The following is a 53733-nucleotide window of genomic DNA, read 5'->3' as shown; positions in this document are numbered from 1 at the left end:
CCGGCACCGAGCAACAGGAAACCGACCGCGTGCCGGACGATGAAGTCGGACACGCGGGAGAAAGGACGAGTGACGATGTCAGCCTCCGTTGAGCTTGCGGCGGGGGAGATACTTCCTCGGCACGCCGTCGACGTACCGGTCAGGCCAAAGGGTCTCCGGCTTCACGTCGAGGGCGTCGGCGATGAGGCGTTCCATCTCCGGCCACGCGACACGAAGGGCACGGGCGGCCGAATTCGGGTGATAGCCGTGCCGACGCGACACTTCGGCCAGCGACAGCCCTCGCCTCTGCAACTCGCCCTTGATGCGGATGGCGTCCCAAGCGGGATCATTTGGTTCTTGATCAAGAACGGACATTCGTGCATGATCCCCTCAGTGACGAACATCCGTACTTATACACGATAAAGTGTATTTTGTCCAGTCTGTTGGGCTGGGCGGAGTGTGTCCGCATGCAGGGCCTGGCTGAGCGGTTGCGGGAAGCGAGACACAGACTGGGTCTTACCCAGGCCGATCTCGCTGAACGTCTCGGAATCAAGTACCGCACGCTTCAGGACGGCGAGCGTGGGTTGTCACTGCCAGGAGCCAGAATCCTGGAGGCCTATGCACGGGAGAATGTGGACATCAATTGGCTGCTGACCGGCATTGCGGTTCGCACCGACGACGGTCGACAGGTGCGGGCGGAAGCTCCGACGCTGTTCGACAAACCAGCGATCCCGATCAAGGGTCGTCGATTCCGCATCCGCAGCCGGAGGCTGGTGAAAATCCCTCATATCGACCCGTTCAACCCGGACAATTACGACCCGAAGAACGCCGACAGCGTCCTCACCGTCGATCCGTCACGGCTTGTCGCCTACAACGTCGACTATGCCATTTTGGGTCGGGAAGACGCCGAACTTGCCACCACGACGGTGATCGACGAACGCATGAGCAACGGGCTCAAGAAGGGAACCCTGGTGCTGTTCGACACGTCGATGCGAGGAGAGCTTCCTGCCGGGAGGCTCGTCGTGCGGGAACGGGGGTCACTGGCCGTGTCCGCGAAGGTCTTTGGGCGACAAACCGAGGCCGTCATCGGCCGGGTAGTCTTCGCCTTAGAAAGCCCGTGAACGGTTGAAATCGATCCCAACGGCGGCCACGAAAGTTCACTGCTGAGGTTCGAATGGCAAATGCCAGAACCGGATTGAATCCATCTGGTGTGCCAAGTGAGGAATGCTGAAACCGTTACCGTACGTCCGATTGCTACCGCCGCCGGAATGCCCGGTGAGTGCATTTTGAACCTGAATAGGAATGCCGCTGTCTCGCATGAAATCGACGAAAAGATGCCGAAAGCTGTGAAATACCTTCCGGGAATCGACAATGCCGCGATCACGGAGGGACCGATGAAATCGCTTCTGAAACTGGTCCGAAAGCCGACCCTTCTTGTTCAAGACCAACCGGTCAAACAGTAACCGATCCGGTTGTCCCCTCGATTGAACATGATCGAGAAATCCAAGATCAACCAATCTCGAATGCACGGGGACCGGCCTGACCGACGAAACATTCTTAACGTTGCCTTCAATATCAAGATATGCGACGCCCTCGTGCTTCTTCACGGCTCCAACTGTGAGCTGAGCAAGCTCCTCCTGTCGGCACCCAGTGAAGTACGCCAAGATTGGAAGCCAGTAGTCCGCGTTGGCTGATCGTGCTGGATAGCCTGAACCGAAGATCATGCGGACGTCGTCGGCATCGAACGGCAACCGGCTCCGGTTGAGGTTTTTTTTGCCTTCAGCCTTCACACCCTCGGCCGGGTTATGCGTCATATAACGGTTCCTCTTCAGCCATTCGAACATCGCCGAAATACCAGCGAGGTTCTTGTTCACCGTTTGAGGCCGAAGGGTCTCGATGGTCGGCTGGTGCACACTCAGCTCGCACAACTCGCCAAACGACAGGTCCCGATGCTCTTTTCGTGGACGCGACGGGTAGGTCAGCAACCGGTCCCGGAAATCAAACATATGATCGGGCGTCACGTGACGGACGTCGCAGTCCTCCTCCATGAAAGCAATCAGCCGACCAATAGCAGTGTCCCAGTCCAGTCCAGTGCTGCGACGCACGCCCACCGCTTCTTTGTAGAGAGTCATCCCCTTGGAAAGGGGCACCGGGTCCGACCGCCCTTTCGGACGAGTCGACCCAGTCGCAATCTGAGGTCGCCGGTCGCTTCGCCGCACCGGTTCGGAATGGTCGTCCAGGACGTGGAGACACGCTGCTTTGAATCGCTTCATTGCCGAAGCGTCGCGTTCCAAGGGACCGCTCAACCCTGTCGTCTCGATATACTCCTCGAATAGCACCTCAGCACGACGGTCGGTCAGTGGCCCGAAGAGAATTCCAGGCTCAGTTTCGACGCACTCGACATCGACTCGACCGGACTCGATAAGCCAGTCAAACCATTTTCTGACATATCGGTTGATCTCATAGTCGTCGAACCCGTCACGCCCAATTGCCCGACCGAGCCACCTGTCGAAAGTCTCGGCATCCCAGTCATCGAACGGTGTACGAGCGAATCTGTCGAGAAGGCTTTTGAGGTGCTCGTTGTTGGGATGCTCGCTCGCAGCGAGAAGCATTTCCGCGACGAAGGCACCAACCTGATGGCTTCGGAGCTTTGCAAGGTTCCGATCTTTGGTATCGAGCGATTTGATGATCTCACGACGACCGAGCATCAGGCGAAGGTCGCCTGGAACCGCTCTGCGGTAGCGATAAACGCCTGTCTTGGGATGCTTGGATAGGCCGCTCATATCTAAGCGGTTTGTATCACCTGCTTGTATCACCCGGCAATCCCATATCCCCTTGAGCAGCAGGGGTTTATGAGTTTCAACGGGCTAGTAAAGCAGTGGCGGAGAGGGTGGGATTCGAACCCACGGTACGCTCACGCGCACAACGGTTTTCGAGACCGTCCCAATCGACCACTCTGGCACCTCTCCACAAGCTCCCGGTCGAGGGAGCCGGGAACCTAGTCAAAGCCGGATCGCGATGCAAGCGCCGATGCGGGCGGCTCCGCGGTTTCCGCCCGGCCGGGCGGCGAAGGACGATCCGCCGCAGCCTTGCCGGCGCCCCCTCGATTGACCCGACCGGGCGGCTGCGCCATGTAGCGCCGTGATGACGACACCCTCCCGCACGCTCGACCCGCTGGTCGGCAAGGCACTGCGCGCCCGGCCGTGGGTCGCCGCCTGGCTGCTGGCGACCGCCGCCATGGTGGCGGCCATGATCGTGATCGGCGGCATCACCCGACTGACCGAGAGCGGCCTGTCGATGGTCGAGTGGCAGCCGATGATGGGCTGGATCCCGCCGCTGTCGGAGACCGAGTGGCAGCGGGTGTTCGGCCTGTACAAGCTGACGCCGGAGTACCGGCTGCACAATTCGTGGATGGGCCTCGCCGACTTCAAGACCATCTTCTTCTGGGAATACCTGCACCGGGTGTGGGGCCGGCTGATCGGCGTGGTGTTCGCGCTGCCGTTCCTGGCGTTCCTGGCGACCGGCCGGATCGAGCGGTCGATGGCGCCGCGGCTGGCCACGCTGTTCGTGCTCGGGGCGATCCAGGGCGGCATCGGGTGGTGGATGGTGACCTCCGGCCTGGCCGACGAGCCGCGGGTCAGCCCGTACCGGCTGGCGGTGCACCTGTCGATGGCGTTCCTGATCCTCGGCCTGCTGGTCTGGGCCGCACTGGAACTGCTGGAGCGCGGCGCCGCCGAGCCGGTTCCCGAGGCGGCGCGGCGCGGCGCGACCCTGGTGCTGGGGCTGATCGCGCTGACCGTGGTCGCCGGCGCGTTCGTGGCCGGAACCGACGCCGGCTACGCCTACAACACCTTCCCGCTGATGGACGGCCGCCTGGTGCCGGACGGCTACTGGTCCGACGAGCTGGGCATCGCCAGCCTGTTCGAGTGGGTGCCGGCGGTGCAGTTCAACCACCGCTGGCTGGCGGTGGCAACGGCGGTCGTCACGCTCGCCTTCACCCACTGGGCGATGCGCCGCGCGCCGCAGGCCGCCCGCCCGCCGCTGCGCCTGGTGACCGTGGCGATCGTGGTGCAGGTCGCCCTCGGCATCGCCACCCTGCTGCTGGTGGTGCCGGTCTGGCTGGGCGCGCTGCACCAGGCGGGGGCGGTGGTCCTGTTCACCGGCGCGGTGTGGACGCGGTTCAGCCTGCGCCGAGGCTGAACGCCATGCGCGGCAGGACGCGGCCGGGGATCTCGGCAACCGGATGGTCGCCGATCCGGACCGCCCCGAGCCTCAGATAGAACGCCTCGGCATAGGGATCGGAGTTGAGCACGATGCGGGCCGCCCCGGCCCGACGCGCCCGCTCCGCCACCGCCAGGAACAGCCGCTTTCCCACCCCGCGGCCGATGGCCGGCGGATCGACCCACAGGTGGTCGAGTTCCGCGTCCCCGCCACGGGCGATCAGCACCGCAACCCCGTCCGCCACTCCGCCGGTCTCGTGCACCAGCACGCAGTGCGCGGCGATGTCCCCGGCGGTGATGACGATGGTGCGGCGGAACACCGCCATCAGGGCCTCGTCGTACGGCCAGTGGCCCTTGGCACGCACCGCCAGGGCGGTCAGGGCGGCGGCCTCCTCGGGCCGGGCCGGGCGGATGCGGGTCTCAGCCATCGCCCGATGTCCTCAGGAAGGCCCGGGTTTCGTCCACCGCCTCGGCCAGGCCGCAGCGCTTGACGACGACGCCCTCGGGGAACGCGCCGAGCAGGCGGCTCGGCATCATCGGGTCCAGCAGCACGAACACCCCCTGGTCGTCGGCCCGGCGCACCAGCCGGCCGAACGCCTGCTTGAGCCGCAGGCGGGTCAGCATGTCGGTGTAGACGTTGCCGCCGAACGCCGCGCGCCGGGCGCGGTACAGGATGTCCGGGCGCGGCCACGGCACCCGGTCGAACACGATCAGCCGCAGCGACCGGCCGGGAACGTCGACGCCGTCGCGCACCGCGTCGGTGCCCAGCAGGCAGGCCTCCTCCTCGGCCCGGAAGATGTCGACCAGGGTGGTGAGGTTCATGCCGTCGACGTGCTGGGCGTACAGCGGCAGGCCGGCGGCATCCAGGGCACCGGCGATGCGCTGGTGCACCGCGCGCAGCCGGGTGATCGCGGTGAACAGGCCGAGCGCCCCGCCGCCGGATGCCAGGAACAGCGAGCGGTAGGCCGCCGCCACCTGGTCCAGGTCGTCCTTGCGCACGTCCCCCACGATGAACACGCGGGTGTGCGCCGGGTAATCGAACGGCGAGGCCACCGCGGAGCGGATCGCCGGCAGCGGCAGGTGCGCCGCGCCGGTCCGGTTCTCGGCCGCCGCCCAGTCCGCGACCTCGTCGCCGGAGCCGTCGCGCAAGGTGGCCGAGGTGACCACCAGGCCGTGGGCGGCCTTGCCGACGGTGGCGGCGAACGGCACCGTCGGGTCGATCCAGTGGCGGTGCAGGCCGACGTCCAGGTCGCGCCCCTCGACCCGGTCGATCGCCATCCAGTCGACGTATTCCACGGGCGTCGCGTCGCTCAGGCTGCGCAGCATGGCGCGCCAGCCCTCGACCATCGCCTCGCCGCGCCGGGTCAGCGACCGCGCCACCGCCTCGATCCGCAGCCGGGTCCCGGTATCGAGGTCCTCGGCCTCGGCGTCGAGCTTGGCCAGCAACTCCCCGCGCAGGGCCAGCATCGGCCCGACCAGCCGCTTCAGGGCCCGGTCGAGCGCGTCGGCCACCTCGATCAGCCCGTCGACCGGCGGCTTGGCCTCGCATTCCAGGCCATACGGGCTCTTCGGGTCGCTGACGCGGGCGTAGATCTGCCGGCGCACCACCATCAGGAACGCTTCGGCCGCACCCTTCGGCTGCTCGTCGGCCAGCCGGTTGACCCAGCCGTCGCCCGGCAGGGCGCGGGCCGCCTCCTCGATGGCATCGACCATTTCCAGCGCCGCCGGGCGGTCGAACACCAGCTCCTCGACCCGCCGCCGCAGACCGCGGGTGCGGCCGGCCCGCCGCCCCTCGCCGCCGAGCAGCCAGCGCCGCAACTCGACCGTCTCCAGCGCCGACAGGTTGGCCGAGAACGCCCCGTCGGCGGCGTCGAAGACGTGATGGCCCTCGTCGAACACGTAGCGCGCCGGCACGTTGCCGTCGTCGACCCCGCCCATCGCCGCCTGGATCATCACCAGCGCGTGGTTCGCCACCACGACTCGCGCCCGCCGGGCGCGGCGCACCGACCGCTCGATGAAGCACTTGTGGTAGTGCGGGCAGGCTGCGTAGACGCACTCGCCGCGGCGGTCGGCCAGGCCCAGGGTCCGGCCGCGCCCCAGCAGGTCGCTCAGCCACGCCGGGAAGTCGCCGCCCTGCAGGTCGCCATCGCGGGTCGCCCGTGCCCAGCGTGCCATCAGGCCGAGCGCGGTGGCGTGCTGCGGCTGCATCGGCAGGGTACGGCTCGCCTCCTCCAGGTTCAGCAGGCACAGGTAGTTCTCGCGCCCCTTGCGGACCACGACCTTGAGGGCCTTCGCCACCGGGTCCGGGTACAGCCGGTCGAGCTCGCCATCGATCTGGTGCTGCAGGTTGCGGGTGTAGGTGGAGATCCACACCGCTCCCTCGTTCTTCTCGGCCCACACCGAGGCGGGCGCCAGGTAGCCGATGGTCTTGCCGACACCGGTGCCGGCCTCCGCGAGCACCACCGTCGGCTCGTCCTCGCGCTCACGCGGCCGGAACGCGGCGGCGACGGCGGCGGCGTAGTCGGCCTGGGACGGCCGTGCCTCGGAGCCGGTTCCCAGGATCTCCGACAGGCGGCGGCGTGCCTCGTCCTCGCTCACCGGCTCGTGCCCGGCCGGCGGCGGCGGCGCGTGCTCCGACCATTCCGCCAGGTCGCGCCAGACCTCCAGTCCGGACGGCCGGATCGGCGCCGGCGGACCGGGATCGGGCTCCCCCAGCACGCTCAGCACCAGCCGGCCCCAGGGCCAGCCGCCGTCGTGCATGGCCCGGGCAATCGGCCGGGCCCAGCGGTCGCGCTGTCCCAATGCCTCGCGCTCCGGCAGTTCCGCCAGCAGCGCGTCGGCCACCTGGAGAAGCGTGTCCGGGGCCGCCTCCAGGCAGCCCGGCGGGGGCAGACCGACCGCCTCGGCCAGACCGCGCGGCGTCGGCAGGCAGAACGTCGCCGGCCGCACGAAGGCGAACAGCTCCAGGACATCCATTGCCTCGATCGAATCGACACCCAGCCGACGGGCGACCGAGCGCGCGTGACAGACCACCGGCGGCGCGTCGTGCGCCCACACCGCCGCCCGGCCGGAAGCCACCCGTTCGACCTTTCCGTCGCCGTGCCGCCACGCCGCCCCGACCGGGGTGGCGTGCAAGGCCGGCAGCCCGGCGAGGACAGAGGCGATTGAGGAGCGCATGTTTGCGGTGTAGCAGTGGAGTCCGGGCTTTGAAAGCCGGCCCCGCACCCCCAGATTGGGTCGACCCCGCCGACCCGGAGCGCGACACCCGATGCCCGATGCCGTCCACGCCGCCGAGACGATTCGCGCCCTGGAATCCGATCTGATCGAGCTGGCGCTGCGCCGTGCCCCGGTCGACGCGATCGTCGAGCGGGTGGCCGGCGCGCTGTGCGAGGCCGGCGTGCAGGTCAACCAGATCCGACTGGCGGCCCGTACCCTGCACCCGGCGATCGACGCCATCGCGGTGTCGTGGTCGTCCAAGACCGGCATCGACATCGGGGTGTTCCGCCACGCCGAGGCCGGGGGCGATGACTGGCTGCGCAGCCCGCTGCGCTACATGATCGATACCAGGACCCTGCGGATGCGCCGCCGCCTTTCCGATCCTGCGCAGCGCGCAGACTATCCGGTGTTTGAAAACATGGCGGCGGCCGGCATCACCGACTATCTCGCCCATCTCTTCATCTTCGGCGATCCAGATGCCACCCGCCGGGACGGCCTGATCGTAAGGTGGATGACCCACCACGCCGACGGGTTCCGCGACTCCGACCTGGCGATCCTCGACCGGATCGGAGCACGCGTGGCCGCCGCGATCCTGCCCGGCCTGGAGCACTCGATCGCAGGCAATCTGCTGGAGGCCTATGTCGGCGCGCGCTCGGGCGCGCAGGTGCTGGAAGGCACCATCCAGACCGGCGAAACCCAGGCGATGGACGCGGTGATCGTGGTGGTCGACCTCGCCGGATTCACCGCCGCCAGCGACGCGGTACCCGGCGACCGCCTGGTAGACCTGCTCGACCGGCACCTGGAAGCCATGGTGCCGCCGATGACCGCGCATGGCGGGGAGATCCTGGCGTTTCTCGGCGACGGCTTCCTGGCAGCCTTCGAGCTGGGAGCCGACGCCCGGCGCGCCTGCGTGTCGGCGCTGGACGCCGCGACCGAGGCCATCGACGGAGTCACTGCATTGGCCTCGACCCTGTCGGCCGAGGGGCTGCCGGCGCTGCCCCTGGAGGCGGCCCTGCACGTCGGAACCGTGCGCTACGGCAACGTCGGCGCCGGCGGGCGGCAGGCGTTCACGGTGATCGGACCGGCGGTCAACGCGGCGTCGCGGATCGAGGCGCTGTGCCGGCCGCTCGGCCACCGTCTGCTGACCTCCCAGGCGTTCGCCGAGACCAGCGGCGACCCGCGCCTGCGCCCGGTCGGCGACCATCCGATCCGCGGTATTGCCGAGCCGATGACGCTGTACGCCCTGAAGTGAGCCGGCACCGCATTTCCCGATTGCGGCTTGTCGCGAACAGAGCAACGATCGTACGGAGCAAGGGCCCACGGAGGCGGCTATGGCCAGGACGTTGGCGGTCGAGGACGGCACGGTGGTGTTCCGGCGTTCCGACGGCACGGTGCTGCCGCTGCATCCGCTCTGGCTGCGCGAACGCAGCCGCGAGTCGGACGAGTTCGATTCAGGGTGCCGACAGCGACTGTACGATCCCTGGCGGATAGAGACGGCGATCCGCATCGATGGGGTCGACACCCTCGACGACACCGTGGCCGAAGTGCGGTTCAGCGACGGGCGGGCGGTGCGCTTCCTGCTCGACTGGCTCGACGGCGAACTGGACCCCGCCGATGCCTTGCCGGCGAAAACGCCCTGGACCGCCGCCACCCATGCGCCAAACGTTGCCGTACTCCAGGCCCTGGACACCCCGGCCGGCATGACGATGTTCCTGGACGGCTTTCTTCGCACCGGGCTTGGTCTGATCCGAGAATGCGGCACCGAATCCGGATCGGTGCTGCGGGTGGCGGAGCGGTTCGGGCCGGTCCGGGTGACGAACTTCGGCGCGCTGTTCGAGGTCCGGACGACCGAAGCTCCCACCGACCTCGCCTACACCTCGCTGGCGCTGTACGCCCACACCGACAACCCATACCGCCGCCCCATCCCCGGCATCCAGTTCCTGAGCTGCCTGATCAATGATGCCGAGGGCGGGGAGTCGACCCTGGTTGATGGCCTCGCGGTCGCCCAGTCGCTCCGATCCGACGACCCCGACGCCTTCGCGGCGCTGACAACCACCGGCATCCGCTATCGCTACGACGGCGACGGCTCGGTGCTGGAAGACATCGGCCGCATGATCGAGGTCGACGAGGCCGGTGAGATCCAGCGCATCCGCTTCAACCCGCGGGTCGAGTATGTGCTGCCGGCACCGCCATCGGCACTGGCCGCGTTCTATCGGGCACGCGCCCTCTTCGGCGCCCGGCTGGGCGATCCGTCGTTCGAGATACGCCTGAAGCTCGAACCCGGCGATACGATCATGTTCGACAACCACCGCCTGGCGCACGGCCGCACCAGCTTCTCCGCTACCGGTCGTCGGCACCTGCAGGGCTGCTACATCGAGCACGACGGCCCGCAGAGCCTGTACCGCGCAGGGCGTTCAGCGGTGCGGTAGCACCGGTCAATCGCCGGCAATCAGGTCCGCGAACTCCGTCAGCGACCGGCGGATGCGCTTCTTGTTCCCGACGGTCGGCCGCGCCGCCAGCAGGGCGTTGAGGATCGCCTCCTCGGTCGCCTCGATGACCGCCCGGAACAGCCCGTCCAACGCATCCTCATGCAGCGACCGGCGCGAGCGCTCCGGATCGTCGGACATGACGTGCGGCAACGGTTCGGCGGTCGAGAACGCCAGCATGATGTCGCCGCTGCCGGAGCCGAAGTGGGTCCCGGTGCGCGCCAGCCCGGCCCCCGCCCGCACCGCCAGCCGCCGCAGCTGGCGGGCGTCGAGCGGCGCGTCCGTTGCAATGATCATGATGATCGAGCCGTGCTCGCGCCCGTCCCGCTGGTTTGACGCCTTCTCCGCCGCCAGCCTGTCGACCAGCCGCTGTCCGACCGGACGGCCGTCGACCCTCAGGTCCTCCATCCGGCCCATGTTGCAGAGGGTCAGCACGCCGGCCGTGTACTGGCGCGGCCCGCGCGTGACGACCCGGGACGCGGTGCCGATGCCGCCGGCGAGGCCATAGCAGCTCATCCCCGTCCCGGCCCCGACATTGCCCTCCACGACCGTGGGTGCGACCGACTGCAGCGCCCGCAGGACGTCGTCCTCGGAGACATGCAGGCCGCGGATGTCGTTCAGCCAGGCGCCGTCGTTGCACTCCATGACCACTGGGTTGACGGTTCCGGTGCTGGCACCGATCTCCGGGGTCTCGGCCAGCATGTGCCGGACCAGCGCGGTCGCCGCCGTCCCGACCGACAGGGTATTGGTCAGCACGATCGGGGTCTCCAGGGTGCCGAGCTCGGCCACCTGCATCAGCCCGATGCTCTTGCCGAAGCCGTTCAGCACGTGCGCGGCAGCCGGCAGCTTGTCGCGGAACGGATGGCCCGCATGGGTACGGATCGCCGTCACACCGGTTTGCACCGGCCCGTCGGACAACGTGGCGTGGCCGACGGCAACGCCGGCAACGTCGGTGATGGCGTTGGCCGGTCCGGTCGGCAGGGTGCCGATGGCGATGCCGAGGTCGCGCAGGCGGGGTTGGGCGCTCATCCATCGATCTCCATTGGTCATATGACTTCTGTCTAGCAGGCGATGGCCCGCGCTTCCACGACCCGCTAAGGTCCGTCGCGACGACCGAACGGGAGAACCGAGCATGACCGACCGCTACGCCGCCGATGCCCTGATCGCCTACACCGAAGCGCTGTTCGCGGCGGCCGGGCTCGACGCCGACAAGGCCGCCGTTGTGGCGCCGGTCATGGTCGAAGCCGACCTGATGGGCCACACCACCCACGGCCTGCAGCTGGCGCCACCCTATCTCGCGGCACTGGCCGACGGCAGCATGAAGGGCACCGGCCAGCCGGCGATCCTGACCGACCGCGGCCCGGTGGTGAGCTGGGACGGACGGCGCCTGTCCGGCGTGTGGCTGACCGCGACCGCCGTAGATCTCGCCGTCGAACGCGCCCGGCTGTACGGCACCGGCACAGTCTCGATCCGACGTTCGCACCACATCGCCTGCCTGGCCGCGTTCCTGCAGCGCGCGACCCGCCACGGCATGATGGTCACGCTGACCTGCTCCGACCCGTCAACCGCCAGCGTCGCGCCGTTCGGCGGGACCCGCGCGGTCTACACACCCGACCCGATCGCGGTCGGCATCCCGACCGGCGGCGACCCGATCCTGGTCGATATCTCCGCCTCGATCACCACCAACGGCCTGACGGGGCGGCTGCACAAGGAGGGTCGAAAGCTCGACCACCAGTGGGTGATCGACGCCGAGGGCAACCCCTCGACCGATCCGGCCGTGCTGTTCACCGACCCGCCGGGCACCATCCTGCCGGTCGGCGGGGTCGATCACGGTCACAAGGGCTACGGCTTGGCGTTGATCGTCGAAGCGCTGACCCAGGGCCTTGCCGGTCACGGCCGGGCCGACCCGGCGGAGGGCTGGGGCGCCGGCGTGCTGGTGCAGGTCTATGACCCGACTGCCTTCGCCGGAGTCGATGCGTTCACCCGGCAGACCGACTGGCTGGCCGACGCCTGCCGCACCAACCCGCCGGCCCCCGGAGTCGAGACGGTGCGCCTGCCGGGCGACGGCGCCCTGGCCCGCAAGCGGGCGGCGCTGAAGGACGGGGTGGCGCTGTATCCCGGCATCGTCGACGGGCTGAAGGCCTGGGCCGACAAGCTCGGCGTGACGCCGCCGTCGGCGCTGTAGCCGCTTCGAAACGATCGCAACGCCCGGGCAGAAACCATGACCCCCAGAATCGTGTTCGTCACCGACTTCCCCGATGCGGCCGATGCGGCGCGTGCGATGGCGCCGTCCGGATTCGAGCTGACCGTCGTGCCGGCCCGCAGCGCCGAGTACCGCGAGGCCATGGCGGGTGCGGAGTATCTGGTCGGCTTCGTCGACAGCCTGATCGACCGGGAACTCTTTCTAACCGGCCCGAAACTGCGGCTGGTGCAGTTGCTGAGCGCCGGATACGACCGGGCGGATCTGGATGCCGCCCGCGCCGCCGGGGTACCGGTCTGCAACAACGGCGGCGCCAATTCGGTCGCGGTGTCCGAGCACGCCGTGCTGCTGATGCTGGCGGTTTCGCGCCAGTTGGTGCGGCAGCATTTGAGCGTCGCGTCCGGCAACTGGCGCGGCAACCAGACACCGCGTGTGCATGAGCTGCGCGGCAAGACGCTCGGCATTGTGGGCCTCGGCACCATCGGCAAGAAGACCGCCCGACTGGCCCAGGCGTTCGGCATGAACGTGACCTACTACGACGTAGCCCGGCTGCCGGAGGATCAGGAAGACCTCCTGAATGTCCGGTTCCGCCTGCTGCGCGAGCTGCTGGGCGAAGCGGACGTGGTCTCGCTGCACACACCGCTGAACGATGCCACCCGCCACCTGATCGGCGCCACCGAGCTGGGCGCGATGAAGCCGTCCGCCATCCTGGTGAACACCGCCCGCGGCCCGGTGGTCGACGAGGCGGCGCTGCACACTGCACTAGCCGACGGCACCATCGCCGCCGCCGGCCTCGACGTGTTCGACCAGGAGCCGCCGCGCCCCGACAACCCGTTGTTCAGCCTCGACAACGTGATCCTGACCGCGCACTTGGCCGGGCCGACCTTCGAGAGCAACACCGCACGGGTGCGCAACGCCTTCGACAACGTCCAGAGGGTCGCCCGTGGCGAAACTCCGCTGTGGATCGTGCCGGAACTGGAAGACTGACCAGGCGCGGACCGCGGCGCCATCGACGGAGCCGGTCGCGATCTCGGGGGTTGTCGGGTGACACCCCACCTGCGGACCGACGCCCGATGCCATTCGATCCCATGACCCTGATTGCCCCGCTGCCCGGCGAAACCCTGGCGTCGGTGGCCGGCAAGTTGAGCCTGGCCGCGATCCTCGGCGCGATCATCGGCGCCGAGCGTGAGTACCGGCGGCAATCCGCGGGACTTCGGACCCACATGCTGATGTCGCTCGCCTCGGCGGCGTTCACGATGATCGCCTGGGGCATCTACACCGACATCCAGGGCCGGGACGGCTCGCCCAACGTCGACCCGATCCGCGCGGTCGAGGCGGTGACCGCCGGAATCGCCTTCCTCGGAGCGGGCGCGATCATCCAGAACCGGGAAGGCGTCCGCGGCCTCACCACCGGGGCCGGCATGTGGACGGCCGGTGCGATCGGCGTGGCGGTCGGCTGCGGCTACTACTCGATGGCGGTGACCCTGGTGGCGATCGCGATCGTCGTCCTCGCCGTGCTGAAATGGATGACCGACCGCGTCACCCGGGACGACGGCGCCTGATCCGGGTGGCGCCGGTTTCGCGCCGCACGTAACCCTTCTACTCGCGACGGACCCGGACTAGGCTTTGCCCGCGAACAGGAGGGCTGGATGCGGGTAATGGTCCTGGGCGGTGGCGTGGTCGGCGTCACCACGGCGTATCAACTGCTGAAGGACGGCCACGAGGTCGTGCTGGTCGAGCGGCGTTCCGGCGTGGCGGAGGAGACCAGTTGGGGCAACGCCGGGATGATCGCGCCCGGCCATTCCTTCGTATGGTCGTCGCCGCGCGCGCCGATGATCCTGCTGAAGTCCCTGGTTCTGAAAGACCAGGCACTGCGCTTCCGCCCGTCCGCCGATCCCCGGCTGTGGAGCTGGTCGCTGAAGTTCCTCGCCCAATGCACCCACGAGAAGGCGCGCACCAATACCCTGCGCAAGCATCAGCTCTGCCTGTATTCGCAGCGCCTGCTGCACGAGACCCTGGCCGACGCCGAGATCGACTACGACCGCAACACCCGCGGCATCCTGTACTTCTACCGCTCCGAGGAGCGGCTGGCCGCCGGGGTCGAGCACATGAGGATCCTGTCCGACGACGGCCAGGAAACCGAGGTGCTGGACCGTGACGCCGTCATTCGTGTGGAGCCCTCGCTGGCCGCCGCCCGCGACAAGGTGGCAGGCGGCATCTACTGCCCGACGGATGAAACCGGCGACTGCAACAAGTTCACCCGCGCCCTGGCGGACGAATGCATCAAGCGCGGGGCGGAGTTCCACCTGGGCATGGAGATCCTGCGGATCGACGCCGATGGCGACGCCATCCTGGGCGTGGAGACCTCCAAGGGCCGGCTGACCGCCGACGCCTACGTGCTGGCGCTCGGCAACCACGCGCCGGTGTTCGCACGTCAGCTTGGAGTGTCGCTGCCGGTCTACCCGATCAAGGGCTATTCGCTGACCATTCCGGTCGGCAACCACGCCGCATCTCCGACCGTCGCCTCGGTCGACGAGGACAACCTGGTCGCGATCTCCAGCTTCGGCGACCGGGTCCGGGTCACCGCGACGGCGGAGTTCGCCGGATACGACACCAGCCACAAGCCGCAGGACTTCGACTTCATGCTGGGCGTTGTGCGCGACCTCTACCCCGACGGCGCCGATTTCGGGCGCGCCGAGGGCTGGGCCGGTCTGCGCCCGATGACGCCGGAGGGCACGCCGCGCTTCGGGCGCAGGAAACATCGCAATCTGTGGTTCAACAGCGGGCACGGCCACATGGGCTGGACCATGTCCCACGCCGCCGCCCGCATCACCGCCGACCTGATCGCCGGCAAGCCGACCGAGATCCCGCTCGACGGCATGATGATGTAATGCACTACGAGCCGGAAACCGCCGGAGGAATGTGATGAACAGCACCCTCGTTGCCGCCAAGCCCGACTGCATCGACCTCGGCGTCCTGCCGTCGACCCTGGATCCAGGCATCTACAGCCGGGCCGCCATCGGACTGGTGGTGCTGGCGACCGACCAGACCGTCGAGCATGAGTTCCGGCAGATCTTCCGTCACGAGGGCGTCGCCCTGTACGAAAGCCGGATCCAGAACGACAACGACATCACCCCTCAGACCCTGCGCGCCATGCAGGCCCGGCTGGCCCCGGCCGCCGACCTTATTCTCCCGGGGGTGCCGCTCGACGTGGTGGCGTTCGGTTGCACCTCGGCGTCGATGGAGATCGGCGAGGACGGGGTGTTCGACGAACTGCGCAAGGTCCGCCCGGAAGCCAGTTTCACCAACCCGGTGACCGCCGCCTTCGCCGCCTTCAAGTCCCTCGGAATGAAGCGGATTGCCCTGCTGACCCCCTACAGCGAGGCGATCAACGCCAACCTGCGGGTCTACTTCGAAGGTCGCGGCGTGGCGGTCACGGCCATGGGCACCTTCCTGCGCACTGACGACCGGGAGGCGGCGCGGATCTCCACCGACTCGATCCGCGACGCCGCCATTGCCGCCGCAGCACACCCCGACGTCGACGGGGTGTTCATTTCCTGTACCAGCCTGCAGGTCGCCCCGATCGCCCGGGCTGCCGAAGCAGTGTCCGGTAAGCCGCTCCTGTCCAGCAACCTGGTGATGGCCTGGCACTGCCTGCGCCTCGCCGGGGTCGACGACCCGCAACCCGAGTTCGGCATGCTGTTTGAACGGGGGCTGGCCGGATAGAAGTCGCGCCTGCGCTCGTCTCTGTCAGCCTCCGGCCGCCGCCCGCAGCTTGGACAGCCCCGCCTCGAAGGCACGGCCGACCAGCTTGTCCATGTCCATGAACACGTGGAAAACCTTGCTGAAGAAGGGTGTCGGCCCGTGCATGATCTTGAACACGGGTTCCCTCCCATCAGGTTGGTCGCAGGACCTGCGGTCTTGCGACGAAATGCTGTTGCGGCGGGAGCCTAGGAATCGACACCCGACCTGCTGTTCATAGCCAGACGGTCAATGTGCAAGCGGATGTGCGCCGCCTCGGCCGGTGTGTTGGCCAGTGCGATGGCCCGGTTGAACGCCCCGCGAGCTTCGTCTGTCCGGCCAAGTTGCTGGAGCAGGGCGCCACGAACCCCAAAGAACAGGAAGTAGCCGGCAAGCGGATCGGCCAGCGGCTCGATCAGGGCAAGCGCCGCCTCGGGTCCCTGCACCTTGGCAATAGCAACCGCCCGATTCAGCGTGACCACCGGCGACGGCTGCATCCGCTCGAGCGTGGCGTACAGCCGCTCGATCTGCCGCCAGTCGGTGTCTTCGGGCCGGGCGGCACGGGCGTGCAGCGCCGCGATTGCCGCCTGCACCTGATAGGGTCCCGGCTTGCGGTGGCGCATCGCCTTGTCGATCAGACCCAGTCCCTCGGTGATCATCTCGCCGTTCCACAGGTGCCGATCCTGATCCTCCAGCAGCACAATGCAACCGTCGGGATCGACCCGCGCGCCGGTGCGCGCGTGCTGCAGCAGCAGGAGCGCCGCCAGCCCCATGATCTCAGGCTCCGACGGAAACAGCCGCAGCAGAAGCCGCACCAGCCGGATGGCCTCATCGCACAGCGCGGAGCGCACATGCGCCTCGCCGCCGCTGGCGGAATAGCCCTCGTTGAACAGCAGGTAGAGCATGGCGGCCACCACACCGAGCCGCTCGGCACGCTCGACGGCACCCGGCGTCTCGAACGGGACGCCGGCGCCGGCAACGCGGGCCTTGGCCCGGGTGATCCGCTGCTCCATGGCGCTCTCGCCGACCAGGAAGGCGCGCGCGATCTCCTTCACCGACAGCCCCGATACGATGCGCAGGGCCAGCGCGATCTGCTGGGTCGCCGGCAGATCCGGGTGGCAGCACACGAACAGCAGCCGCAGGATATCGTCGCGGTAGTTGGCGCCGTCCAGGCGTTCGGCCAGGCCGGCCTCGGCGTCGTCCAGGTCGGAGATGACGTCATCCGGCGGCAGCGCCTGGGTCCGGCCCCGGCGCCGAACGTCGTCGATCCCGGCGTTGCGCCCCACCATGATTAGCCAGGCCGCCGCGTCGCGCGGCGGACCGTTGCGCGGCCACGTCCGAAGCGCCCGCAGACAAGCTTCCTGGAACGCCTCCTCGGCGGTGTCCAGGTTCCTGAAATAGCGCAGCAGCGCGCCGATCGCCTGGGGGCGGGCCGCGGCCAACGCCGTATCGATCCAGGCGATCTCGTTCACGTCAGAGCCCGCCGGATTGGAGCACGGAAACCGGGCGCAGTTCGTAGGATCCGCCCGCACCGTTGGCTCGCGCCAGTTCCTGGGCGGTCTCGATCGCCTCGTCGAGCGACGCGCATTCGACGATGAAGAACCCCAGCAACTGCTCCTTGGTCTCGGCGAATGGGCCATCGAGGACCAGGGCTTCCTGGCTCTTGCGAATGGTCACCGCCGCCGTCGTCGGCACCAGCCGCGCCACCGGGCCGAGCCGGCCCTGCGCGCTCAGCTTTTCCTGTACGGCACCGAGCCGGGTCATCACCCCGGCGTGCTGGTCCTTGGACCAGGAAGCGACCGCCTCCTCGGAGTCATAGCAGAGAATGGCGTACAGCATGATCATCGCTCCTCGTTTGGCCTGAGGACGAACGAGTACCGCCGGATCCGACATCGCGTCGAAAAGAAATTCTGCGCACCGCCGGGGTTCGCCAAACCACGTCGAGAACGGTACCGTCGCATACCTAATCCGGAGTCTGGCCGATGATCCGCGTCCACCACCTGAACAACTCGCGCTCGCAACGCATCCTCTGGCTGCTGGAGGAGCTCGGGCTAAACTACGAGATCGTTCCCTACGCCCGCGATCCGAAGACGATGCTGGCGCCGGACGCGCTGAAGCGGGTGCATCCGCTGGGCAAGTCGCCGCTGATCGAGGACGACGGCCGGGTGCTGGCCGAGACCGGGTTGATCGCCGACTATCTGGTCAGCCGCTACGGCCCGCATCTGGCGCCGGATTCCGGCTCCGACCTGCACTGGCGCTACCGGTACTGGCTACACTACGCGGAAGGCTCTGCCATGCCTCCGCTGCTGATGAAGCTGATTCTGAACCGGCTTGGCTGGCTGGGCCGGCCGGCGCGCCCGTTCGTCGAGCGGCAGTTGACCACCCACCTTGACTATCAGGAAGCGGAGCTGAGCGCCGACCCGTGGTTCGCGGGTCCCGAGTTCACCGCCGCCGACGTGATGATGAGCTTTCCGCTGGAGGTCGCGGTCTCACGCGCCGGCCTCGACGCGTCGCGGCCGAACCTCTGGGCCTTCCTGGAGCGGATCCACGCCCGCCCGGCGTACCGGCGGGCGCTGGATAGGGGCGGTGCCTACGCATTCGCCCGCTAGGCTGCGCCGTCAAGTACGCTTACCGCGGGCCCGGTGTTGAGAACGTCCTTCAGCGCCCGCCGCAATGCCTTACGCTCCTCGAATTCCGCCGTGACGTCGCGCACGATGGCGGCGATACCCTCCAGGCCGCCTTGGTCGTCCGGCAGCGGCAGGATCGAGAACTGGATCGAGATCGGCCGGCCGTCCTTGCGGACTGCCGGAACCGCCAGCAACTCACCGGCGCCGTACTTCGTGACTCCGGTCCGCATCGTCGTGTCGTAGCCGGCCTGGTGCCGGGCTTGAAGCCGCCGCGGGATGATGATGTCGAGCGGCTGGCCCATGGCCTCGGCGACGGTAAACCCGAAGATCCGTTCCGCTCCGCCATTCCAGTACCGGATGACGCCCTTGGCGTCGGAGACGATGAGACCGTCGGGCAGGTCGCAGACCAGCGCACGGCCGAGATCATCGGGATTCATTGCCCGCAGCCCCGCCGGATCGCTTGTCCGGACCCGGTTACGATGACATCCATCGGAATGTCATAGGGCTGCGGGTAGATCGTTGCGATCGCAGCCGACGGATGGCCGACTCCGATCGCCAGTGGCCGCGGCGACAGCGCCGCCAGAGTCCGGTCGAAAAAGCCGCCGCCATAGCCGAGCCGATAGCAGTCATTGTCGAAGCCGACCAGCGGGGCGATGACGACATCGGGCGTGACCGACGGCCCGTCGGCCGGGATCGGAATGTTCCAGACACCCCGGCCCATTTGGCAACCGGGCGTCCATTCACGGAAGGTCAGGGGATGGGCCTTGCGCTCGACCACCGGCAGCGCGATCCGCATCCCGCGTTCGATCTCCGTGCGCATCCAGCCGCGCAGATCGAGTTCCCCACGGAAAGGCCAGTACAGGCTGATCATCGTGCCGCGGTCGGTTCCGACCAGTCGGCTGAGTTCGGCCGCCACCGCTTCGGCGACCCGGCTCCGGTCGTCCGCGGAAACCGCAAGGCGGGCCGCGACCAGCCGTTCACGCTCGGCCTTGCGCCAGCGCGCCACCGTTACCGCGGCGTCGCGATCGACTGCAGTATAGCCGTTCTCGGTCAGCTCCAGTTCGTGCGCAAAGCAGGGCGGCGAGGCAGGGCAGTTCCGGTCGGTTTCCTGGTCCAATCACTTTCCTCCCTGGATGCCCGTCACACGCTAAAGGCCGGCGCCCAGAGCGTCGCCTTCGGCGTTCAGTTCCAGAAGCTGGGCGCTCGACTGAAACGCCGCGGCGATGACCTCGGCCTCGCCCGCCTCGACCGCCATGTGGACGGTGATGGCGATCAGCGCCCACATCAGGCAACGATCGCCGGTGCGCTGGCTCAACGCCTGGATGGTCGGGCGCAGGACGCCGACGCATTCGGTCACCCGCCGCATCCGCGGATCTTCCATCCCATATGGGGTCCCGAGCCAGAAATTGTGGCGCATCACTTCCAGGGGCGGCACGTCGGCACGCATGGCAACCTCCCGATCCTGTGGCCGTCCGACCCCGAGCGATGCGGTCTGATAGCCTGCCAAGGAAGTATGGGGAGACTCCGTTGAACTGAAAAACGAATATAATTGGCTATTAATATCGTATTTTCCGATATTAAATCGAAACACGATGGACACCGAGCTTGCCCGCACCTTCCTGGCCGTGATCGGCACCGGCAGCTTCGTGGCGGCAGCCGAGCGCATCCACGTGACCCAGTCGACGGTCAGCGCCCGCATCCGCGCCCTCGAAGACCAACTCGGCACCGCGCTTTTCATCCGCAACAAGGCCGGTGCCGCGCTCACCGATGCCGGCCGGCGGTTCCAGAAGCACGCCGCCCTGCTGGTACGCACCGTCGAGCAGGCCCGCCATGAAGTCGGTGTTCCGAGGGGGTTCCGCGCCAGCGCGGTGGTCGGCGCCCGGATCGGCCTGTGGGACGGGTTCCTGCTCGACTGGCTCGGGACGCTGCGCCGGGACTCGCCCGACATCTCGATCCGCGCGGAGGTCGGGTTCGAGCCGGACCTGATGCAGGGGTTGATCGACGGGCGGATTGACATCGCTGTGATGTACGCGCCACAGCGCCGCCCCAACCTTGAGCTGACGGCGCTGATGGACGAACGCCTGGTGCTGGTGGCCTCGCCCGGGTCCGAGCCGCTGGGCGGGGACTACGTTTATGTCGACTGGGGGCCGGAGTTCTATGCCCAGCACAGCGCGCGCTACCCTGACTTCGCGGGGCCGCCGCTGGCGGTCAACGTCGGCTGGCTCGGCCTGCGCTACCTGCTGGAGCAGGGTGGCTCGGGCTACTTTCCATGGCGCATGGTCCAGCCGCTGATCGAACGCGGTGCCCTGCGCCGGGTGCCCGACGCGTCGGAATTCGTCCTGCCCGCTTGGCTGGTCTGCCCGGTCGAACGCGACCACGGGATCATCGACCCGATGCTGGCGGCCCTGACGGAGTTGGCACAGAGGGTCAGAGACGATGCCTAGCCCGACTTCGCCCAGAACGGCAGAAGGGGCGGTTGCCCGCCCCTTCGCCGATGCGTCGCGGACAGTCCCCGACGGCTACTTCAGGGCCTTTTCGGTGATGGCGCTGGTCCAGGCACCCGACGGCGTCTTGGTGATCACCGGGTCGGAGCCGCCCTTCATCAGGGTCGCCACGGTCCGCTCGTAGTCGGCCTTGTCCAGCGCACCGTTCGAGCCGGCGGTCAGCTTGGCGATCTCGCCCATCATCCGCTTCTGGTGCTTCTCGGTCTGGGCACCGCTGGCGTCATTCTCGAGCACGATCATGGCCGCCGCGTCGGAGTTGGCTTCCGCCCACTTCCAGCCCTTCATCGAGGCGCGCACGAACCGCACCATCTTGTCGGCGAACGCCGCGTCCTTCAGCTTGTCCTCGAGCACGTAGATGCCGTCCTCAAGCGTGGCGACACCCTGGTCCTGGTACTTGAACACCACCAGGTCGGATTCCGGGATGCCGGCATCGATGACCTGCCAATACTCGTTGTAGGTCATGGTCGAGATGCAGTCCGCCTGCTTCTGCAGCAGCGGGTCGACGTTGAAGCCCTGCTTCAGGACGGTGACACCCTTGGCGCTGCCGTCGGTCGGGATGCCAAGCTGGCTCATCCACGACAGGAACGGGTACTCGTTGCCGAAGAACCAAACGCCGAGCGTCTTGCCCGGGAAGTCCTTGGGCGACTTGATGCCGGTCTCCTTGCGGCAGGTCAGCATCATGCCCGAGCTCTTGAACGGCTGGGCGATGTTCACCATCGGCACACCCTTCTCGCGGGTGGCGAGCGCCGACGGCATCCAGTCCAGCACCACATCGGCGCCGCCACCGGCCAGCACCTGTGCCGGAGCGATGTCCGGGCCGCCCGGCTTGATCTCGACCTCAAGCCCTTCCTCTTTGTAGAACCCCTTGTCCTTGGCCACGTAGTAGCCGGCGAACTGGGCCTGGGTGACCCATTTCAGCTGCAGCGTGACCTTGTCGGCTGCCTGGGCGTGGCCGGCCATCAGCACGACCGCACCCGTCAGCAGTGACGTCAGAAGCCTCTTCATACCCTGTCCTCCTTGTTATTGGTCGTCGACCCTCTAGCCACGGCGGACCGAGGGATGCCAGAACGTGGTCGCCCGTTCGACCAGGGTGACCACGCCGTAGAACGTCGAGCCGGCGACCGCGGCGACCGCGATCTCGGCCCATACCATGTCGATGTTCATCCGCCCGACCTCGGTCGAAATCCGGAAGCCCATACCGACGGTCGGTGTGCCGAAGAACTCCGCCCCGATGGCGCCGATCAGCGCCAGGGTGGAATTGATCTTCAGCGCGTTGAAGATGAACGGCGCTGCCGCCGGCAGCCGCAGCTTGAACAGGGTCTGCCAGTACCCGGCGGCGTAGGTGCGCATCAGATCGCGTTCCATCGACCCGCTGGCTGCCAGCCCGGCGACCGTGTTCACCAGCATCGGGAAGAACGTCATCACCACCACGACCGCCGCCTTCGACGGCCAGTCGAAGCCGAACCACATCACCAGGATCGGAGCGATGCCGATGATCGGCAGGGCGGACACGAAGTTGCCGAGCGGCAGCAGGCCGCGTTGCAGGAACGGGCTGCGGTCGATCGCGATGGCGCACAGGAAGGCCGAACCGCAACCGAGCGCGTAGCCGACAAGCACCGCCTTCAGGAAGGTCTGCTGGAAGTCCGCCCACAGCACCGCACCGGATGTCAGCAGCCGCACCCCGATCGCCGACGGAGGCGGCAGCAGCACCGACGGAATGCCGGCGCCGCGCACCACCGCTTCCCACACCACCAGGATCCAGATGCCGAAGTAGACCGGAACCAGAAGCCGCACGAACCCGTTCTGCCGGACGGTCGGACCGAGCTCGAGCAGCCGTTCGACGAACAGCCAGCCCGATGCCCACGCCGCCAGCAACAGCGCCCAGTAGCCGACGCCGGCCCGCTCGATCTCCGGCAATGCAGCCAGCAGGGTCACCGCGCCCAGCACCGAGATCAGGCCGTCGATCCAATAGGGCACCGCGACCCGGAACCGGGCCAGCGATGCGACGCCGCACACCGCGAACAACGCCACCGCCGGAACATCCAGGATCGACTCGCCGGCGCTCGACGCGGGAAGCGCCAGTCCGGCAAGGCAGCCGACGCCGAGCAGCACGGCGAGCACGCTCTGGATCCGGGTCACTGGGCCATCCCCATGCGCCTGAGCACGAGGCGGTTGGCGATTCCGACCAGGATCACCAGGACGGCGGCCAGCGCCGCCGCCGCGAACAGCGCCGACCAGATCTGGATGGTCTGCCCGTAGTAGGAGCCTGCCAGCAGGCGGGCGCCGAGCCCGGCGACGGCGCCGGTCGGCAGCTCGCCGACGATCGCACCCACAAGGCTGATCGCCACCGCCACCTTCATCGAGGTGAACAGGTAGGGCACCGAACTCGGCCAGCGCAGCTTCCAGAAAGTCTGCCAGGCGCTGGCGTTGTAGGTGTGCATCAGGTCGAGCAGTTGGGTCTCGGGACTGCGCAGACCCGTGACCATGCCGACCACCACCGGAAAGAAGCTGAGATAGGCCGAGATCAACGCCTTCGGCAGCAATCCCGATAACCCCACCGCGTTCAGAACCACGATGATCATCGGCGCGATCGCCAGGATCGGGATGGTCTGGCTGGCCACCACCCACGGCATGAGCGATCGGTCGACCGCCCGGTTGTGGATGATGAACACCGCCAGCGTCACGCCGAGGCCCGTGCCGATGGCAAAGCCCAGCAGGGTTGCCGAAAGCGTGATCCAGCCGTGATAGAACAGACTGCGCTTGGAGGTGATCGGCTTGTCGACCGTGGTGTTCCAGATTTCGATGAACACCTGATGGGCGGCCGGCAGCACCGGCCGGTCCTGGTTCAGCGTATCGGAGACCAGATCGGACACCGTCCAGTCGGACTTGGCCTTGGCGTACAGGTCAAGCTGCCAGGCCGCGTTCAGGTAGATCGCAAAGCCGTACCAAAGGACCACGAGCGCCGCGAGGACGGTCAGGACCGGAACGGTCCGCCCTTCCCGGAGGCGGGTGATCAGATTCGATCCTAGCGCCACGTCCCGGCGCCTCGATCGTCAGACGGCGGGCGCGCCGCGCCCACGAAACTGTCCGGCATTGCAGAACCCCCGGTTCGTCAGGGCGAGCATACCGAGAGCCCGAGGGACCGGGAAGCCACGAATGTTGACCCGACGGTCAGAAATCGGACTAGGGTAGTGCAGCGCACTACGGCGGATCGCCACAGCAAATTTCTATTTACCGCCCAGCCTGTGCATAGTTGTATTTTCAGCAAAGCGTCACAAGCGATCCGTATCTGTGACGGTCAGGTTTGCTCATAAAACGTGTGTGGCAGTGACATTTGAACGTGATAGAATAGAATCCATATTAACCGCAGCGAATGAGGCGAGCAGTCACGCTCGCATCAACTGGGTAACCTTTCTCTTGTTTGGCACGTACTTGGGGATCGCAATTGGATCAACATCGCATCGCGATCTTTTGATTGAGAGCGCTGTTTCCCTTCCATTGCTTCAGAACGTACACCTTAATTTATTCTCATTCTTTTGGATCTCTCCGATTTTATTCATAATATACCATTTATACGCGCTGATATCTCACTACGTTCTTGCCACTAGACTGCACGCGTTCAACACGGCGTTGGCCACTGTCAACCTTATTCACGCCGACCGAGAGCAATACCGCCTCCGCCTGCACCCGTACATCGTGGCTCAATGGATCGCGGGCGTGCGCCGCGGAACCATACCGAGGTACGCGATGACGTTGACTTCGTGGATCAGCTTCGTTGTCGCGCCCGTCGTTCTGCTTTTGGCGTTTCAGATCCGATTCCTGCCCTATCACGATGAGATGATGACATGGACACACAGGGGCCTTGTCCTAGCGGACTTGGCCATCGTGTGGGCGCTCTGGCCGCTGGTGCTGCATCCGAGCGGCCGTATTCGCACCTTGCTTGTCGATGTGCTGGTCATGCCGTTCATGGGTGCCTACTCACAGGTGCTCCATCTGGTTGAAACAGGCCAAGCATTTGCGAAACGGGCAGTCCATGGCCCAGACCGCTGGTCGGCGATTTTGTCGATGTGGAAAGTTCAGCGCGAAATCCAACGTGGCGCCGAAAACATGATACGCGCTGTAACCGCAAGCCTTGTTCTGCTCGTAGCGTCGCTGTTCATCAGCCTGTTCTCCGTGTGCGTAGCAGCGATCCCCGACGAACGTGTGGAGAAACTGCTCATTGAATATCTGGCAGACTCGGAACGGTGGGCTAGCCGAGAAGTCGGCAAGGTGCTTCCGGTGGTCGAAGTCAGGGGGCGCCTGATGCTCGAATGGACCGCCGTACTTTTCGATGGCACAACCGATCCGATCGAACGGCGACCACTCACTTGGTTTTCCCGCAACTTAGTTGTCGTCGGTGAAACCATCAGCCGCGACGGAAAGATCCACTTCCGAGGGAGGGACCTGCGGTATGCGGTCCTGGATCGATCTGAATTCAACAACGTCGACTTTACGGGCGCACAACTCGATGGCGCCTCGTTTCGCGAAGCACAACTGATTGGCGCGATCTTCCACGATGCAACAGCCGTGAATACCGACTTTGTCGGTGCACAGTTGACCGGTTCCTCCTTCCACGCCAGAGACTTTTGGGATACCCCTCCACTCTACAATTTATCAAACAAGAAGGCTTTCGACGGTTCTGGTGCAACCTTCCGTCAGGCGAAACTCATTGGCGCAAACTTTACGAATGCCACGCTGGATTTTGCATCCTTCGACGATGCCGACCTCCGGGGTGCTCACTTGCGTGGAGCATCCTTGTTCGGAGCAACATTTGTAGGAACTGACGGACGAGGAGCGCTCTTCACGAACGCCCAAGCCATCGGCGTGATGTTTGATCGCGCCAAGTTGCTAGCCGCAGATTTCGATGACGCCAATGTCATGGCGTCATCGTTCAAGTCTTCCGACCTTCGGGGCTCATCCTTTCGGCAGGCCGAGGCGTCCGGCGGCCTCTTCCTCGACTGCAATCTGGATGCCGCCGATCTTGATGGATCAACGCTCTGGCGCACAGATGGGCGGCCGGCAAGTAATAATCTCGTTAGGCTGGGCTCGCCTCTAACTGATCCCAGCCCGCGCGTGCAGCCACCGAACCTAGACCAGATTGCAGCAAAACTCCGGGCTCAGGGTAGCGCATACTCCGACTCACGCTCGTCGATCTTTGAGCGTCTGGAGCGCCTCAAAGGCGACTCTACGCCTATCGATGGGCTCCACGACCGACCTCTTGTGGAGATCCTCGTTCAGAGCGGATACGACCCGGCATCGGACGATTCAGACTTGGTTTGGTGGTGGCGATATCCGAGACAGATATTGGTCGTGCTCGGTGTTCTTCCGCCGACAAAGCGACCCACGCGCCGCGCCGACCTGCTCGGCGAGCTTGCATGTTCGCCGGATCACGCGCCACACGTCAGCGAGCGGGTCGCCGAACGAGTCCTTCGTAACGCCGCACTGAACCGCACAACCCATCTGATTGAGCGCCTCCTCAGCCCTGCTTGCGAAGGATCTGCGGCACTCAGTGACCAGCTACGGAGGCCACTGTCGTCGATCATGGGGGCTCGGATTGCAGACTTGAGTCGCGAATAATCCACATGATGCAGGAGCTCCTTGAACGGACCCCCACTGTTTCAATACCTACAAGAAGCAGTCACATCTGCTCAGAAATACTGATTGAGCCGAAGGGTGACGGTGTTGTCTCGGCGGACGCCGTAGAGCCCGTTCGTCGACGCCACCTCGGGAAACAGCCGGGCCTCCAACTCGATCTTCATGTCGCTGCCGATCCGACGACTGGCCTCCAGGGACAAAAGGGTGGACTGGTCCTCGACGTCGACGATGGCGCCCGCCAGGAACGTGGTGTCCGGCTCGTCGTTCAGCGTCAGCCGGGCACCGACGAACACGTCGTTCTGGAATGCGGTCGGCGGCGCGTCATCACCCTCCTCACGCCCGTCGTAAAGATACTCGGCCAGCAGGCCGAGATCGGCGTCGGTCTCGGCGATCTGATACAGCGTGTACTCAAACCCTGCCACGCTGGCGACGAAGTAGTCGCCATGCCCCGACCGGCCGATGCCCTCGAACTTCCACAGCCACGCACCGGTGGTGTACTGCACGTCGACGCCGGTCTGGTCGATCAGGTCGTAGTAGGGGACAAGTTCGGTGCGGCCGCTGCGGAACGCCGGCAGCAGGCGCGGCTCACGGCTGGTGCCGCGGAAATGCGACACGCCCACGTCGAAATCGCCGAACGTCTTCGACCAGCGCACCGCGAAGTCCGGATGATACTGCTCGGCACCCGACTGGTAGACCGGGTCGTCGGCGATCGGCAGGGCGCCGCGCAGCCTCCCGTCATCGCCGGGAAAGGTCCGCTCCCGGAACACCGGCATCGCGAAGCCGCGGAACACCCCGTAGTCGGTGTCGACCTGGACCTGGACCATCGGCTGGCCCAGCTTGTCCTCCTGGTCGATGTCCTCGACCAGGTCGGTCTGGTTGATGATGTCGACCAGATGCCGGGACTCGGCGACACCCCAGAACACCTTGTCGAACCCAACGACCAGATCGTAGCCGTCGCCGATGTGCAGCCAGTTGGCTTCGCGCAGGTCGCCATGGGTCCGCCGTTCGTCGTGAGCATCGATCCGGTAGAACGGGATCACGGTCAGTCGGTCGGCACCGTCGTTCCAGTCGTAGGTCACCTCCGGCTCGACCGCGACCGAGGGCGATACCGTCGAGTCGTCCTGCTCCGGAAACGCCGGAGAGGTCGGGAACAGCCGGGTCTCGACCTGGGCCGAGCCCGACAGCCGCCATTCGCCGGCCACCACAGGGGACGGCAGGACCGCGGCCGTGGCGATGGCCGCGGCGACCAGACGGCCGGCGCGCTTCATGGTCACGGTCGCCCGCACTTCAGCGCACACGTTCGAGCCGGCTTTTCTCGAAGTCGCCTTCGCCCAGGCCCAGCTTGAAACTGTAGTCCGCGAAGGTCAGGGTCGTGGACTTGCCGGTCTGGTGGTTCTCCATCTCCAGCCGGTGGGCCCGCCAGTAGGTCCCGAGATACTGGCGGTACTCGACCAGATCGAGGGTCTTCAACAAATCGCCCTTGCGGTCGTAGAACTCGATCTTGCGCGGCTGGAACTCGGCGCGGTCGATCCAGACGACCTGCTTGGTGTAGCCGGAGTGCTCGTAGACCGGGAACCGCTCCGACACGTAGCAGGTCATCGACCCGCACGCCTCGTCGCGCAGGTATTTGTAGGTGTAGCGCTCGACCTCCTGGCTCACCAGGTCCTCATACGCGAACTCGGAGCCGACAAACGGGCCGGACTTGTTCTTGGACGAGATCCGCTTCACCCGCTTCAGGGCAGGCAGGTACAGCCACTGATCGTCCGGCTCGAGGATCTGGGTGTGCGACAGGAAGGCCGTACCCTCGATGTCCCGCGGTTCATGGAACACCGTCAGGCTGCGGTCCCCCAGTTTCGGATCGGTGACCTCCAGCGAGTTCAGGCTGAGACTGCGGGTGCTGGTCTCGCCTTCCCGGTTTCGCAGGGTCATGGTCAGGCGAACCTCGCTGTCGCCCCAGCCGAGGTCGCGCTGGTCGGCCTGCTCGGCGATCCAGCGGCCCTTCTCCTCCGCGGTTTCGGCGAACGCCGGCCCGGCAACCGCGGACATGGCGAGGGTGGCGACGGCGAGCGTCGCGGCAAAACGGTTCATCGGATCACTCCGCAGCTTGATTGACGGGTTTGAGAGAAGGCGCCTCGCCGCCCCGCTCGTCCTTGCCCGCAAACGTCAGCAGCAGGCTCGGCAGCAGAAGGAAATCGACGATGATCGCCATGAACAGGGTCAGCGCAGTCAGTTGCCCAAGAGAGGAATTGATCTTGAAGGTCGACAGCGACAGCACCGCGAACCCGGCAATCAGGATCGCCGTGGTCACCCACAGGGCCGTGCCGACCGTCGAGAACGCGTAGCGCACCGCCTCTTCCGGGCTGACCCCATTGGTGCGCCGGGCCCGCTGGTACTTCGACAGGAAGTGCACGGTCGCATCGACGATGATGCCCAGGCTGGTGGCGGTCACCACCGAGGATGCCAGGCCGATCTCGCCGACCAGCACCGCCCACACCCCGAAGGCCATGAAAGCCGGCACCAGGTTGGGAATCAGGCTGATCGCGCCGAGCTTGATGCTGCGCAGGGCAAAGGTGAGGCACAGCGAGATCAGCACGAAGGCCACGAAGGTTCCGGTCAGCATGCCGTCGATGTTGCGCTTGGCGATGTAGGCGAACATCACGAACGGTCCGGACGCGGACGTCTCGGCCGCCGACGGCAGGTTCTGCTGGAACCAGGCGGTGGCCTCCCGGTCGAGTTCGCGCAACTCGTTGGTGGTCACGTTCTCCAGCGTCGCCACGATGCGGGTTGCCGATTTGTCGACGTTGATCTGGTTGTTCAGGTCGAGGCCGTAGGGCAGCGACATCTCGAACAGCAGCAGATACTGGGCGGCCAGATCCCGTTCCTTTGGCAGCCGGTAGAACGCCTGGTCGTCGCCGTGCATGTTCTTGTTCAGGCGGTTGAAGATGTCGGTCAGGGTCTGGACGTGGACGACGCTGTCGCGCGCCCGCAGCCACTCAGTGAACCCCTCGACCTGTCGCAGGTAGTCGGGGTCGCTGATCGCCCCGGGCCCGGGTGCGGGCAACGACCACTGGGCCTGATAGATGCCGGACAGGTGCTCCATCGCGAAGTCGGTGTCCTGGCGGAACTGGATCGACCGGTCGAAGTACTTCACGAACTGATCGTTCAGTTCGATCCGGGGAATCAGCGCCGACAGGCCGGCCACGATCACCACCATCGCGACCATGATCGCGCGGCGGCGACCGATGACGAAGTCGGCCATCCGGTCCATCGCCGAGGCGTAGCCGATCGGTCGCTGCTTGACCCGCACCGGCAGGATCGCCATCAGCGCCGGCAGGAAGCCGACCGAATAGAACCACGCGGCGATCACGCCCATCGCGGTCATGTTGCCCAGGTCTCGGAACGGCGGGGCGTCAGAGAAGTTAAGGCTGAGGAACCCGATCACCGTCGTCAGGCTGGTCAGGAACACCGGCTCGAAATTGACCCGCAGGCTCTCGATCAGGGCCGTGCGCTTGTCGGATCCGCGCCGCATCTGCTGCAGCATGGTCACCAGGATGTGGATCGAGTCGGCGATCGCCAGGGTCAGGATGATGGTCGGCGCCGTCACCGACGGCGGGGTCAGCAGGATGCCCAGCCAACCGGCCAGGCCCATCGCGGTCATGGCCGACAGCCCAATCACCAGGAGGGTCGCGATCGTCCCGCCGATCGAGCGCAGCAGCAGGCCCATGACCAGCAGCAGCACCCCGTACATCAGCGGTACCAGGGTCGTGATGTCGCCCTCGGCCGATTCCGAGAACGCGTTGTTCAGCGCCACCGAGCCGGTGACTGCCACCCGCACCTCTGGATGCGCCGATTGGAACGCGTCGGCGATCTGGCGCGCGTGGGCCATCGCCTCGGGCACTTCGGATTCCGACTTGAACGGCAGCGTCGCAGTGATGTTGACCGACAGCGTCCGGGCGTCGGGGGCGATCAGCCGGTCGCGGATCAGCGGCTCGGCCAGCGCGGCCTGCCGGATGCGCGCCATGTCGGCGGCGTCGAGCGGGCTGTCCTCCGGCACCAGGTCCTCGACCGCCAGGTCGTCGCCGCGCGCCGTGCTGTTCTGGAAGTTGGTGATGCTGTCGACCCGGGTGGTGTACGGCACCTGCCAGGCGTCTTCGGTCAGCATACGGACGTCACGCAGCAGGTCGGGCTGGAACACGTCGCCCTGATGCGGCCGGATCACGATCGTGATGTTGTCTTCGCGAATGTAGACTTTCTGCAGCGACTCGAACGCCTGCAACTGCGGGTTCTGCGGGCTGAAGAACACCCGGTAGTTCGTCGAGAACCCCAGAAACTGGCCGCCGGCACCCGCCGTCACGGCCAGCGCGACCGATACGGCCACGACAATCCAGCGCCAGCGAATGAGCCACTCCGCGTAGCCCGTCACCCGACGGTCCAACCATCCCATGGCCTGCGCCATCCCCTGCTCCTACCCTGTGAACCACCCGTGCTATGGTGCCGGTCTCTTCAGACGGAGACTCGTGTACACTACACGGTGTAGTTTCTGTAAACTGGGGAGTGTACCTGTTTGAGTCAAGAGGCGATGGCGACCGAATCCGACCTACATGCCGACGACGCGTACCCGCAGTCCAAGGTGAGCCAAATCCGCGAAGCCGCTCGCCGTCTGTTCCTCGAGCACGGCTACGAGATCACGTCGATGGACTCCATCGCCGCTGAGGCCGGCGTCTCAAAGCGCACGGTCTACAGCCATTTCCGCAACAAGGAGATGCTGTTCATCGAAACCATGGAGACGATGTGCGAGCGCTTCGGCGTGGCCCCCCACGAAACCAATGACCCGACGGCCCCGCCCGAGAAGTTCCTGTGCTCGGTCGGCAAGCTGATGCTGTCCAAGGTCATGGACCCCCGCCTGCAGGCGGTGATGCGCACCATCATCGGCGAGTTGGCCGCGTTCCCCGAGATGGGCAGCCGGTTCTGGAGCATCGGCCCTGGCAACATGCGCATCCAGGTCACCGAGTATCTTCGGGAGCAGGACGCCGCCGGCGTGCTGGTCGTGCCGGACCCCCCGCTGTCGGCCGGCATGTTCCAGGGCATGGTGGCCGGCCCGCAGTTCATGCCGATGATCTTCACCGGTGACCCGGTCTGGACGGTCGACGACATCGACCGCATCGCCCGGACCGCCACCGCACAGTTCCTCGCGACCCACCGGCCGAAGGACGGGTGACGGGACCCCTACCCGGCGCCGCCGATCGTCGCGGACCGGTCAGTCGTCGTAGGAATGCCCGGCGCGCAGGCCCTCGCGGACCCGGTGGGCGATCTCCAGGAACTCCGGGGTCTCGCGGATATCCAGCGGGCGGTCGCGCGGCAGGGTGCTCTCGATGACGTCGGTCACCCGGCCCGGACGCGGCGACATCACCACGATGCGGGTCGAGAGGTAGACCGCTTCCGGGATCGAGTGGGTGACGAAGCAGATGGTCTTGTCGGTGCGTGCCCACAGCTCCAGGAGCTGCTCGTTCAGGTGGTCGCGCACGATCTCGTCGAGCGCACCGAACGGCTCGTCCATCAGCAGCAGGTCGGCGTCGAACGCCAGCGCCCGGGCGATCGAGGCGCGCTGCTGCATGCCGCCGGACAGCTGCCAGGGGTATTTCTTCTCGAACCCGGTCAGGTTGACCAGCTCCAGGGTCCGGGCGATCCGCTCGCGCTGCTCGTCGCTCGAATAGCCGGATATCTCAAGCGGGAGGGCGACGTTCTTCTCGACCGTGCGCCACGGATACAGGGCGGCGGCCTGGAACACATAGCCGTAGGCGCGGGCCAGCCGAGCTTCCTGCGGGCTGACACCGTTGACCCGGATGCTGCCGGCGGTCGGCTGCTCCAGGTCGGCGATGACCCGCAGGAACGTGGTCTTGCCGCAACCCGACGGGCCGATGAACGACACGAAATCGCCCTTGCCGACCGTCAGGTCGACATCGGACAGCGCGTGCACCGGGCCGTCGCCGGTTTCGAAGGTCAGCCCCAGGCCCTTGGCCTCGACGATGGGTTTGCTCATGCTCTCCACGATCCGCCCTTCGCAGCCCCGCGCTGCGCTTCGGGCACCTCAGGACGACAGGCCAAACAGTTGCGGTGCCGTCACACCCCGGCCGGCATGTTCTTCGGATCGCGGATCACCTTGCGGGGCGAGGTGATCTCCTTCCAGGTCGACAGCGCCCGGTTGGGGGCCGCATTCGCCTCGCGCGGCACGAACTCGCCGTGGCCCGGCCGGGCCTTGATCGTCGACTCCTCGACCGCCACCACGCCGCGGGTCAGGGTGAAGCGCGGCAGGCCGGTTACCTCGATGCCCTCGAACACATTGTAGTCGATCGCCGACTGCTGGGCGGCGGCGGTGATGGTCTTGGAGCGCTTGGGATCCCAAACCACGATGTCGGCATCGGCGCCTTCGACGATCGCCCCCTTGCGCGGATAGACGTTCAGGATCTTGGCGATGTTGGTCGACGTCAGGGCCACGAACTCGTTCATGGTCAGCCGGCCGGTGGTCACGCCCTTGGTCCAGAGCACCGGCAGCCGGTCCTCCAGCCCACCGGTGCCGTTCGGGATCTTGGTGAAGTCGCCCAGACCCATGCGCTTCTGCTCGGTGGTGAAGGCGCAGTGGTCGGTCGCCACCACCTGCAGGCTGCCGGCGGCAAGGCCGGCCCACAGCCCGTCCTGGTGCTGCTTGTTGCGGAACGGCGGCGACATCACCCGCCGCGCGGCATGGTCCCAGTTCGGGTGGGCGTACTCGCTCTCGTCGAGGACCAGATGCTGGACCAGCGGCTCGCCATAGACCCGCATGCCCTTCTGCCGGGCCCGTCGGATCGCCTCGTGGGCCTGCTCGCAGGAGACGTGGACCACGTACAGCGGCACCCCGGCCATGTCGGCGATCATGATCGCCCGGTTGACCGCCTCGCCCTCGACCTCCGGCGGACGCGAGTAGGCGTGCGCCTCCGGCCCGGTGTTGCCCTCGGCCATCAGCTTGGCCTGCAGCTGGGCGACCACGTCGCCGTTCTCGGCGTGGACCAGCGGCATGGCGCCGAGGTCGGCGCAGCGCTGGAACGACGAGTACATCTCGTCGTCGTCGACCATCAGCGCGCCCTTGTAGGCCATGAAGTGCTTGAAGGTGTTGATGCCGCGGTCGACCACCGTCGCCATCTCGTCGAACACCTGCTTGCCCCACCAGGAGATCGCCATGTGGAACGAGTAGTCCATGCAGGCATTGGACGACTTGTTGTCCCAGGCCTGCATCGCCTCCAGCAGCGACTGGCCCGGCGACGGCAGGCAGAAATCGACCACCATGGTGGTGCCGCCGGACAGCCCGGCGCGGGTGCCGGATTCGAAGTCGTCGGCCGAGTAGGTGCCCATGAAGGGCATTTCCATGTGGGTGTGCGGGTCGATGCCGCCCGGCATCACGTAGCAGCCGGCGGCGTCCAGGGTCTCGTCGCCCTTCAGGTCGGCGCCGATCGCGGCGATCCGTCCGCCCTCGATCAGCACGTCGGCCTTCCAGGTGCGATCGGCGGTGACGATGGTCCCGCCCTTGATGACCTTGCTCATCTCTGCAGCCTCCTCAGATCCGTGCCGCGTCAGGCGACGATTTCGGCGGTTTCGACCACGGCCTGGAACAGCACGTCGGCGCCGGCCTTGGCCCAATGCGGGTGAATTTCCTCGGCCTCGTTGTGCGACAGGCCGCCAACGCAGGGACACATGATCATGGCGGTCGGCGCCACCCGGTTGATCCAGCACGCGTCGTGCCCGGCCCCGGAGACGATGTTCCGGTGGGAATAGCCGAGCCGCTCGGCCGCGTTGCGGATGGTGGTCACGCAACCCTCGTCGAAGGTTACCGGGTCGAAATGCCCGACCTGCTCGATCTCGATGCCAAGGCCGATGTCCTCGGCGATCTTCTTCGCACCCTCGCGCAGCCGCGCGTCCATGTCGTCCAGCACCGCCTTGTCGGGTGAGCGGAAGTCGACGGTGAACACCGTGCGGCCCGGGATGATGTTGCGGGAGTTGGGATAGACCTCGACATGGCCGATGGCGCCGACGGCTTTCGGCGCGTGGCTCCAGGCGATCTCGTCGACCAGTTGGGTTATCCGCGCCATGCCGAGGCCGGCGTTGATCCGCATCGGCATCGGCGTCGAGCCAGTGTGGCTCTCCCGGCCGGTCAGGGTGATCTGGATCCACTTCAGGCCCTGGCCGTGATCGACCACGCCTATATCGATCCCCTCGGCCTCCAGGATCGGGCCCTGCTCGATGTGCAGTTCGAAGAACGCGCGCATCTTGCGAGCGCCGACCTCCTCGTCGCCGACCCAGCCGATGCGCTCCAGCTCGCCGCCCATGGTCTTGCCGGCGGCGTCCTTCAGCCCGTAGGCCCAGTCGAGGGCATGGACCCCGGCAAACACCCCGGAGGCCACCATCGGCGGGGCGAAGCGGGTGCCCTCCTCGTTTGTCCAGTTGACCACCACGATCGGGTGTCTGGTCTTGATGCCGAGGTCGTTGAGGGTGCGGATGATTTCGAGCCCAGCCAGCACGCCCAGCACGCCGTCGTACTTGCCGCCGGTCGGCTGGGTGTCCAGGTGGCTGCCGACATAGACCGGCAGGGCATCCGGGTCGGTGCCTTCGCGGCGGAAGAACATGGTGCCCATCTTGTCGACGCCCATGGTCATGCCGGCCTCGGTGCACCAGCGCTGGAACAGCGCTCGGCCCTCGGCATCCTCGTCGGTCAGGGTCTGGCGGTTGTTGCCGCCGGCGATTCCGGGGCCGATCTTCGCCATCTCCATCAGCGAATCCCACAGGCGCTCGCCGTTGATCCGCATGTTCTCGGCGGGTGCTGCCATTCCCGTACTCCCTGCTTCGGCGGCGGACAGACGGGTCGTCCCGCTACCCGCGCGCCGCATGATATCCCCGCGCCCGGCTTGTGCCGAGCCGCGACCGTTCGGGGCCGCGTTTTGCTTAACTTGACCAGTTGGACAACCTTATCGCGGCACCCCGGACGGTCAAGACGAACCTTGGCCCCCCAACCCGGTCCGAAGCTGGCCCAGCAGGGTCCTCGCCCGCGCCGTCATCCGGGCGGCCCGATCGGGATCCGGCTCGCCGATCCGGAACACGATGGCGAACATCAGGGCGGCGTCCAGGTGATAGGCGGCAAGCGCCGCCGCCGGCACCCCCGCGGCCCAGTCGCGGTCGCCGTATCCGTCAAGCACCGCTTCCGTCAGCGTTCCGGCTTCGTGCATGCGCGCCAGCTCGAAGGCGGGATCGCCGATCGCCGCGTTCGACCAGTCCAGAACGGCCATGATGCGGCCGCCCCGGCAGCGCAAGTTGGCCGGCCGGAAATCCATGTGCAGCAGGGCGCGCGGTGTCTCCGGCAACGCGGCACGCAAGAGGTCGACGCCGAGCCAGGACCGATCCTCAAGCAGCGGTTCGCCCGACAGCGCTTCGACCCGGTCGATGCGCTCCAGGATCCGCACCGCGATCGCCGCGCGCAGATCGCCGGACGGGCCGTGGACCACCGGCGCGATGTCCGGCGGCGGTGCGGCGTGCAGCATGCGCAGCAGGGCGCCGAACCCGACCGGATCGGGCGGATCGTCGTCGCCGTCCACGTAAGCCGAGATCAGCAGGTCCTGGGCATCGCCCTCGTGCAGCGCGTGCGGCGTGGCGGCCGGCAGGCCGCGGTCGGCCGCCCATCCGGCAAGCGTCCGCTCCTGGCGCAGCAAGGCGCGGCAGTCGATGTCGGTGCCGTAGCTGCCGCCGGGAAACCGCCGCCACGGCGCCTTGATCGCGACCGAGCCGAAGGGCGGCACGTCAGCGCGAAACACCGCCGCCTCGAAACCCTGTCCGATCGCAGCGAGATCACCACTCCAACCGGGATAGGCCGCGGAAAGAACCGCCTTCACCCGATCGGCAAGCCGACCCAACGCCGCTCCATCGCGTTCCGCCGGACTCTCGATGTTGCCCTGTCCGTCACTCATCATCCGTCTCCAGATGCGCCCCTAACGGTCGCGCAGCGCCACCAGCCAGACCAGGGCCGCCACCGTCGCCGCAATGCCGGGCAGCACTGGAGCGGCCAGCCAACCATGGCCGATCACCCCTTCCTCGACCGCCACCAGGCTGGGGATGAGATATCCGTAGGCCATCACCTTTGCCGACGGCAGCCGCAACGTGGCATAGCGCAGCAGGAACAGGGTAACGGCCGAAGTGCCGATCGCCAGATACAGCAGGGCGGTCCAGACCACCGGCGGCAGGGTCGCCCAGTCGGTGGCGGCCAGCGCCGGTGCCGCGTACACGGAAGTCAGTACCGCCGCCGCACTCAGTGTCCAGAAGGTGAACCCGACGCCGCTCTCGCCGCGGGCGAACCGCCGCACCAGCGGGGTGTAGGCAGCGTGGCAGGCGCAACCGATCAGGAACAACGCCTCGCCGGGGCCGATGTCGAAGGCCAGCAGGCGGTCAAGGTCGGCCCGGAAGATCACCCAGAGCGCCCCGACCGCGGCCAGCAGCAGCGCCGCCAGCACCGGCATCGACACCCGCTGCCCGACGAACAGCCGTCCGAAGCCGGCAGCCATCAGCGGGGTCATGGTGAACACCGCCGCCATCGCCACCGGGTCGGTCAACCGCAGCCCTTCGAACATCAGCACGAAGTAGATCGCCAACAGCCCGCCGACCACCGGGTAGCGCCAGGGTGCCGCCAGGTCGGCGCGCCGCAGGGCGCCGGTCGCCACCGCCACGGCGCCGATCACCGCCGCCGCTAGCACGAACCGCACCGCGGTCAGCGCCCCCGGGTCGATCGACCGCGCGGCCATGCCGCCCAGGCTGAACGAGCCGCTGATCAGCACCGCGAACAGCAGCATCGCCGCGTGGCCGCGCAGGGCCTCGCGGCGGTCGGGCGGTGCGGATACCAAGTTACTCGGCCGCCACCCGTGCCGGGTTGTTCGGATGGGTCGTCCAGTTGGCGTAGTCGTCGGAGACCACCCGGCCGGTGCGCGGGTCGACCGCGCCGGCCGCCATCGGCACCATAGTGATGCAGTTCTCCACCGGGCAGACGTTGACGCAGAGGTTGCAGCCGACGCATTCCTCGTCGATCACCTGGAACCGGCGCTGGCCGTCGACCATGTTGGTGATCGCCTGGTGCGAGGTATCCTCGCAGGCGATGTGACAGCGGCCGCACTGGATGCAGGAATCCTGGTCGATGTGCGCCTTGGCGACGTAGTTGAGGTTCAGGTATTGCCAGTCGGTGACGTTCGGCACCGCGCGGCCGACGAAGGAATCAAGGTCGCGGTGCCCGGCCTCGTCCATCCAGTTCTTCAATCCCTCGATCATCTCCTGGACGATCTTGAAGCCGTAGGTCATGGCGGCGGTGCAGACCTGCACGTTACCCGCACCCAAAGCCATGAACTCGGCCGCGTCCCGCCAGGTGGTGATGCCGCCGATCCCGGAGATCGGCAGGCCGCGCGTCTCGGCGTCGCGGGCGATGTCGGCCACCATGTTCAGCGCGATCGGCTTGACCGCCGGGCCGCAGTAGCCGCCGTGGCTGCCCTTGCCGTCGATCGACGGCTCCGGCGAGAAGGTGTCGAGGTTCACCGACGTGATCGAGCTGACGGTGTTGATCAGCGACACCGCGTCGGCCCCGCCCTTGTGGGCGGCGCGCGCCGGGTAGCGGATGTCGGTGATGTTCGGGGTCAACTTGACGATGACCGGCATGCGGGTGCTGGCCTTCACCCAGCGCGTCACCATCTCGATGTACTCCGGAACCTGGCCGACCGCCGAGCCCATGCCGCGCTCCGACATGCCGTGCGGGCAGCCGAAGTTCAGCTCGACCCCGTCGGCGCCGGTGTCGTCGACCTGCTTCATGATGTCGGTCCAGCAGGCCTCCTCGCACGGCACCATCAGCGAGACCACGACCGCCCGATCCGGCCAATCGCGCTTGACCCGCTTGATCTCGTCTAGATTCACCTGCAGCGGCCGGTCGGTGATCAGCTCGATGTTGTTCAGGCCGAGCAGCCGCCGGTCCGCACCCCAGACCGCGCCGTAGCGCGGCCCGTTGACGTTGACGATGTGCGGGTCGAGCCCGAGGGTCTTCCAGACCACCCCGCCCCATCCGGCCTTGAAGGCGCGGACGACGTTGTACTCCTTGTCCGTCGGCGGCGCCGAGGCCAACCAGAACGGGTTCGGCGACTTGATCCCGATGAAACTGCTGCGAATGTCGGCCATGACCGTCTCCCTTCGCGTGCTCAGGCGCCGGAACGCGTGTTGAACGATTTGTGAATGCTCTCGGCGGCATCGCGGCCCATCGCCACCGCCGAGACGGTGAGGTCGTCGCCGCCAGCCACGCAGTCGCCACCGGCCCACACCTTGTCAACCGAGGTGCGCCCTTCCGCGTCGACCTTGATGCGCCCGCCCTCCAGGGCGACCGACGGGCCATCGTCAAACGGCCGCGCCACGAAGCTCTGGCCGATCGCCCGGAACACCTGATCCGCAGCCAGCGTCAGCGACTCGCCGGTGCCGGTCAGGCGTCCGTCGGACACCGTGGTGTATTCAAGCTGGATGCCCGTGACCTTGCCGCTCTGGGCCAGGATCCGCTTCGGCTGCAGCCAGTGCCGAATCGCCACGCCCTTGGAGGTCGCCAGATCCTGCTCGTACTCGGACGCGTTCATGCTCTCCTTGCCGCGGCGGTAGCAGATCGTCACCTCCTCGGCCCCCAGCAGCTTGGCCTGGACCGCCGCGTCGATCGCGGTCATTCCACCGCCCAGCACGACGACCCGCCGGCCGACCGGCAAGGTCGCGAGGTCCGCCGCCTGGCGCAGCGACGCGATGTATTCCACGGCGTCGATCACGCCCTCGCTGTCGTCCCCATCGATGCCCAGGGCGTTCACCCCGGCGAGCCCCATGCCGAGGAACACCGCGTCATAGCTGGTACAGAGCCCGGCCAGCGACAGATCGCGGCCGAGCGCCTTGCCGGGCTCGATGGCGATGCCGCCGATCGCCGTCACGTAGTCCACCTCAGCCTGGGCGTAGCCGTCGACGGTCTTGTAGGCGGCGATCCCGTATTCGTTCAGGCCACCGGCCTTTGGACGGGCATCGAACACGGTGACGTCGTGGCCGTGCATGGCCAGCCGGTGCGCACAGGCGAGACCGGCCGGCCCGGCGCCGACCACCGCCACCAGCTTGCCGCTCGGCGCGGCACGCTCATAGAACTGCTTGCCGGCGGCCATCGCCGCGTCGGTGGCGAACCGCTGCAGACGGCCGATCTCCACCGGTTTGCCTTCGGCCTTCTCGCGCACGCAGGCCTGTTCGCACAGGGTCTCGGTCGGACAGACGCGCGCGCACATGCCACCGAGAATGTTCTGGTCGAAGATCGTCTTGGCCGAACCGGTGGTGTTGCCGGTGGCGATCTGCCTGATGAACAGCGGGATGTCGATCCCGGTCGGACAGGCGGTCACGCACGGCGCATCGTAGCAGAAATAGCAGCGGTCGGCGGCGACCACAGCCTCGTGCCGGTCCAGGAGCGGATGCAGGTCGGCGAAGTTCTCCGCGTAGTCCTCCGCCGACAATCGGCCGGCCGCCACTCCGGTATCGAGACGTCCGTCGGTCATGGCACCCTCCTGCCGTTGGCCCTGGCTGTACTATTTCAGCATCGAATCTGATCATTTGGTCAAATTTATTATGCGCAGGGTTACCGGATCCCGTCGACGCCGGGTCCTCGGTACTTGCGAAGTGTCGTTTCAACGTGCGAGATCGCTTGCCCGGGCCGTTTCCAGCGCACAGGAGAGCCGCGTGCCGATCGACTACGACAAGCTGATGAACTGGCCGTTTCCGGACCTCGAGCACCGCTATTCCGAGCGTGACACCATGCTGTATGCGCTCGGCGTCGGCTGCGGCCACGACCCTATGGACCGGGCCGATCTGCGCTTCGTCTACGAGGAGAGCCTGCTGGCGCTGCCCACCATGGCGGTCGTGCTCGGCTACCCCGGTTTCTGGCTGAAGGATCCCGCGACCGGCGTCGACTGGCGCAAGGTGCTGCACGGCGAGCAGGGACTGGTCCTGCACCACCCGCTGCCGGCGGCGGCGACGGTTGTCGGCAGATCGCGGGTCACCGGGATCGTCGACAAGGGCGAGGGCAAGGGCGCGCTGATGTACTCGGAGCGCGACGTGGTCGACCACGCGACCGGCGAGTTGCTTTGCACCGTGACCTCCACCACGTTCCTGCGTGGCGAAGGCGGGTTCGGCGGGCCGAGCGGCCCCTCGCCCGCCCCGCACCCGGTTCCCGAGCGTGCCCCCGATCAAGCCGTCGACCTGCCGACCCTGCCGCAGGCGGCCTTGATCTACCGGCTGTCCGGCGACACCAACCCGCTGCACGCCGACCCCGAGATCGCCACCCAGGCCGGATTCCCCCGGCCGATCCTGCACGGGCTCGGCACCTACGGGGTCGCCGGTCGGGCCATCCTGCGGGCCTGCTGCAACAACGACCCGGCGCGCCTGAAAACCCTCAACGTGCGGTTCTCGGCGCCGGTGTTTCCCGGCGAGACCATCCGCACCGAAATCTGGCAGGACGGCACCACGGTCTCGTTCCGCTGCCGGGTCGTGGAGCGCGACACCGTGGTGCTGAACAACGGGCTGGCGATGCTGGCGGGGTGACGCGGACCGACTCCAGCCCTTGCGAGTCGGGGCCGCCTGAGTTATATCCCGGTCTCCTTAATCTGAGTTGTGATCGGGGGTGGGCCAGCGGCCCACTTTTTTGTTGGCGGTAACCGCCCCCGAAGGGGAGCAGAGGGCGGCGTGACAGACGCGCAGACCGATGGTGTACCGGCCCGGCGGATCGAGTCGATCATAGGCCCGTCCATTGAGGCGATGGGCTATGCGCTGGTGCGTGTTATGATCACCGGCGGTCGCCGACCGACACTCCAGATCATGGCCGAACGGGCCGATGGCTCGGGAATGAACGTCGATGACTGCGCCGAGATCAGCCGATCGATCTCCGCCATACTCGACGTCGAAGACCCGATCACCGGTGAATACACGCTTGAGGTCAGTTCGCCGGGCATCGACCGGCCGCTGACCCGACTGGACGACTTCCGGCGGTTCGCCGGGTTCGAGGCCCGCATCGACATGGCGGAGCTGATCGAAGGCCGCAAGCGGTTCGGCGGCCGGCTGATCGGCGTCGACGAGGCGGACCGGGTTTTGTTGGAGACCGCGCCGGGAGTGCGCGAGGCCCTGCCTTTCGAGGGCATCGCGCGTGCCAAACTGGTCCTGACCGACGAACTGGTCGCGGCCAGCGCCCCGGCTGGACGAGAAGGCGCTTAAAAAGCGGCTCCTTAGGAGGACGACGAAGACGATGGATATCGCGACGCAACCGAAGCTGGAGCTGATCCAGGTCGCCGACGTGGTCGCCCGCGACAAGGGCATCGACCGCGAGGAAGTCCTGATCGCCATGGAGCAGGCGATCCAGAAGGCCGGCCGCTCGAAATACGGGCCCGACCACGACATCCGCGCGACCATCGACCGGCGCACCGGCGAAATCTCCCTGAAGCGCTGCACGACCGTCGTCGAGGAGATCGAGGACGAGATCTCGCAGATCACCCTGGCGCAGGCGCACAAGATCGATCCGGCCCTGGAGATCGGCAGCGTCATCTCCGAGCCGTTGCCGCCAATCGATTTCGGCCGCATCGCCGCGCAGACCGCCAAGCAGGTCATCGTCCAGAAGGTCCGCGAGTTCGAGCGGCAGCGCCAGTACGAAGAGTACAAGGACCGCTCGGGCGAGATCATCAACGGCTCGGTCAAGCGCGTCGAGTACGGCAACGTGACCGTCGAGATCCAGCGCGCCGAGGCGATCCTGCGCCGCGACCGGCTGCTGCCGCGCGAGACGTTCCGCCAGGGCGACCGCATCCGCGCCTACATCGAGGACGTGCGCTCCGAGCCGCGTGGCCCGCAGATCTTCCTGTCGCGCACCCATCCGGAGTTCATGCGCCAGCTGTTCCGCCAGGAGGTGCCGGAGGTCTATGACGGCATCATCGACATCAAGGCGGTGGCCCGCGACCCGGGCTCGCGAGCCAAGATCGCGGTGATCTCCTACGACAGCTCGATCGACCCGGTCGGCGCCTGCGTCGGCATGCGCGGCTCCCGCGTCCAGGCGGTGGTCGGCGAGCTGCAGGGCGAGAAGATCGACATCATTCCGTGGTCCGAGGACCCGGCGACCTTCGTGGTCAACGCGCTGGCCCCGGCCGAGGTCTCCAAGGTGGTGCTCGACGAGGACGCCGGACGCATCGAGGTCGTCGTCCCGGACGAACAGCTGTCGCTGGCGATCGGCCGGCGCGGCCAGAACGTGCGTCTTGCATCGATGCTGACCGGCTGGGACATCGATATCCTGACCGAGCAGGAAGAATCGGATCGCCGCAAGGAAGAGTTCCGGGTCCGCTCGGACACCTTCATCAACGCGCTCGACATCGATGACGTGATCGCCGGTCTGCTGGTCGCCGAAGGCTTCACCTCGGTAGAGGAGATCGCCGACGTCGATCTGGAGGACCTGGCCGAGATCGAGGGCTTCGACGTCGACATCGCCGGCGAGTTGCAGATGCGTGCGCTGAACCATGTCGAAGCCGAGCGTGTCCGCCTCGAGGCCCTGCGCACCGAGCTTGGCGTCACCGACGAGGTGGCGGCACTCGAGGCGCTGAGCCCGGCAATGCTGGTGGCGCTCGGCGAGAAGGGCGTGAAGACGCTCGACGATTTTGCGGATCTGGCCAGCGACGAGCTGTTGGAGATCCTGCCGGCCGATTCCATGGACGAGGATACCGCCAACGACCTGATCATGGCGGCCCGCGCCCACTGGTTCGACGACGAGGACGCGCCGGCGACGACCGGCGAGGAGGAAGAGACTGAGCCGACGGCGTGACCCGGGCGGGGAACAGGCAGAGTCCGAGCGGCGCTGTCTCGTCACGCGCGAAAGCGGTCCGCGCGGCGGTTTGGTGCGGTTTGTTGTCGCCCCCGACGACACGATCGTGCCGGACGTCGACGAGAAGCTGCCGGGCCGCGGCCTCTGGGTGACGGCGGATCGCGCGGTTCTGGGCCGCGCGGTCGACAAGAAGTTGTTCGGCCGGTCCGCAAAGCGGGCGGTTCGCGCCGACCCGGGCCTCGTCGATCGCGTCGAGGATCTCTTGGTTCGGCGTTGCCTCGATCTTCTGGCCATGGCGCGCCGGGCCGGTACCGCGGTAGCGGGCCAGGTCAAGGTTCGCCAGGCACTGCAGTCAGGCCGTCCGGGCCTGCTGCTTGAGGCGTCGGATGGCGCCGAGGACGGCCGCCGCCGTCTGCGGGCATTGGCCGGGGAGCGGCCGGTGGTCGCACTATTGTCTGCGGCGGAGCTTGCAGGCGCCTTCGGGCGCGAACATACGGTCCACGCCTTTGTGGACAGCGGCGGCCCGGGGGGCGGTCTGGTAGACCGCCTGCATCGGAATGCCGACCGACTCGCCGGTTTTCGGGGTTCGACCTCGGTGCCGCGCTTGGAAAACCCGGCCGGTACGTGTATTCAGGGCGCCGGCCCGTTGATGGATGGATGATTTGGGCGAAGACCAGATGTCGAGCACCAGTGACCAGGACCGCAAGAAGCTGAGCCTCACCGGAGGTCGCAGCAAGCTGTCCCTCGGCAAGTCGTCCGAGACGGCGCAGGTCAAGCAGAGCTTCTCACACGGTCGTTCAAAGACCGTGCAGGTCGAGGTGCGCCGACGCCGTACCCCGCCACCGGGCGGACCTGCGGGCTCGGGCAAGGGCGGTTCCGGCGCTGGTCGTGAGTTGACTGTAGAGGAGCGCGCGGCCCGTACGCGTGCCCTGCAGGAAGGCCTGAAGCAGAGCGAAGTCGCCAGCGCCGCTGCCGCCGAGATCGCTGCCGCCGAAGCAGCGGCCGCACCGGCAGCCGAGCCTGTCGTCGAAGCAGCCGAGCCCGTCGTCGAGAAGGATCGCCGTCAGGCCGAATTCGACGAGATGCGCAAGATCGCCGACGACGAGGAATCCCGTCGGGCCGCCGAGGCGGCGCGTCTGGCTGAGGAAGAAGCCGGGCGTCAGGCGAAGGCCGCCGCCGAGCGCGCACAGGCGCGCCTGGAGCGCCAGCCGGCCGGGACGACCCCGGCCGCTACCACCACGGCCGCACCGGCCGGTCGCGCCGTGCCGGCAAACGAGGCCGAAGACGACAACGACCGCCGCCGCCGTGGCCGCACCGATGCCGTCAAGCGTCCGGCCCGCACCCGCGGCGCGGCAGCCGCCGAGCCACGGCGTCGCGGTGGCAAGCTGACCATCTCCGCCGCCCTCGACGATCGCGAGCGGACCCGGTCGCTGGCATCCGTCCGGCGAGCCCGCGAGCGGGAGCGCCAGCGCCAGAACGAAGACGAAGAGCAGGTCAAATTCTCTCGTGACGTGGTGGTGCCCGAATCGATCACGGTTCAGGAACTGGCCAATCGCATGGCCGAGAAGGCCGGCGATGTCGTCAAGGCGCTGATGAAGATGGGCGTGATGGCGACCATCAACCAGACGATCGACGCCGACACGGCGGAACTGATCGTCCAGGAGTTCGGCCATCGGGTTCGGCGTGTAGCGGAGTCCGATGTGGAACTCGGCATGCGCGGCATTGAGGACGATCCCGCCAGCATGCTGCCGCGTTCGCCGGTCGTCACCGTCATGGGTCACGTCGACCACGGCAAGACCTCGCTGCTCGACGCGATCCGCAACGCCGACGTGGTGAGCGGCGAGGCCGGCGGCATCACGCAGCACATCGGCGCCTATCAGATCAAGATCCCGTCGGGCGACAAGATCACCTTCATCGACACCCCGGGTCACGAGGCGTTCACCGAGATGCGGGCGCGCGGCGCCAACGTCACGGACATCGTGATCCTGGTGGTTGCGGCCGACGACGGCATCATGGCGCAGACGATCGAAGCGATCCGTCACGCCAAGGCCGCGAAGGTCCCGATCATCGTGGCCTGCAACAAGATCGACAAGCCGGACTCCGATCCGGCGCGGGTTCGCCAGGAACTGCTGCAGCACGATCTCGTGGTCGAGGAAATGGGCGGCGACATCCAGATCGTCGACGTATCGGCCAAGACCAAGCAGGGTCTCGACACCCTGCTCGAAGCGGTCATGCTTCAGGCCGAGGTCCTGGAACTCAAGGCCAACCCGACCCGTCCCGCCGAAGGCGTGGTGGTTGAGGCCAAGGTCGAGCGCGGCCGCGGCAGCGTTGCCACCGTGCTGGTCCAGCGCGGCACCGTGAAGCTGGGCGACGTGTTCGTCGCCGGCGCCGAATGGGGCCGGGTGCGCGCCCTGGTCGATGATCGCGGCCAGCAGACCGACAGCGCCGGGCCGACGGTTCCGGTCGAGGTTCTGGGCCTGCAGGGTACCCCCACCGCCGGCGATGAGTTCGTGGTGGTCGAGAACGAGAGCCGGGCCCGAGAGATCGCCGACTATCGCCAGCGCGTGATCCGCGAGAAGCAGGCGACCGCCGGCGCCCGCGGTACGGTCGAGCAGATGCTGTCGGCGATCCAGGCCGGGCAGGCGCAGGAATTGTCGCTGGTCATCAAGACCGACGTGCACGGTTCCTACGAAGCCATCAAGGCAACCATGGAGAAGCTGGAGACCTCGGTCGTCAAGCCGCGGATCCTTCACGGCGCGGTCGGCCCGATCAACGAATCCGACATCAGCCTCGCCAAGGCGTCGAACGGCCTGATCGTCGGCTTCAACGTCCGCGCCAACCCGCAGGCTCGCGAGATGGCACGGCGCGAGTCGCTGGAGATCCGCTACTACTCGATCATCTACGACCTGATCGATGACATCAAAGCCCTGCTCACCGGCATGCTGGCCCCTGAGATCCGGGAAGAGTTCATCGGCTACGCGTCGATCCGCGAGGTGTTCAACATCACCAAGGTCGGCAAGGTCGCCGGCTGCATGGTCACCGACGGCATCATCAAGCGCGGCTGCAAGGTCCGCCTGCTGCGCGACGACGTGGTGGTGCACGAAGGTTCGCTGAAGACCCTCAAGCGCTTCAAGGACGAGGTCCGCGAGGTCCGCGAGGGTTACGAGTGCGGCATGGCGTTCGAGAACTACGACGACATCCGCCAGGGCGATCGTATCGAGTGTTTCGAGCTGAAGGAAATCGCCCGGACCCTCGACTCGGTGCGGCAGGAAACGACGGCCGAGTAAGGCCGCCGCCTACCGCAAGGGAATTGGTGTCATGACGGGACGAGACGCGGCTCCGACGGAGCCCAGTCAGCGACGGCTGCGCGTCGGCGAAGAGATTCGCCGCACGCTGGCGCGGATACTGGAGCGGGGAACCCTGCACGATCCGGCGCTGTACGACGCGCCGGTCACCATCTCCGAGGTAACGGTCAGCCCGGACCTGCGCAACGCGACCGTGTGGATAACCCGCCTGGGCGGTGGTGACGCGACGGAACTGCTGGCCGCCCTCAAGCGCAACGCCGGCCGGCTGGGCGGGCTGCTGGCCCGCGACATCAAGCTGAAGTACGCCCCGCGCCTGCAGTTCGCCCGTGATTCCGCCTTCGACACGTCAAGTCGGATCGACGCCCTGTTGCGCAACCCCGTGGTGCGGCACGACATCGAAGCCGGCCCGACCGAGGATACCGACTCGGAGGAGCCGGATGGGCCGGCGTAAGCGCGGCCAGCCTGTCCACGGCTGGGTCATCGTCGACAAGCCGTCCGGTATCAGTTCGGCACAGGCGGTGGCGACCGTGCGGCGGGTGTTCGATGCCGCCAAGGCCGGCCATGCAGGCACCCTCGACCCCCTGGCGACCGGGATCCTGCCGGTGGCGCTCGGAGAGGCGACCAAGACGGTTCCCTACGTCATGGACGCCACCAAGGACTACGATTTCACGATCCAATGGGGCGAGGCCCGCTCGACCGACGATCGCGAAGGTGCCGTGACCGCAACGTCGGACGTGCGCCCGGACATTGACGCGATACGGTCCGCCACCCGGCAGTTCGTGGGCGAGATCGAGCAGGTCCCGCCGATCTATTCCGCCGTGAAGGTCGACGGCGAGCGGGCGTACGATCTGGCCCGTTCCGGCGAGGCGGTCGACCTCGACGCCCGTCGCATCACCATTCTGGGCTTCGACCTGGCCGAGGCGATCGACGCCGATCATGCCCGTTTCCGGGTGTCGTCCGGAAAGGGCGCGTACATGCGCGCGCTGGCCCGCGACCTCGCCATCAGTCTCGGCACGGTCGGGCATATCGTGGCGCTGCGGCGCCTGCGGGTCGGGCCCTTCCTGGAAAGCGCGGCGATTTCTCTGGATTCACTCGCCGAGCTGATGCATAACCCCGCGGCTTTAGAGCACCTTAGACCGGTCGAGACGGCGCTGGACGGCATCCCGGCGCTCGCCTTGAGCGGCCCTGAGGCGAATACGCTCCGCAACGGCCAAGGCATTCCCGTGTTCCGAGCGATGGACCGGGAACGGTTTGGCCACCTGCGCGACGGCGACACGGTCTACGCCCTGGAGGGCGAAACCCCGGTCGCAATCGCGCGGATCGACGGCGGCGCCATTCGTCCGGTGCGGGTGCTGAACCTCTGATCAAAGGAGAGGACGATGTCGATTACGAATGAGCGTAAGGCCGAGCTGGTCAAGGAATACAGCACCAAGGAAGGCGACACCGGATCGCCGGAAGTCCAGGTGGCGATCCTGTCAGAGCGGATTTCGAACCTGACCGAGCACATGAAGATCCACAAGCAGGACTTCCACTCGCGCCGCGGCCTGCTGATGATGGTCGGCCAGCGCCGCCGTCTGCTGGACTACGTGAAGCGCAAGAACGAAGAGCGCTACACCACCCTGATCGGTCGTCTCGGCATCCGCCGCTGATCCGCCCCCCCGCGACCATCGCGGATTACATCTTCGACAGTTCCCGGGCTGCCGCATCGCGGCGGCCCGGTTCTTATTGCGGCCACGGATACCTTCCGTGCCGTGCCTCGCGGCTGTAGCCATTGACCGGCCGGGTGTTCCGTGGCATGGAACCGCCGCGCAAGAGAGAGATGAACCGAGGGACTACCGCAACGACGCCGTGACGAAGCAGGGCGTCCATTCCCCGCCCATCGAGGAGACGCAGGACCGCCCGTCGGCATAGCGCTGTCGACGGGTCGACGTGCTTGTACCGCCGAATGAACTGTGCGGACCGATAGGACGGGGTTGCGTTTGGACCACGCGGTTCCAAGCGAAGGAACGATCGAATGTTCGATGTCTACCGTAAGGAAGTCCAGTGGGGGGGGCGCACGCTCACCCTTGAGACTGGCAAGATGGCGCGCCAGGCCGATGGCGCCGTAGTCGCCCGATATGGCGACACAGTCGTGCTGTGCACCGTCGTTGCAGCAAAGACCCCCCGGCAGGGAATCGATTTTTTCCCCCTGTCGGTTCACTACCAGGAAAAGACCTACTCCGCCGGCAAGATCCCCGGCGGCTTCTTCAAGCGTGAGGGTCGTCCGACCGAGAAGGAGGTTCTGACCTCGCGCCTGATCGACCGGCCGATCCGGCCGTTGTTCGTGAAGGGTTTCAAGAACGAGACCCAGGTGATCTGCACCGTCCTGGCCCATGACCTGGAGAACGATCCGGACGTGGTGGCGATGGTCGGCACTTCGGCCGCGCTGTGCATCTCCGGCGTGCCGTTCCTCGGTCCGATCGGTGGCTGCCGCGTCGGCTACAAGAACGGCGAGTACGTTCTGAACCCGTCCATGGAAGATGCCAAGTCGTCGGAACTGGACCTGATGGTCGCCGGCACCCAGGAAGGCGTGCTGATGGTCGAGTCGATGGCGTCGGAGCTGTCCGAGGAAGTCATGCTCGGCGCCGTGACCTTCGGCCACCAGTCGTTCCAGCCGGTGATCCAGGCGATCATCGAACTGGCCGAAGCCTGTGCCAAGGATCCGATGGATCTGCCGGCACCGGCGCTCGACACCGATGGGTTGCGCGGACGCGTCGAAGCCGCCTGCAAGGCCGACTTCGAAGCCGCCTATGACGAGCCGAACAAGACCGAGCGTCAGAACAAGCTGGCCGCCGCCAAGGAAAAGGCGATCGCCAGCCTGGAAGATCCGGCAGAAGCCGATGCCGCCAAGGGCCTGCTCAAGGGCATCGAGAGCGACATCGTGCGTGGTCGCATCCTGAAGACCGGCCAGCGCATCGACGGCCGCGACACCAAGACCGTCCGTCCGATCGTGGCCGAAGTCGGCATCCTGCCGCGCACCCACGGCTCGGCCCTGTTCACCCGTGGCGAAACCCAGGCGCTGGTGGTCACCACGCTCGGCACCGGCCAGGACGAGCAGATCGTGGATGCGCTCGATGGTGAATACCGCGAGAACTTCATGCTGCACTACAACTTCCCGCCCTACTCGGTCGGTGAAGCGGGCCGCATGGGTTCCCCGGGCCGCCGCGAGATCGGCCACGGCAAGCTGGCATGGCGTGCCACCCGGCCGCTGCTGCCGTCGAAGGACGCGTTCCCGTACACGGTTCGCGTGGTCTCCGAGGTCACCGAGTCCAACGGCTCGTCGTCGATGGCGACGGTCTGCGGCACGTCCCTGGCTATGATGGACGCCGGCGTTCCGCTGGCCCGGCCGATCGCCGGCATCGCCATGGGCCTGATCAAGGAAGGCGAGCAGTTCGCCGTGCTCTCGGACATCCTTGGCGACGAGGATCACCTCGGCGACATGGACTTCAAGGTGGCCGGCACCGACAAGGGCATCACCGCCCTGCAGATGGACATCAAGATCACCTCGATCACGAAGGAGATCATGGACGTGGCCCTCGGCCAGGCCCGCGATGGCCGGCTGCACATCCTGGGCGAGATGTCCAAGGCGCTGACCAACGCCCGCGAGGGTGTGTCGGCGACCGCGCCGAAGATGACCATGATGAAGATCCCGGTCGACAAGATCCGTGAAGTCATCGGGTCGGGCGGCAAGGTCATCCGCGAGATCTGCGAGACCACCGGCGCCAAGATCGACATCGAGGACGATGGTTCGGTCAAGATCGCGGCGGTCGAGCAGAACACGCTCGACGCGGCCTACAACTGGGTCAAGTCGATCGTGGCGGAGCCCGAGATCGGCGAGATCTACACCGGCAAGGTCGTGAAGGTCCTGGAGTTCGGCTGTTTCGTGAACTTCCTCGGCCCGAAGGACGGTCTGGTGCACATCAGCCAGTTGGTCGCCGATCGCCGGCCGGAAAAGGTCGACGAGGTGGTCAAGGAAGGCGACAGCGTCAAGGTCAAGGTCATCGGCTTCGACGACCGCGGCAAGGTGAAGCTGTCCATGAAGGTCGTCGACCAGAAGACCGGCGAAGACCTGGATCCGAAGAAGGCCGCCGAGTAACGGCACGGCGACGAAAACGGCGGAACGGAGAGATCCGATGTCATCGAGCCCCGGCCCGTCCGGTTTCGTCGCCCCTCGACTGATCGGCCATCGCGGCGCAGCCGCGCTGGCGCCCGAGAACACGCTGGCCTCGATCCGGGCCGCCGCCGAAAGCGGCGTGTCCTGGATCGAGATCGACGCCAAGCTGGCGCGTGATGACATCCCCGTATTGATCCACGACGACACCCTCGACCGGACCACGACCAGCCTCGGGCCGGTGGTGGGCAAGACCTCGGCCGAGCTCGGCCGGCTCGACGCCGGATTCCGGTTCGATCCGCGCTTTGCCGGCGAACCGATCCCGACTCTGCGACAATGTCTGGATGAATGCCGGCGGCTCGGCCTCGGCCTCGACCTCGAAATCAAGCCGGACAAGGGCACTGAATCGGCCACTGCCGCGAGCGTCCTGACCGTCCTGGGTGACGCTGGCTGGACGGCGAACGACCCGATCCTGATCACCAGCTTCGCGATCGGGTCGCTGCGGGTGATCCGGGACTACGCACCGACCTTCCACCGCGGCCTGCTGATCTGGAAGTTTCCGGAAGGCTGGCAGGATGCAGCCCGCGACCTCGGCGCGGTGTCTGTGATCTCCGACCACAAGTCGCTGAAGACCCCGGCCGATGTCGCCCGGATCGTCGACGGCGGCTGGACCGCGATGACCTATACCGTGAACGACCGGGCGCGTGCCGCCGAGCTGTACAGCTGGGGCATTGAAGGCATCGTCACCGACAACCCGCCGGCCCTTCTCGGGCTGTGACACGACGGTCGGCTTGCCTGAAGGCGAGCGTCACCACATCGATTTCTTCGCCCGTTCCGGCCACTCCCGGTCGTAGGCGTCGCCGCCGACCCTGGCATCGCTCAACGCTGCCAGGATGCGGCCCGGTGTGGGCAGGCTGCTGGGGTCGACATGGCGGGCCGGATTCCACAGCTCGGAGCGCACGATCGCCCGGGCGCATTGGAAGTACACGGACTCGACCGCGATCACGACGACGCTGCGCGGCGCCTTGCCGTCGACCGCGAACGACGCCAGCAGGTCCGGACCGGTGTCGAGATGCGCCCGGCCGTTGACCCGCAGGGTGCTCCCGGACCCCGGGATCAGGAACAGCAGTCCGACTCTCGGATCGCGCACGATGTTGCGCAGTGAATCGACCCGGTTGTTGCCGCGCCGGTCCGGCATCATCAGCGTTCGCTCGTCGTGGATCCGCACGAACCCGGCCAGATCGCCGCGCGGCGAACAATCCAGCCCTTCCGGTCCGCCGGTCGCCAGGGCGACGAACGGCGACGCCTCGATGAACGCGCGATACTCCGGAGTGACCCGATCGACCTCCTTGACCGTCGAGGTTTCACCGGGGACGCCGTAAAGCGCCTCTAGCTGTTCGATAGTGGTGATGGCTGACATGGTCGGGGTCCGAGGCTGAAAGAAACGGGTGATCGATCCAACCGCCGCAGTTTCGCACAACTACGATCTCCGCACGAACAGGCTCGTTGTTCTGGCGATCTACAATCATGACGATTATTCTTCAAGTCGACCGATTTCCAGACACGGCAGAAAAGGACATCGCGCGATGAGCGAAGTTGCATCACCGGCGCTCAGCGTCGGTACCGTCGCCGGTGACACGCTAGGGATTTTCGTTCAGAGGGTCTTGAGGCCCGCCCTGATCGTCGTGGTGCCGTTGACGCTTCTCGGCCTGCCATCGACGATTGCCCGCATACAGGCGGCCATCGACCACCACCAGCCACCTGCACCGTCGCTGCTTCTGGCATTGCTGCACGCGCTCGTCTACATCCTCGCGACGGGATTCCTGACCGCGGCAACCTATGAGGCCGTCTGCGGGCGGTCGATCCGAACGACCGAGCTCCTGGCTGGCGTCGTCGGGCGGTTCGTGCCCTTGCTGGTCTGCTCGGTGGTGTTCGGGGTCGCCCTCGCGATCGGGCTCTCGCTGATCGTGCTGCCGGGGCTGTGGATCGCCGCGGTCTGGAGCGTCTTGGTGCCGGCCATCGTGATCGAGGATGCCGGCTTCCGCGCCTTCGCCCGAAGCGCGCAGCTCACGAGAGGCTATCGGTGGCCGATCGCCGGCAGCCTCTTCGTGATCGGCGTGGCCGCGGCGCTGCCGCCGCTGATCGTCACCATGTTGTCCGGACAAAGGCTGATCGAGGCGGTCGGCGTGCCGGTGTTCGCTGCCGCGGTCGAAGCCCTGTCCGTGCTCTGCGCGTGCATGGCGATGTGCGGATTCGCCGTGATCTACGCGCGGTTGCGCGAGATCGAGAGATCCACGGCGACGACCGACGAACGACCGGGCTGAGGGGGCTGAATCGAAGGCGGCGAGCGATCCGGAACGCCGGCTATTGCTCCGGCGGGGGCGTCACGCCCGCCTGCGGGCGCGGGATGGCCACGGAATGGAAGCCGCCGTCGACATGCACGATCTCCCCGGTCACCCCGGACGACAGGTCGGACAGCAGGTAGAGCCCGGCACGGCCGACCTCCTCCAGGCTGGCGTTGCGCTTCAGCGGCGCGGCGTTCTCGGCGTACCGGAAGGTATAGCGGGCATCGGCGATCGCCGAGCCGGCGAGCGTGCGCATCGGCCCCGCCGAGATGGCGTTGACCCGGATGCCGGACGGCCCCAGGTCGACCGCGAGATAGCGCACGCTGGCTTCCAGCGCCGCCTTGGCCACCCCCATCACGTTGTAGTTCGGGGTTGAGCGCTCGGCGCCCAGATAGGTCAGGGTGATCAGGCTGCCGCCCTCGGTCATCA

General features: G+C 67.0%; 50 protein-coding genes and 1 tRNA gene (1 of these 51 cut by a window edge). 24 read left to right on the top strand and 27 right to left on the bottom strand.

From position 1 onward, the window contains the following. Window positions 1-78 precede the first annotated feature (78 nt). On the bottom strand, window positions 79-354 hold the full coding sequence (locus RIC54_RS03035; RefSeq protein WP_350150533.1) for a helix-turn-helix domain-containing protein: 276 nt from the start codon (window positions 352-354) through the stop codon (window positions 79-81). 92 nt (window positions 355-446) lie between these two features. On the opposite strand from RIC54_RS03035, the gene RIC54_RS03030 reads away from it, so the two are divergent. Continuing rightward, window positions 447-1100 carry a helix-turn-helix domain-containing protein gene (locus RIC54_RS03030; RefSeq protein ID WP_350098086.1) on the top strand — a complete coding sequence of 218 codons (654 nt, stop codon included), beginning with the start codon at window positions 447-449 and terminating at the stop codon, window positions 1098-1100. A gap of 36 nt (window positions 1101-1136) precedes the next feature. Here RIC54_RS03030 and RIC54_RS03025 read toward each other — a convergent pair whose 3' ends face one another. Further along, a complete protein-coding gene (locus RIC54_RS03025) occupies window positions 1137-2795 on the bottom strand; it encodes a DUF6538 domain-containing protein (protein ID WP_350098087.1) in 1659 nt (552 codons plus the stop codon). A gap of 63 nt (window positions 2796-2858) precedes the next feature. Next, window positions 2859-2948 (bottom strand) — tRNA-Ser (locus RIC54_RS03020). A gap of 175 nt (window positions 2949-3123) precedes the next feature. Here RIC54_RS03020 and RIC54_RS03015 point away from each other — a divergent pair. Continuing rightward, the gene (locus tag RIC54_RS03015) at window positions 3124-4179 is read left to right on the top strand and encodes a COX15/CtaA family protein (protein WP_350098088.1); all 1056 of its coding nucleotides are present in this window, start codon (window positions 3124-3126) and stop codon (window positions 4177-4179) included. On the opposite strand, the gene RIC54_RS03010 is transcribed toward RIC54_RS03015, so the two are convergent. Then, window positions 4160-4627 (bottom strand): GNAT family N-acetyltransferase, encoded by a 468-nt coding sequence (locus RIC54_RS03010; RefSeq protein ID WP_350098089.1) that lies wholly within the window; start codon window positions 4625-4627, stop codon window positions 4160-4162. The two genes, RIC54_RS03015 and RIC54_RS03010, sit on opposite strands and share 20 nt — an antisense overlap. Then, entirely contained in the window at window positions 4620-7376 is a 2757-nt protein-coding gene (locus RIC54_RS03005; protein ID WP_350098090.1) for a helicase C-terminal domain-containing protein, read from the bottom strand. Before RIC54_RS03005 ends, RIC54_RS03010 begins: the two co-directional genes overlap by 8 nt. A gap of 91 nt (window positions 7377-7467) precedes the next feature. Between RIC54_RS03005 and RIC54_RS03000 the strand changes: the two genes are divergently transcribed. Together RIC54_RS03000 and RIC54_RS02995 are read left to right on the top strand one after the other, a co-directional pair. Beyond that, entirely contained in the window at window positions 7468-8667 is a 1200-nt protein-coding gene (locus RIC54_RS03000; RefSeq protein WP_350098091.1) for an adenylate/guanylate cyclase domain-containing protein, read from the top strand. Window positions 8668-8746: 79 nt separating this feature from the next. Beyond that, a complete protein-coding gene (locus tag RIC54_RS02995) occupies window positions 8747-9844 on the top strand; it encodes a TauD/TfdA family dioxygenase (RefSeq protein ID WP_350098092.1) in 1098 nt (365 codons plus the stop codon). 6 nt (window positions 9845-9850) lie between these two features. Here the strand turns inward: RIC54_RS02995 and RIC54_RS02990 are convergent, their stop codons facing one another. Beyond that, a complete protein-coding gene (locus RIC54_RS02990) occupies window positions 9851-10930 on the bottom strand; it encodes a DmpA family aminopeptidase (RefSeq protein ID WP_350098093.1) in 1080 nt (359 codons plus the stop codon). A gap of 103 nt (window positions 10931-11033) precedes the next feature. On the opposite strand from RIC54_RS02990, the gene RIC54_RS02985 reads away from it, so the two are divergent. The 5 genes from RIC54_RS02985 to RIC54_RS02965 all read left to right on the top strand — a co-directional run bounded on the left by RIC54_RS02985 (window position 11034) and on the right by RIC54_RS02965 (window position 15827). Further along, window positions 11034-12086, top strand: a complete 1053-nt coding sequence (locus RIC54_RS02985) for an Ldh family oxidoreductase (RefSeq protein ID WP_350098094.1) — start codon at window positions 11034-11036, stop codon at window positions 12084-12086. A 36-nt stretch (window positions 12087-12122) separates the two neighbouring features. Continuing rightward, a complete protein-coding gene (locus RIC54_RS02980; protein ID WP_350098095.1) occupies window positions 12123-13088 on the top strand; it encodes a 2-hydroxyacid dehydrogenase in 966 nt (321 codons plus the stop codon). Window positions 13089-13174: 86 nt separating this feature from the next. Continuing rightward, complete coding sequence (locus tag RIC54_RS02975; RefSeq protein ID WP_350098096.1) at window positions 13175-13663, top strand: MgtC/SapB family protein; 489 nt, start codon at window positions 13175-13177, stop codon at window positions 13661-13663. An 87-nt stretch (window positions 13664-13750) separates the two neighbouring features. Then, a complete protein-coding gene (locus RIC54_RS02970; RefSeq protein ID WP_350098097.1) occupies window positions 13751-14992 on the top strand; it encodes a D-amino acid dehydrogenase in 1242 nt (413 codons plus the stop codon). A gap of 34 nt (window positions 14993-15026) precedes the next feature. Continuing rightward, on the top strand, window positions 15027-15827 hold the full coding sequence (locus RIC54_RS02965) for a maleate cis-trans isomerase family protein (RefSeq protein ID WP_350098098.1): 801 nt from the start codon (window positions 15027-15029) through the stop codon (window positions 15825-15827). A gap of 24 nt (window positions 15828-15851) precedes the next feature. Here the strand turns inward: RIC54_RS02965 and RIC54_RS02960 are convergent, their stop codons facing one another. The 3 genes from RIC54_RS02960 to RIC54_RS02950 all read right to left on the bottom strand — a co-directional run bounded on the left by RIC54_RS02960 (window position 15852) and on the right by RIC54_RS02950 (window position 17681). After that, on the bottom strand, window positions 15852-15983 hold the full coding sequence (locus RIC54_RS02960; RefSeq protein ID WP_350098099.1) for an SRPBCC family protein: 132 nt from the start codon (window positions 15981-15983) through the stop codon (window positions 15852-15854). A 68-nt stretch (window positions 15984-16051) separates the two neighbouring features. After that, window positions 16052-17314: an RNA polymerase sigma factor gene (locus RIC54_RS02955; protein ID WP_350098100.1), complete on the bottom strand. Its 1263-nt coding sequence runs from the start codon at window positions 17312-17314 to the stop codon at window positions 16052-16054. A 1-nt stretch (window position 17315) separates the two neighbouring features. Beyond that, window positions 17316-17681 (bottom strand): YciI family protein, encoded by a 366-nt coding sequence (locus RIC54_RS02950; protein ID WP_350098101.1) that lies wholly within the window; start codon window positions 17679-17681, stop codon window positions 17316-17318. A gap of 143 nt (window positions 17682-17824) precedes the next feature. Here RIC54_RS02950 and RIC54_RS02945 point away from each other — a divergent pair, with 143 nt between their 5' ends. Then, window positions 17825-18451 (top strand): glutathione S-transferase family protein, encoded by a 627-nt coding sequence (locus tag RIC54_RS02945; protein WP_350098102.1) that lies wholly within the window; start codon window positions 17825-17827, stop codon window positions 18449-18451. On the opposite strand, the gene RIC54_RS02940 is transcribed toward RIC54_RS02945, so the two are convergent. From RIC54_RS02940 to RIC54_RS02930, 3 genes are read right to left on the bottom strand one after another with little or no spacing between them, the layout of a single operon-like run. Beyond that, complete coding sequence (locus RIC54_RS02940) at window positions 18448-18906, bottom strand: PAS domain-containing protein (RefSeq protein WP_350098103.1); 459 nt, start codon at window positions 18904-18906, stop codon at window positions 18448-18450. The two genes, RIC54_RS02945 and RIC54_RS02940, sit on opposite strands and share 4 nt — an antisense overlap. Then, window positions 18903-19586, bottom strand: a complete 684-nt coding sequence (locus RIC54_RS02935; RefSeq protein ID WP_350098104.1) for a 5-formyltetrahydrofolate cyclo-ligase — start codon at window positions 19584-19586, stop codon at window positions 18903-18905. The genes RIC54_RS02940 and RIC54_RS02935 overlap by 4 nt, the downstream gene beginning before the upstream one ends. A gap of 30 nt (window positions 19587-19616) precedes the next feature. Next, on the bottom strand, window positions 19617-19916 hold the full coding sequence (locus RIC54_RS02930; RefSeq protein WP_350098105.1) for a hypothetical protein: 300 nt from the start codon (window positions 19914-19916) through the stop codon (window positions 19617-19619). A 145-nt stretch (window positions 19917-20061) separates the two neighbouring features. Between RIC54_RS02930 and RIC54_RS02925 the strand changes: the two genes are divergently transcribed. Beyond that, on the top strand, window positions 20062-20913 hold the full coding sequence (locus RIC54_RS02925; RefSeq protein WP_350098106.1) for a LysR family transcriptional regulator: 852 nt from the start codon (window positions 20062-20064) through the stop codon (window positions 20911-20913). A 75-nt stretch (window positions 20914-20988) separates the two neighbouring features. On the opposite strand, the gene RIC54_RS02920 is transcribed toward RIC54_RS02925, so the two are convergent. Genes RIC54_RS02920 through RIC54_RS02910 form a run of 3 tightly spaced genes read right to left on the bottom strand, consistent with a single transcriptional unit; the run spans window position 20989 to window position 24008 of the window. Further along, window positions 20989-21978, bottom strand: a complete 990-nt coding sequence (locus RIC54_RS02920; protein WP_350098107.1) for an ABC transporter substrate-binding protein — start codon at window positions 21976-21978, stop codon at window positions 20989-20991. Between the two features lie 33 nt (window positions 21979-22011). Beyond that, window positions 22012-23112 carry an ABC transporter permease gene (locus tag RIC54_RS02915; protein WP_350150531.1) on the bottom strand — a complete coding sequence of 367 codons (1101 nt, stop codon included), beginning with the start codon at window positions 23110-23112 and terminating at the stop codon, window positions 22012-22014. Next, a complete protein-coding gene (locus RIC54_RS02910; protein WP_350098109.1) occupies window positions 23109-24008 on the bottom strand; it encodes an ABC transporter permease in 900 nt (299 codons plus the stop codon). The genes RIC54_RS02915 and RIC54_RS02910 overlap by 4 nt, the downstream gene beginning before the upstream one ends. A 712-nt stretch (window positions 24009-24720) precedes the next feature. On the opposite strand from RIC54_RS02910, the gene RIC54_RS02905 reads away from it, so the two are divergent. Next, window positions 24721-26589, top strand: coding sequence for a pentapeptide repeat-containing protein (locus RIC54_RS02905; protein ID WP_350098110.1), 1869 nt, complete (start codon window positions 24721-24723; stop codon window positions 26587-26589). Between the two features lie 71 nt (window positions 26590-26660). On the opposite strand, the gene RIC54_RS02900 is transcribed toward RIC54_RS02905, so the two are convergent. Genes RIC54_RS02900 through RIC54_RS02890 form a run of 3 tightly spaced genes read right to left on the bottom strand, consistent with a single transcriptional unit; the run spans window position 26661 to window position 31063 of the window. Beyond that, window positions 26661-27875, bottom strand: coding sequence for a hypothetical protein (locus RIC54_RS02900; protein ID WP_350098111.1), 1215 nt, complete (start codon window positions 27873-27875; stop codon window positions 26661-26663). A gap of 19 nt (window positions 27876-27894) precedes the next feature. Next, complete coding sequence (locus RIC54_RS02895) at window positions 27895-28695, bottom strand: outer membrane lipoprotein-sorting protein (RefSeq protein ID WP_350098112.1); 801 nt, start codon at window positions 28693-28695, stop codon at window positions 27895-27897. Between the two features lie 4 nt (window positions 28696-28699). Beyond that, window positions 28700-31063, bottom strand: a complete 2364-nt coding sequence (locus tag RIC54_RS02890) for an efflux RND transporter permease subunit (RefSeq protein ID WP_350098113.1) — start codon at window positions 31061-31063, stop codon at window positions 28700-28702. 123 nt (window positions 31064-31186) lie between these two features. Between RIC54_RS02890 and RIC54_RS02885 the strand changes: the two genes are divergently transcribed. Continuing rightward, complete coding sequence (locus RIC54_RS02885) at window positions 31187-31825, top strand: TetR/AcrR family transcriptional regulator (protein WP_350098114.1); 639 nt, start codon at window positions 31187-31189, stop codon at window positions 31823-31825. Between the two features lie 39 nt (window positions 31826-31864). On the opposite strand, the gene RIC54_RS02880 is transcribed toward RIC54_RS02885, so the two are convergent. The 7 genes from RIC54_RS02880 to RIC54_RS02850 all read right to left on the bottom strand — a co-directional run bounded on the left by RIC54_RS02880 (window position 31865) and on the right by RIC54_RS02850 (window position 40211). Continuing rightward, window positions 31865-32647, bottom strand: a complete 783-nt coding sequence (locus tag RIC54_RS02880; RefSeq protein WP_350098115.1) for an ABC transporter ATP-binding protein — start codon at window positions 32645-32647, stop codon at window positions 31865-31867. Window positions 32648-32727: 80 nt separating this feature from the next. After that, complete coding sequence (gene hydA, locus RIC54_RS02875; RefSeq protein WP_350150528.1) at window positions 32728-34182, bottom strand: dihydropyrimidinase; 1455 nt, start codon at window positions 34180-34182, stop codon at window positions 32728-32730. A 29-nt stretch (window positions 34183-34211) separates the two neighbouring features. Beyond that, window positions 34212-35462, bottom strand: a complete 1251-nt coding sequence (locus RIC54_RS02870) for a Zn-dependent hydrolase (protein ID WP_350098117.1) — start codon at window positions 35460-35462, stop codon at window positions 34212-34214. Between the two features lie 159 nt (window positions 35463-35621). Then, window positions 35622-36593: a phosphotransferase family protein gene (locus tag RIC54_RS02865; RefSeq protein ID WP_350098118.1), complete on the bottom strand. Its 972-nt coding sequence runs from the start codon at window positions 36591-36593 to the stop codon at window positions 35622-35624. Between the two features lie 21 nt (window positions 36594-36614). Next, a complete protein-coding gene (locus RIC54_RS02860) occupies window positions 36615-37520 on the bottom strand; it encodes a DMT family transporter (RefSeq protein WP_350098119.1) in 906 nt (301 codons plus the stop codon). 1 nt (window position 37521) lies between these two features. Next, window positions 37522-38829: an NAD-dependent dihydropyrimidine dehydrogenase subunit PreA gene (preA, locus tag RIC54_RS02855; RefSeq protein WP_350098120.1), complete on the bottom strand. Its 1308-nt coding sequence runs from the start codon at window positions 38827-38829 to the stop codon at window positions 37522-37524. A 20-nt stretch (window positions 38830-38849) separates the two neighbouring features. Next, window positions 38850-40211: an NAD(P)-dependent oxidoreductase gene (locus tag RIC54_RS02850; RefSeq protein ID WP_350098121.1), complete on the bottom strand. Its 1362-nt coding sequence runs from the start codon at window positions 40209-40211 to the stop codon at window positions 38850-38852. Between the two features lie 181 nt (window positions 40212-40392). On the opposite strand from RIC54_RS02850, the gene RIC54_RS02845 reads away from it, so the two are divergent. The 10 genes from RIC54_RS02845 to RIC54_RS02800 all read left to right on the top strand — a co-directional run bounded on the left by RIC54_RS02845 (window position 40393) and on the right by RIC54_RS02800 (window position 51737). After that, a complete protein-coding gene (locus RIC54_RS02845) occupies window positions 40393-41253 on the top strand; it encodes a MaoC/PaaZ C-terminal domain-containing protein (RefSeq protein ID WP_350098122.1) in 861 nt (286 codons plus the stop codon). A gap of 141 nt (window positions 41254-41394) precedes the next feature. After that, entirely contained in the window at window positions 41395-41919 is a 525-nt protein-coding gene (rimP, locus tag RIC54_RS02840) for a ribosome maturation factor RimP (RefSeq protein WP_350098123.1), read from the top strand. Window positions 41920-41950: 31 nt separating this feature from the next. After that, window positions 41951-43504: a transcription termination factor NusA gene (gene nusA, locus RIC54_RS02835; protein ID WP_350150526.1), complete on the top strand. Its 1554-nt coding sequence runs from the start codon at window positions 41951-41953 to the stop codon at window positions 43502-43504. Further along, entirely contained in the window at window positions 43488-44165 is a 678-nt protein-coding gene (locus tag RIC54_RS02830) for an RNA-binding protein (protein WP_350098404.1), read from the top strand. Before nusA ends, RIC54_RS02830 begins: the two co-directional genes overlap by 17 nt. A 16-nt stretch (window positions 44166-44181) precedes the next feature. Next, window positions 44182-46791: a translation initiation factor IF-2 gene (gene infB / locus RIC54_RS02825; protein WP_350098125.1), complete on the top strand. Its 2610-nt coding sequence runs from the start codon at window positions 44182-44184 to the stop codon at window positions 46789-46791. Between the two features lie 31 nt (window positions 46792-46822). Next, window positions 46823-47260: a 30S ribosome-binding factor RbfA gene (rbfA, locus tag RIC54_RS02820; RefSeq protein WP_350098126.1), complete on the top strand. Its 438-nt coding sequence runs from the start codon at window positions 46823-46825 to the stop codon at window positions 47258-47260. Beyond that, the gene (gene truB / locus RIC54_RS02815; protein WP_350098127.1) at window positions 47247-48173 is read left to right on the top strand and encodes a tRNA pseudouridine(55) synthase TruB; all 927 of its coding nucleotides are present in this window, start codon (window positions 47247-47249) and stop codon (window positions 48171-48173) included. The genes rbfA and truB overlap by 14 nt, the downstream gene beginning before the upstream one ends. Window positions 48174-48188: 15 nt before the next feature. Next, complete coding sequence (rpsO, locus tag RIC54_RS02810; RefSeq protein ID WP_350098128.1) at window positions 48189-48458, top strand: 30S ribosomal protein S15; 270 nt, start codon at window positions 48189-48191, stop codon at window positions 48456-48458. Window positions 48459-48823: 365 nt separating this feature from the next. Then, window positions 48824-50944, top strand: a complete 2121-nt coding sequence (pnp, locus tag RIC54_RS02805) for a polyribonucleotide nucleotidyltransferase (RefSeq protein ID WP_350150523.1) — start codon at window positions 48824-48826, stop codon at window positions 50942-50944. A 37-nt stretch (window positions 50945-50981) separates the two neighbouring features. Then, complete coding sequence (locus RIC54_RS02800) at window positions 50982-51737, top strand: glycerophosphoryl diester phosphodiesterase (RefSeq protein WP_350098130.1); 756 nt, start codon at window positions 50982-50984, stop codon at window positions 51735-51737. Between the two features lie 30 nt (window positions 51738-51767). Here the strand turns inward: RIC54_RS02800 and RIC54_RS02795 are convergent, their stop codons facing one another. Beyond that, entirely contained in the window at window positions 51768-52379 is a 612-nt protein-coding gene (locus tag RIC54_RS02795) for a pyridoxamine 5'-phosphate oxidase family protein (protein ID WP_350098131.1), read from the bottom strand. A gap of 166 nt (window positions 52380-52545) precedes the next feature. On the opposite strand from RIC54_RS02795, the gene RIC54_RS02790 reads away from it, so the two are divergent. After that, window positions 52546-53283: a hypothetical protein gene (locus tag RIC54_RS02790; protein WP_350098132.1), complete on the top strand. Its 738-nt coding sequence runs from the start codon at window positions 52546-52548 to the stop codon at window positions 53281-53283. A 40-nt stretch (window positions 53284-53323) separates the two neighbouring features. On the opposite strand, the gene RIC54_RS02785 is transcribed toward RIC54_RS02790, so the two are convergent. Then, window positions 53324-53733, bottom strand: the end of a protein-coding gene (locus RIC54_RS02785; RefSeq protein WP_502989710.1) for an enoyl-ACP reductase FabI. The gene runs 418 nt beyond the window's last position; 410 of the gene's 828 nt are visible here — the last part of the coding sequence; the start codon falls outside the window, past its right edge — the gene reads right to left on this strand; the stop codon is at window positions 53324-53326.

Origin of the sequence: Thalassobaculum sp. (assembly GCF_040219215.1) — a bacterium.
Classification (GTDB): Bacteria; Pseudomonadota; Alphaproteobacteria; order Thalassobaculales; family Thalassobaculaceae; genus Thalassobaculum_A.
Note: the sequence above shows the minus strand (reverse complement) of the source record. Positions and strands in the feature narration are given on the sequence as shown.

Coding starts and splice junctions, on each gene's coding strand:
- RIC54_RS03035 (WP_350150533.1), bottom strand. CDS start 354: ATGTCCGTTCTTGATCAAGAACCAAATGATCCCGCTTGGGACGCCATC.
- RIC54_RS03030 (WP_350098086.1), top strand. CDS start 447: ATGCAGGGCCTGGCTGAGCGGTTGCGGGAAGCGAGACACAGACTGGGT.
- RIC54_RS03015 (WP_350098088.1), top strand. CDS start 3,124: ATGACGACACCCTCCCGCACGCTCGACCCGCTGGTCGGCAAGGCACTG.
- RIC54_RS03010 (WP_350098089.1), bottom strand. CDS start 4,627: ATGGCTGAGACCCGCATCCGCCCGGCCCGGCCCGAGGAGGCCGCCGCC.
- RIC54_RS03005 (WP_350098090.1), bottom strand. CDS start 7,376: ATGCGCTCCTCAATCGCCTCTGTCCTCGCCGGGCTGCCGGCCTTGCAC.
- RIC54_RS03000 (WP_350098091.1), top strand. CDS start 7,468: ATGCCCGATGCCGTCCACGCCGCCGAGACGATTCGCGCCCTGGAATCC.
- RIC54_RS02995 (WP_350098092.1), top strand. CDS start 8,747: ATGGCCAGGACGTTGGCGGTCGAGGACGGCACGGTGGTGTTCCGGCGT.
- RIC54_RS02990 (WP_350098093.1), bottom strand. CDS start 10,930: ATGAGCGCCCAACCCCGCCTGCGCGACCTCGGCATCGCCATCGGCACC.
- RIC54_RS02985 (WP_350098094.1), top strand. CDS start 11,034: ATGACCGACCGCTACGCCGCCGATGCCCTGATCGCCTACACCGAAGCG.
- RIC54_RS02980 (WP_350098095.1), top strand. CDS start 12,123: ATGACCCCCAGAATCGTGTTCGTCACCGACTTCCCCGATGCGGCCGAT.
- RIC54_RS02975 (WP_350098096.1), top strand. CDS start 13,175: ATGCCATTCGATCCCATGACCCTGATTGCCCCGCTGCCCGGCGAAACC.
- RIC54_RS02970 (WP_350098097.1), top strand. CDS start 13,751: ATGCGGGTAATGGTCCTGGGCGGTGGCGTGGTCGGCGTCACCACGGCG.
- RIC54_RS02965 (WP_350098098.1), top strand. CDS start 15,027: ATGAACAGCACCCTCGTTGCCGCCAAGCCCGACTGCATCGACCTCGGC.
- RIC54_RS02950 (WP_350098101.1), bottom strand. CDS start 17,681: ATGCTGTACGCCATTCTCTGCTATGACTCCGAGGAGGCGGTCGCTTCC.
- RIC54_RS02945 (WP_350098102.1), top strand. CDS start 17,825: ATGATCCGCGTCCACCACCTGAACAACTCGCGCTCGCAACGCATCCTC.
- RIC54_RS02940 (WP_350098103.1), bottom strand. CDS start 18,906: ATGAATCCCGATGATCTCGGCCGTGCGCTGGTCTGCGACCTGCCCGAC.
- RIC54_RS02930 (WP_350098105.1), bottom strand. CDS start 19,916: ATGCGTGCCGACGTGCCGCCCCTGGAAGTGATGCGCCACAATTTCTGG.
- RIC54_RS02925 (WP_350098106.1), top strand. CDS start 20,062: ATGGACACCGAGCTTGCCCGCACCTTCCTGGCCGTGATCGGCACCGGC.
- RIC54_RS02920 (WP_350098107.1), bottom strand. CDS start 21,978: ATGAAGAGGCTTCTGACGTCACTGCTGACGGGTGCGGTCGTGCTGATG.
- RIC54_RS02905 (WP_350098110.1), top strand. CDS start 24,721: ATGACGTTGACTTCGTGGATCAGCTTCGTTGTCGCGCCCGTCGTTCTG.
- RIC54_RS02900 (WP_350098111.1), bottom strand. CDS start 27,875: ATGAAGCGCGCCGGCCGTCTGGTCGCCGCGGCCATCGCCACGGCCGCG.
- RIC54_RS02895 (WP_350098112.1), bottom strand. CDS start 28,695: ATGAACCGTTTTGCCGCGACGCTCGCCGTCGCCACCCTCGCCATGTCC.
- RIC54_RS02890 (WP_350098113.1), bottom strand. CDS start 31,063: ATGGCGCAGGCCATGGGATGGTTGGACCGTCGGGTGACGGGCTACGCG.
- RIC54_RS02885 (WP_350098114.1), top strand. CDS start 31,187: ATGGCGACCGAATCCGACCTACATGCCGACGACGCGTACCCGCAGTCC.
- RIC54_RS02880 (WP_350098115.1), bottom strand. CDS start 32,647: ATGAGCAAACCCATCGTCGAGGCCAAGGGCCTGGGGCTGACCTTCGAA.
- hydA (WP_350150528.1), bottom strand. CDS start 34,182: ATGAGCAAGGTCATCAAGGGCGGGACCATCGTCACCGCCGATCGCACC.
- RIC54_RS02870 (WP_350098117.1), bottom strand. CDS start 35,462: ATGGCAGCACCCGCCGAGAACATGCGGATCAACGGCGAGCGCCTGTGG.
- RIC54_RS02865 (WP_350098118.1), bottom strand. CDS start 36,593: ATGAGTGACGGACAGGGCAACATCGAGAGTCCGGCGGAACGCGATGGA.
- preA (WP_350098120.1), bottom strand. CDS start 38,829: ATGGCCGACATTCGCAGCAGTTTCATCGGGATCAAGTCGCCGAACCCG.
- RIC54_RS02850 (WP_350098121.1), bottom strand. CDS start 40,211: ATGACCGACGGACGTCTCGATACCGGAGTGGCGGCCGGCCGATTGTCG.
- nusA (WP_350150526.1), top strand. CDS start 41,951: ATGGATATCGCGACGCAACCGAAGCTGGAGCTGATCCAGGTCGCCGAC.
- infB (WP_350098125.1), top strand. CDS start 44,182: ATGTCGAGCACCAGTGACCAGGACCGCAAGAAGCTGAGCCTCACCGGA.
- rbfA (WP_350098126.1), top strand. CDS start 46,823: ATGACGGGACGAGACGCGGCTCCGACGGAGCCCAGTCAGCGACGGCTG.
- truB (WP_350098127.1), top strand. CDS start 47,247: ATGGGCCGGCGTAAGCGCGGCCAGCCTGTCCACGGCTGGGTCATCGTC.
- rpsO (WP_350098128.1), top strand. CDS start 48,189: ATGTCGATTACGAATGAGCGTAAGGCCGAGCTGGTCAAGGAATACAGC.
- pnp (WP_350150523.1), top strand. CDS start 48,824: ATGTTCGATGTCTACCGTAAGGAAGTCCAGTGGGGGGGGCGCACGCTC.
- RIC54_RS02800 (WP_350098130.1), top strand. CDS start 50,982: ATGTCATCGAGCCCCGGCCCGTCCGGTTTCGTCGCCCCTCGACTGATC.
- RIC54_RS02795 (WP_350098131.1), bottom strand. CDS start 52,379: ATGTCAGCCATCACCACTATCGAACAGCTAGAGGCGCTTTACGGCGTC.
- RIC54_RS02790 (WP_350098132.1), top strand. CDS start 52,546: ATGAGCGAAGTTGCATCACCGGCGCTCAGCGTCGGTACCGTCGCCGGT.